Source organism: Fulvimonas soli (assembly GCF_003148905.1).
Taxonomy (GTDB): domain Bacteria; phylum Pseudomonadota; class Gammaproteobacteria; order Xanthomonadales; family Rhodanobacteraceae; genus Fulvimonas; species Fulvimonas soli.
Map to the genome: position 1 here is coordinate 1 of NZ_QGHC01000001.1, position 55,945 is coordinate 55,945.

Here is a 55,945-nt window from a genome sequence, read left to right on the forward strand (position 1 = left end):
CTGTTCTTCAGAAAAGCGCTTCTTCACGTCCAATCTCCTTCGGATGGGGGATTGGACTCCAAACCGCTGTGCTACTCAAAGGCGGGGGGACGTCGGGATCTCGGTATGGTATGCTTTGAATTCATGCGGTTTCCTCTCTAGAAAGTTACCAACCGCATCCGCCGCCAGCGTCGTAATATTCCCCCATGGGTTCTGCAATATCCCAGTCGGCACTGCCGTATCCACTGGCCCAGGACGATGCTTGCCGAATGCCTCATAAGAAACTCCCTGTTTCGCTGTTGATCCCCCTGCAAATGGGCAAATCTAATATTTGCACGCTTCCCTGCAAGCATAATTTCTTGCGGAAGCGCAACTAATTGAGCCGAAATATAGGCGGTGTCCTTTTCTTGCAGGGTTTTATCGTGATGGTGTGCGAAAAAACCTACAAGATTAGTCTGTAATGTCAGACATTGTTTTCCAGCTATCGGTAGTACGGATTTGCAACGGCCGGAAGCGCCGCTTGTAGTCCATCTTCGGGTGCCCCTCGATCCAGAAGCCGAGGTACAGCCAGGGAATCGCGCGGCGGCGCGCCAGCGCCACCTGCTGCAGGATGGCGAAGGTGCCCAGGCTGCGCGCCGTCTCGTCCGGGTCGTAGAAGGTGTAGACGGCCGAGAGGCCGGTGAGGCAGACGTCGGTGACCGCCACGCCGAGCAGGCGCGCGCCGCGGCGGAACTCCAGGAAGATCGTGGGGCTCCACGGCGCGGTGAGGAAGCGGCGGAAGTCGCTGGCGTCGGCCTCGTCCATGCCGCCGCCGGGGTGGCGGGTGCGCAGGTAGCGCTCGTACAGCGCGTGGCGCTCGGCGTTGTAGCCGGCGATGCACTCGCGCACCTCCAGGTCCGCGTTGCGGCGCAGGCAGCGGCGCTGGCTGCGGTCGGGCGCGAAATGCTCGACGTCGATGCGGCAGGGCGTGCAGGCGCGGCACTGCGGGCAGTGCGGCAGGTACAGGTGCCCGCCGGCGCGGCGGAAGCCGCGCTCCAGCGCCGGGCCGTACAGGCGGTCCAGCTGCGGCGCGGCCGGGTCGATCACCAGGTTCTGCGCCGTGCGCTCGGCGTAGTAGCCGCAGGCGTGCGGCAGGGTCTGGAACAGGCGGACACGTTCGGAGCGCATGGCCCGATTCTATGCCGGCGCCGGACCGCTTCAAGCGCCGCCGGTGCTATGGTCGCGGGCGGGAAAGGGGAGGCGGCGCATGGAGCTGTTCGGACACATCCGGGTGGTGATGGGGATCATCCTCAGCCTGTCGATCGCGCGGCTGCTGGCCGGGCTGGCGCGGATCGTCCAGCACCCGGGCCGCAAGCCGGTGTACTGGGTGCACCTGGGCTGGGCGCTGTCGCTGTTCCTCTCGCTGGTGCACCTGTGGTGGTGGGAGTTCCGGCTGGCGCAGCTGGCCGACTGGTCGTTCCTGCGCTACCTGTTCGTGGTCGGCTACATCACGCTGTACTACTTCCTGTGCGCGCTGCTGTTCCCCGAGCAGATGGACGAGTACGCCGGCTACCGCGACTACTTCTACTCGCGGCGGGCCTGGTTCTTCGGCGGGCTGGCGCTGGCCTATGCGCTGGACGTGGTGGATACCCTGCTCAAGGGGCGCGGCTACCTGCTCGGCTTCGGCGGCGAGTACCTGCTGCGCAACGGCGTCTACGTGGCGCTGTGCCTGCTGGCGATGCGCACGCGCAACGCGGCGTTCCACGCGGTGTTCGTGGCGGCCAACCTGGTCTACCAGGTGTCGTGGATCCTGCGGGTGTACGAGGTGATCGGCTAGCGCGGCGGCGTCAGACCACGCCCATGTAGCGCAGCATCAGCAGCAGGAACGCGGCCGCCACGGCCAGCATCACGATCCGCCGCACCCGCGTGGCCACCGCCTGGCGGCGCAGCTCCGGCGGGGCGTTGCGCGCCAGCGCCAGCTCCTCGCCGTGGCGCACCACCGGCTCGATGCCCAGGCCGCGCAGCAGCTCGCGGGCGCGGGTGTAGTCGTCGGCGCGGTTGATCCACACCTGCGGCCACGCCTCGCGGTTCTCGTTGCGCCGCGCGTAGCTGAAGCGCTGGTAGCTGGGCCGGTTCCAGTTGGAGCGGTTGGTCACCGTGGTCTCGATGCCGTGCTCGGCCATCAGCGCGATCACGCGGTCGATGTTTTCCTGGCGGGGCGAGGTGTAGAGCTGGCGCATGGGGCGATTGTAGCCCTCACTCGCCGCGCAGGCGGATCAGCCCTTCCTGCGCGGTGGAGGCCACCAGGCGGCCGCCGCGGTCGAAGATCTGCCCGCGCGCCAGGCCGCGGCCGCCCTGCGCGGTGGGGCTGTCGAAGGAGTACAGCAGCCACTCGTCCACGCGGAACGGGCGGTGGAACCACAGCGCGTGGTCCAGGCTCGCCATCTGCACGTTGTGCGTGTAGTAGGAGATGCCGTGCGGCAGCGTGGCGGTGCCGATCAGGTTGAAGTCCGAGGCGTAGGCGAGCAGCGCCCGGTGCAGCGCGGGGGAATCCTCCACCGGCGCGGCCAGGCGGAACCAGATGTGCTGGTAGGGCGGGCGCTTGACCGGGTTGAGCTTGTCCTGCGGCCACACGTCGCGGAACTCGATCGGCGAGTCCATGCCGAGCCAGCGCTGCAGCTTCACCGGCAGCCGGGCCAGCCGCTCGGGCGGCACCGGCGGCAGCGGCTCGATGTCCTCCGGCGCGGGCACGTCCGGCATCGAGGCCTGGTGCTCGAAGCCCTTCTCCGGCACCTGGAAGGAGACCGCGCCGTTGAGGATCGGCTGGCCGTGCTGGATCGCCACCACCCGCCGCGAGGAGAAGCTGCCGCCGTCGCGGGCGCGCTCCACGCTGTAGACGATCGGCGCGTCGATGTCGCCGGCGCGCAGGAAGTAGGCGTGCAACGAGTGCGCCTCGCGGGCCGGGTCCACCGTCTGCTGCGCGGCGGACAGCGCCTGCCCGAGCACCTGGCCGCCGAACACGAAGCGCGTGCCGATGTCGCGGCTCTGGCCGCGGAACAGGTTGTCTTCCAGCCGCTCCAGCTGCAGCAGGTCGACCAGCTCGCTGACGTGGGCTTCGCGCATGGCGTGATCCGGGACCGAAAAGGCCGCCGATTATAGCGGCAGCGGCCCCGCGCCGATCCGCCGCAGCCCGCTGCCGGCCAGCGCGTCCTCCCACGGGAACAGCGGGCCGGGGTCGAGCTTGCGCGGCACTTCCAGCGAGGGATCGTCGCTGGCCGGCACCCGCGCGGTGTCCAGGTCCTCGTGGCCGGCGACCATCGCCAGGTTGGGGAACTCCGCGCGCAGCCGCGCCAGCAGCCCGCGCAGCGCGGCGATCTGTCCGGCGGGATAGGGCTCGCTCATGGTCTGGCGGCGCGAATCGAACCAGTCCGGGTAGCGCCCGCGGTTGACCAGCTCGATGCCGATGGAGCGCTCGTTGTGCCCGCGCACGTGGTGGGCGACGCGGGTGCCGGGCACGTAGCGCCAGACCGTGCCGTCGCGGTCGATGTAGTAGTGCCCGCTGTTGCCGGCGCCGCCGTCGTACAGCACCCGCTCGCCGTACTCGCGCGCCGTGGCCAGGTCCGGCAGCTCGGTGCAGTGGATCACCACGAGCTCCACCGCGGCGGCCGGGCGCTCCGGCAGGCGGTCGGCGTAGGGCAGGAGGTGGTCGTGGACGAGGGGCTGCATGCGGGCTCCGGCCGGATGTTCGCGCCAGTCTCGCACGGTGGCCGGTTATCATGCGCGTCCTGCAGCACGCCCGGAGTGCCCATGCGCGGCCAGATCATCCTTTCCCACGGCTCCGACTCGGGGCCGGACGCGACCAAGGTCGGCGTGCTGGCCGAGCACGCCGAGGCACTGGGCTGGCGCGCGATCCGCCCCGACTACCGCCGCGAGGACCAGCTCGGCCACGCCGGCAGCGTGGGGCCGCGGCTGGAGAAGCTGGTCGCGGCGATCGACGCCTGCGTGGAGCCGCCGGTGCTGGTGGGCTCCAGCATGGGCGCCTTCGTCTCCGCGCTGGCCGCGCTGGAGCGCAAGGTGGCCGGGCTGTTCCTGCTCGCCACGCCGCCGGCGATTCCAGGCTGCGGGCGCGCGCTCGACCTGCCCGCCGGCGTGCCGACCCTGCTGCTGCACGGCTGGCGCGACGAGGTGTGCCCGCTCCCCGCGCTGTACGCCTTCGCCGGCGCGCGCCGGCTGCCGCTGCTGCTGCTGGACGACGACCACCGCCTGGGCGCCAGCGTGGAGGCCATCGCCGCGCAGTTCCGCCAGTTCCTCGACCCCATCGCATGAGGGCCTTCTTCGCCACCTGTCCGAAGGGGCTGGAATACCTGCTCAAGGACGAGCTGGCCGCGCTCGGCGCCGCCGGCGTGCGCGAGGCTCTGGCCGGCGTGCATTTCGAGGGCACGCTGGAGACCGCCTACCGCGCCTGCCTGTGGTCGCGCCTGGCCAGCCGCGTGCTGCTGCCGCTGGCCGAGTTCGACGCGCCCGACGACGAGGCGCTCTACGCCGGCGTGCAGGCGGTCGACTGGGGCGCGCACCTGGCGCCGCACGGTACCCTGGCGGTGGACGCGCACGTCGCGCAGAGCCGGCTCACGCACAGCCAGTTCGTCGCCCAGCGCGCGAAGGACGCGGTGGTGGACCAGTTCCGCCAGCGCGAGGGCGCGCGCCCCGGCGTGGACACCGGGGAGCCGGACCTGCGCCTCAACCTGCGCCTGAAGCGCGACCGCGCCACGCTGTCGATCGACCTGGCCGGCGCGCCGCTGCACCGCCGCGGCTGGCGCGAGAGGCAGGGCGAGGCGCCGCTGAAGGAGAACCTGGCCGCCGCGATGCTGCTGCGCGCGCGCTGGCCGGAGCTCTACGCGGGCGGCGGCGCGCTGCTCGACCCGATGTGCGGCTCCGGCACGATCCTGATCGAGGCGGCGCTGATGGCCGCCGACGTCGCGCCCGGCCTGCGCCGCGAATACTTCGGCTTGCTCGGCTGGAAAGGGCACGACATCGCGCTGTGGCGCGGCCTGCTCGACGAGGCGAACCGGCGCGCCGAGCAGGGCCTGCGCGGGCTGCGCGCCTGCTTCTTCGGCAGCGACGCCGACCCGCGCATGGTGCAGACCGCCAAGCGCAACGCGCAGGAGGCCGGCGTGGCCGGCTTCCTCACGCTGGAGCGGCACGACGCCGCGCACGCCGCGCCGCCGGCCGGCTACGCGCACGGGCTGGTGATCACCAACCCGCCCTACGGCGAGCGGCTGGGCGAGCGCGCCGAGCTGCCCGCGCTGTACCGCGCGCTCGGCGCCGCGCTGCGCGAACGCTTCGCCGGCTGGCGCGCCGCGGTGCTGGCCGGCGACGCCGAGCTGGGCCGCGCCATCGGCCTGCACGCGGACAGGCGCTACGCGCTCTACAACGGCGCGCTGGAAACCGTGCTGCTGCTGTTCGAGATCCGCCCGCAGGACGCGGCGCCGCGCGAGCGCAAGCCGCTCTCGCCCGGCGCGCAGATGCTGAAGAACCGGCTGGAAAAGACCGTGCGGCACCTGCGCAGGCGCCTGCAGCGCGAGGGCATCCACTGCTGGCGCGCCTACGACCAGGACCTGCCCGAGTACGCCGCGGCGATCGACGTCTATGCGGCCGCCAGCGGCGATGCGTGGCTGCACGTGCAGGAGTACCGCGCCCCGGCCGAGATCCCGGCGGAGCTGGCGCGCACGCGCCTGCGCGAGATCGTGCGCGTGGCCGGCGAGGTGTTCGCGGTGCCGCGCGGGCGCATCGCGCTGAAGACCCGCGAGCGCGGCAAGGGCGGCGCCAAGTACGGCCAGCTCGACCAGCGCGGCGAGTTCGTCGAGGTGGAGGAGGGCGGCCTGAAGTTCCTGGTCAACCTCACCGACTATCTCGACACCGGCCTGTTCCTCGACCACCGCCTGGTGCGCGCCCGGCTGCGCGAGCTGGCGAAGGGGCGGCGCTTCCTCAACCTGTTCGCCTACACCGCCACTGCCAGCGTGTACGCGGCGGCCGGCGGCGCGCGCGACACCACCAGCGTGGACCTGTCGGCCACCTACCTGGACTGGGCCTCGCGCAACCTCGCGCTGAACGGCTTCAGCGGCGAGCGGCACCGGCTGGCGCAGGCGGACGCGCTCGATTTCCTGCGCCGGGACCGCGGCCGCTACGGGCTGGTCTACGTCGACCCGCCGACCTTCTCCAACTCCAAGCGCGCCGAGGACTTCGACGTGCAGCGCGACCACGCGGCCCTGCTGCTGGCCTGCGGCGAGCGCCTGGCCGACGACGGCGTGATCGTGTTCTCCAACAACTTCCGCCGCTTCAGGCTGGACCGCGCGGCGCTGGAGGCGCGCTTCGCCATCGAGGACTGGAGCGCGGCCAGCATCCCGTTCGACTTCGCCCGCCGCGCCGACATCCACGGCTGCTGGCTGCTGCGTCCGCACGGCGCCGCGGCGCAGGTGAATCCGTGGGATACGGCGCGGCCGAAGGCCTGAAATCCTTCAGTCCGGATTAAGTGCGCCGGGCCGAGGATTCACCCCATCTCGACGGAGGTGCCTGTCATGAGCAAGCGTTTGAACGGCAAATCGCGGCTGGCGGCGGTGGGCCTGGTGACGGCGGCGGTGCTGGCCGCGCCGCTGGGCGCCTCGGCGCACGGCTGGGGCCACGGCGGCTACTACCGTCCGGCCTACCACGGCTACTACCACCATGGCGGCTACTGGAGCGGCGGCCGCTGGATCGCCGGCGCGATCGTCACCGGCGCGGTGGCCGGCCTGGTGGCCGACGCGGTGCGCCCGGCGCCGGTCTACTACGCGCCGCCGCCCGCCACGGTGATCTACGAGCGGCCGGTGGTCACCCGCCGGGTGGTCGAGACCCGCACCGTGGTCTACGACGACCCGTACCAGACGCGCTACATCCGCGACGACGGCTATTGATCGCCGGTTGCGGCGTCAAGAAAGAGCCCGGCTCCAGGCCGGGCTCTTTTTTTGGCAGGGAGGAAGGCGTCACGGCCTGGTCGGCTGGTCGGCGCCGCTGCCGTGGCGCATCGCCTTCCTGCTCAGGCGGACGAACTCGTCCTTGTCGATCGCCCGCACCGACTGCAGGGCGCAGGGCGGCTGGTTCCGCGAGCGGACGGTCTCGCCCGGCTCGCCGCAGATGCGGTTCTCGCCCACCGCGAGATTGGAGTTGCTGGCGCGGAACAGCAGCCCGCTGGGGCCGAGGCCCAGGCGCGGGCAGGCGCCCTGCATGGTCACCAGGAAGTGCTTGGGGCCGGTGCGCACCACCGCGTGGCGCCCGTCGACGATGTACCACTCGTTGATCTCGTTGATGCGCGGGCAGTCGGCCACCGGGCGCAGCGGCTCGTGGGCGGCGATCTTTTGCGGCGCGGCGTGCAGGCCGCCGCCGGCCAGGGCCAGCGCGAGCAGGGGAAGCAGCTTCTTCATGGCGTAACCTCACGACTTGCCGGAACGTGGATGGGAGACCGCGGTGCGGCGATGATACGCCGGCGGCCGCCGCCGTCCGTATCACGGGATGTGAACGCGCGATGCGGCATGGTGGACGACGCCCCCGGCCACCGAAGCGCCCATCGATGCGACGCGACAGCGAACGCTCCGCCCCCGGACAACAGGAAACCCGCGCGGCGGCCGCGCCGTCCGCCGCGGCGGAGCCGCTGGCCGGCCGCTACCGGCGCGTGCGCCAGGCCACGCTGGCGCTGGCCGCGCCGCTCGGCGCCGAGGACCTGATGGTGCAGTCGATGCCGGACGCCAGCCCCGGCAAGTGGCACCTGGCGCACACCACCTGGTTCTTCGAGCAGTTCGTGCTGATGCGCGACGCGGCGTACCGGCCGCGCGATCCGGCCTGGCTGGTGCTGTTCAACTCCTACTACCAGACGGTGGGGCCGATGCACGCGCGGCCGCGTCGCGGCCTGCTGTCGCGGCCCTCGCTGGAGGAGGTGCTCGACTACCGCCGTCGCGTCGACGACGCGATGGACGCCCTGCTCGCGCACGCCGGCGACCCGGCGCTGGCCGGCCTGGTCGAGCTCGGCCTGCAGCACGAGCAGCAGCACCAGGAGCTGCTGCTCACCGACATCAAGCACGCGCTGTGGTGCAACCCGCTGCAGCCGGCCTACGCCGCGCGCGCGGCCGCGGCGGGGGCGCCGCCTGCGGCCACGCCGATGCGCTTCGTGGCCGGGCGGGAGGGCGTGGCGGAGATCGGCCACGCCGGCGCGGGCTTCGCCTTCGACAACGAGACGCCGCGGCACCGGCAGCTGCTGCGGCCGCACGCGATCGCCAGCCGGCCGGTCACCAACGCCGAGTACCGCGCCTTCGTCGACGACGGCGGCTACCGCGATCCCGCGCTGTGGCTGTCCGACGGCTGGGCCGTGGTGCAGGCGGAGCAATGGCGGCACCCGCTGTACTGGCAGGACGACCTGGCCGGCGAATTCACCCTGGCCGGCGTGCGCGAGCTGGACCCGCAGGCGCCGGTCTGCCACCTGAGCTACTTCGAGGCGGACGCCTTCGCGCGCTGGGCCGGCGCGCGCCTGCCCACCGAGGCCGAGTGGGAGGCCAGCGCCGCGGCGCTGCCGGTGCAAGGCAACCTGCTCGAAAGCGGCGTCCTGCACCCGCGCGCCGCCGCCGGCGCCACCGGCCTGCAACAGTTCTATGGCGACATATGGGAATGGACCGCCTCGCCCTACGTGAGCTACCCGGGCTTCCGGCCGCTGCCGGGCGCGCTCGGCGAGTACAACGGCAAGTTCATGAACGGGCAATGGGTACTGCGCGGCGGCTCGTGCGCCACGCCGCGCACGCACATCCGCGCCAGCTACCGCAACTTCTTCCCGCCGCAGGCGCGCTGGCAGTTCGCCGGGCTGCGCCTGGCGCAGGACCGATGAATACACAGGAGCCGCGATGAACACCCAGGCCTGGGACCTGCGCGAGGACGACCGCCGTCCCCCGAACGAACTGCTGGAGATCGTGCAGCGGGGCCTGCGCGCGCGGCCGAAGCGGTTGCCGTCCTGGCTGTTCTACGACGAGCGCGGCTCGCGGCTGTTCGAGGCGATCTGCGAGCAGCCGGAGTACTACCTCACCCGCTGCGAGATCGCGCTGCTGGAGGCGCACGCCGGCGGGATCGCCGACGCGCTCGGGCCGGAGGTGCGGCTGGTCGAGTACGGCAGCGGCAGCGCGGCGAAGACGCGCCTCCTGCTGGAGCACCTGCGCGAGCCGGTCGCCTACGTGCCGGTGGAGCTGGCCGCCGAGGCCCTGCGGCAGAGCGTGCAGCGGCTCGCCGGGAGCTTCCCGCGGCTGCGCATGCAGCCGCTGTGCGCCGACTTCACGCGGCCGCTGCGGCTGCCGATCCCGCCGCGCGCGCCGCGCCGCACGGTGCTGTACTTCCCCGGCTCCACCATCGGCAACTTCGAGGCGCGCGAGGCGGTGGCGCTGCTGCGCAAGATGCGCGGCGAGATGGGCGACAACGGCGGCATCCTGCTCGGCGTCGACCTGAAGAAGGACCCCGCCGCGATCGAGGCCGCCTACAACGACGCCGCCGGCGTCACTGCCGAGTTCACCCTCAACATGCTGGCACGGCTCAACCGCGAGCTGGGCTGCGACTTCGACCTGGCCGCGTTCCGCCACCGCGCGCGCTACAACCGCATGGCCGGGCGCATCGAGACCTTCCTGGTCAGCCGGTGCGAGCAGCAGGTGCGGGTGGGGCGCATGACGGCGCGATTCGCCGCCGACGAGGCCATGCTGGTGGAGTACAGCTGCAAGTACTCGCCGGAGGACTTCGCCGCGCTGGCCGGACGCGCCGGGCTGGCGGTCCGGCATGCGTGGACCGACCCGCAGGGCATGTTCGGCGTGCAATACCTGGTGCGCGCCGGAACGTCGCCGGGCTGAGGCGGCGCGAAGCCGCGCCCGACCACCCGGCGCCGGGGCATGGCATCGGGGCCGCTGGCGGTCTCGCGTCGGGCCGATCGCGGTCTCCGGCCGCGATGTCCGAACCATCGCCCTCCTCGCGTCATGCCGCGCCGTCGCGGACCGGCGTCCATTCCCCGTTCCTCAAGGCCGGCGCCATCCATGGCGCCTCCCCGCGTGCCTTCGCGCCTCCCTGGCCCGCGCACGCGACTCCCGGCGCGCGGTGCTTGGAGACCATGAGCGGGCCCTTACAATGGCGGCCCGTGTTGCCATCGGCGAGTACCGTGACCGCTGCCGGTTTTTCCGCGGAGGCGCCCGAGGCGGCGCTGGACGCGCTGTTCCTTCCCTTCGAGAGCGGCGGGCTGCGCTGGCCCGCGGACGGCCGCGTGCTGTTCCTGCGCGCGCGCGACGGCCAGCGCCTGCGCGGCGTGGCCGGGCGCGGCTGGCTGTGCCAGCAGAGCTTCAGGCCGTTCGCCGGAGCGCTGGAGCGCGGCGGGCTGCGCGTGGGCGAGCCGGGCGCGGACGAGCGCTTCCCGCTGGTGCTGCTGCTGCCGCCGCGCCAGCGCGACGAGGCGCGCGCGCTGTATGCGCGCGCGCTGCGCCACGCCGAGGCCGACGGCGTGGTGCTGGCCTGCGTGCCCAACGCCGAAGGCGCGAAGTCGGCCGAGGCGGACCTCGCGCGGCTGGCGGGGCCGGTGCGCAGCCTGTCCAAGCACAAGTGCCGCGCGTTCTGGGTCGCACTGGCATCGGCGACGGTCGATCGCGGCCTGCTCGACGCATGGCGGGCGCTGGACGCGCCGCGCGAGAACGCGGCCGGCTATTTCAGCCGTCCGGGGCTGTTCGCCTGGGACCGCATCGATCCCGCCTCCGCGCTGCTGGCCGAGCACCTGCCGGATGACTTGCGCGGCCGCGTCGCCGATCCCGGTGCCGGCTACGGCTACCTCGCTGCGCAGGTCGTGGCGCGCTGTCCGCAGGTCGAGGCGGTCGACCTGTACGAGGCCGAGGCGCGCGCGCTGGAGCCGGCGCGGCTGAACCTGGCGCGCGCGGTGCACGCCGCAGGGCGCGCGGTGGAGGTCGACGTGCGCTGGCACGACGTCACCGCCGGCCTGCCGCGCCGCTACGACGCGATCGCGTGCAATCCGCCGTTCCACCAGGGCCGCGCCGACCTGCCCGAACTCGGCCGCGCCTTCATCGCCGCCATGGCCGCCGCGCTCGTGCCGCGCGGCCGGCTGTACCTGGTGGCGAACCGGCACCTGCCCTACGAGGCCACGCTGGCCGCGCGCTTCGGCGAGGTGCGCACGCTGGCGCTGCGCGACGGCTTCAAGCTGATCGCGGCGGGAAGCGTGCGCGCATGAAGCTGGTGAAGCTGATCGCCAACCTGGGCTACGGCAGCCGCAGGGAGGTGGCCTGGATGTTCCGCGAGGGACGCATCACCGACGCCGACGGCGAGGTGCTGTACGCCGACGACCAGGTGCCGCACGCGCGCATCCGCCTGGACGGCGAGCCGCTCGACCCGCCGCCGGGCCTGGTGCTGCTGATGCACAAGCCGCTCGGCGCGACCTGCTCGCGCAGGGACCCCGGCCGCGTGGTGTACGACCTGCTGCCGCCGCGCTACCGCCGCCGCGAGCCGGCGCTGTCCACGGTGGGGCGGCTCGACCGCGACACTTCCGGCCTGCTGCTCGTCACCGACGACGGTGCGCTGCTGCACCGGATCATCTCGCCGCGCGCCCGGGTGGAGAAGGTCTACGAGGCCACCCTGGCCGAGGATTTGCGCGGCCACGAAGGCGAGCTGTTCGCCAGCGGCACGCTGATGCTCGAATCGGAGACCACGCCGCTGCTGCCCGCGCGGCTGCGGGTGCTGGGCCCGCGCCATGCGCGGCTGGTGTTGACCGAGGGGCGCTACCACCAGGTGCGCCGCATGTTCGCCGCCGCCGGCAATCGCGTGGAAACGCTGCGGCGGGTGGCGATAGGGCGGCTCACGCTGGAGGGGTTGCAGCCCGGCGCCTGGCGCGTGCTGGCGCCGGGCGAAGTCGAGGCGGTGTTCCGGCCGGCGGACGCGGCGGCAGGCTGAGCGGCGTCTTTCGCGGTGCGCATCGTTCCGGCGCAGGCCGGATTTTTTCGCGGCCTCCGGCCGCGAAAGGTCTTTCGGCACGAAAGTGCCGACCCCAGTAGTTCATGCTCCGCGGGAAGATCCCGACAACCGCGCGCTCAGCCGCCGTGCGATTCGTGCCAGCGGGCCAGCTCGTCCTCGCGCCGCGTGCGCGCGCCGGCGCGCCAGGACACCAGCTGGAAGTTCGGGCAAGGCGGCGCGGCCGGCATGGCCGGTGCGGCGCTGCCGCGATGAAGGAAGGAGAGCATCCCTGCCACCAGCTGCATTCCGCGATCCAGCGCGGAGCGAGCAAGAAGCGCATGCATGTTGTCGACTCTCCGGGCTGCCCCTGCGCAGCCGCGGCGGCACTGTAGCAAGGATTCACGTCGCGTGCACAAGGCCTTCACATGCTGCAATGCGGCGTAAGCGGAGGCGCCGCGCGCTTGCGCCCGGCGCGTCAAGCCGCCGACCATCCCCGCATGCGCCTGGACTTCGACAACGCCTTCGTCCGCGACCTGCCTGGCGACCCGGTGCCAGGCGGCGGGCCGCGCGAGGTTGCGGGCGCGATGTATTCCCTCGTGGCGCCGACGCCGGTCACCGCGCCGCGATTGCTGGCGCACTCGGCGGAGCTGGCGCGCGCGCTGGGCTGGTCCGAGGCCGACCTGCGCGATCCGGCGTTCGCGCAGGTGTTCGGCGGCAACGCGCTGCTCGACGGCATGCGGCCGTGGGCGGCCAACTACGGCGGCCACCAGTTCGGCGTCTGGGCCGGCCAGCTCGGCGACGGCCGCGCGATCTCGCTGGGCGAGGCGGTCGCGGCGGACGGGGCGCGCTGGGAGCTGCAGTTGAAGGGGGCCGGCCCCACGCCGTACTCGCGCGGCGCGGACGGCCGCGCGGTGCTGCGCTCCTCGATCCGCGAATTCCTGTGCAGCGAGGCGATGCACCACCTCGGCGTCCCGACCACCCGCGCGCTCTGCCTGGTCGCCACCGGCGAGGCGGTGGTGCGCGACATGTTCTACGACGGCCATCCGCGCGAGGAGCCGGGCGCCATCGTCTGCCGCGCGTCGCCGTCGTTCGTCCGCTTCGGCAGCTTCGAGCTGCCCGCCTCGCGCGGCGAGACCGGCCTGCTGCGGCGGCTGGCGGACTTCACCATCCGGCGCGATTTCCCGCATCTCGCGGGCGCGGGCGAGTCGCTCTACGGCGACTGGTTCGCCGAGGTGTGCGAGCGCACCGCGCGGCTGATGGCCGAGTGGATGCGCGTGGGCTTCGTGCACGGCGTGATGAACACCGACAACATGTCCATCCTCGGCCTCACGCTCGACTACGGCCCCTACGGCTGGATCGACGACTACGACCCGGACTGGACGCCCAACACCACCGACGCGGTGCGCCGCCGCTACCGCTACGGCCAGCAGCCGAACGTGGCGTGGTGGAACCTGTCGCGGCTGGCCGGCGCGCTGGCGCCGCTGTTCGGCGGCACCGAGGTCCTGCAGGCCGGGCTGGACCGCTACGCCGTCGCCTACGCCGAGGCCGACCGTGCGGCGACCGCCGCCAAGCTGGGGCTGGCCGAGTGCCGCGACGACGACCTCGGGCTGATGCGGTCGCTGCAGGTGGCGATGCGCGACGGCGCGATGGACATGACGCTGACCTTCCGCGCGCTGTCCGACGCGGATGCCGGCGCGCTGTCGCCGGACCTCTTCGGCGAGGCGTTCTACGACGGGGCGCGGCGTCGCGCGGTGGAGCCGACGCTGCACGACTGGCTGCGGCGCTACGCCGCACGGTTGGCCGACGACCCGCTGCCGCCGGCGCAGCGGCGTGCGCGGATGCGCGCGGCCAATCCGCGCTACGTGCTGCGCAACTACCTCGCGCAGGAAGCCATCGACCGCGCCGAGCGGGGCGATGCGGGCGGCATCGCGGAACTGCTCGACGTGATGCGCCATCCCTGCGACGACCAGCCCGGCCGCGAGCGCTACGCGCGCCGGCGGCCCGGGTGGGCGCGCGATAGGCCGGGCTGCTCGATGCTCTCGTGCAGTTCGTGAGACGGACGCGGCGACCGCCGTTGATGGCCGGCGACCCGATCGCGGCCGAGGCTCGTGCCGGCGCACGGTGGCCGTAGTCGGGCGCGCTTGGCACAAGTACGCCGCCGGAAGGCGCGGCGGGCAAGGCGCGGTGGTGGTGCCCGGGCGAATTTCCCAGCCGCCATCACGGCAACGGCGGTCCCCAGGGACCCGTGCCGTCCACGGGAACCCGTGCCCGGCGAGGTGCTGCCCGCGCCGCCGCGCGCGGAGCGCTAACCGGCCAGCGCGTCCTGCACGAACTGCCGCAACTGCGCCGCGCTCGGCGCGCCGGCCTGGCGCGCGATCTCGCGCCCGCCGCGCAGCAGGACCAGCGTGGGGATGCTGCGGATGCCGAAGCGCTGCGCCAGCGACGGTTGCGCGTCGGTGTCCACCTTGGCCAGCCGCAGGCGCGGCTCGTGGTCGCGCGCGGCCTGCGCGAACACCGGCGCGAAGCCGCGGCAGGGGCCGCACCAGGGCGCCCAGAAGTCCACCAGCACCGGCAGGTCGCCGCGGCCGGCGATGGCGTCGAAGCTGGCCGCGGTCAGTTCCACCGGCTGGCCGGTGAACAGCGCCTGCTTGCAGCGCCCGCAGCTCGGCCGCTCGCCGGCGCGTTCGGGCGGCACGCGGTTGAGCGCGCCGCAATGCGGGCAGGGAAGGGTCAGCGGCGTGGGCATGGCGCGGTTCCGGCGGCGACTGGCCGGTAGATGGCGGCGCCGGCCGGCCGCACAAGGGAGCGCCCGTGGCGACGGAGCGTCCCGTCAGTGCCCCCTGTTGTCCTGGCCCGGCGGCGGCCGCTGATTGCCCTGGCCCGGCGCGGGCCGGCCGGGCGGGTTCGTGGCGGGCGGGCGCGGCCGGTGGTCGCCGGGCGACGGGCGCGACGGCGGCGGCGTGCCGTGCGAGGGCGGACGCCCGTTCCCGGCCGGCGGCCGCGACGGCTGCGGCGGCCGCTGCCCGTGCATCGGCGGCCGCGCGGGTCCTGGAGGCCGCTGCTGCGCCGGCGGCCGCGGCCGCACGGGCGGGGGACGGTGCGCCGGCGGCGGGGGTGGGCGGTGCGGCATCGGCCGGTGGTACCAGTAGTCGCGCTGGCGGTAGAACGGGCGGTCGCGGTAGTAGCTGCCCCAGTAGGCGCCGATCGCGAAGCTGACGATGGGGATGCCGATGCGCGCGCCGTAGTCGGGCAGCAGCACCGGCCGGTTGTCGTAGGTGTACTGGATGTAGTTGCCCGCCATCCAGCCGCGCACGCCGCCGTACAGCACGTCGCACCAGACCCAGCCGTCGATGCAGCCCTGGACGTTGATCGCGGCGCCGGCCGGGATCGTGTCCACGCGCGGGTAGCCGACGTCCGGCCCGGCGCGCAGGTTGACGTTGGCGGTGACGTAGCCGATGCCCTGCGCGCCCGCCGCGGCGGGCAGCGCGAGCAGCAGCGGCAGGGCGGCGAGCGCGGCGGAACGTTTCATCACGGCAGGTCTCCGTTGCGGTGCGGGCGGCGGCGGATGCGGGGCACCCGAGGCCAGGTTCGCCGGGCGGACGTCCGTGTCGGGCAGGGCGGCCGCGCAAGGCTCGGGCCGGTGCCGTGAACGGCGCGTGTGCGTCCGGCGCGCCGTTCAGGCCGGCTGCAACTGCGCCTGCACCTCGTTGATCGCGGTGCGGATGCGCCGGCTGAACACCGAGTCGTCGTGGTGGATCAGCAGCAGCCGCTCGGTGGCGCGGGTCATCGCCACGTAGAGCAGGCGCGCCTCCTCGGCCTCGTCCTTGCCCGGCTTGGGCAGCGAGCCCAGGCCGGGGATGATCACGAACGGGAACTCCAGCCCCTTGCTGGAGTGCATGGTGACCAGCTTCACCGCGTCCTCGACCACGAACAGCGTGCGCTTGCCGCCGCCCTCGGCGAGGCGGCTGGGGATGCCGGCGCGCTGCAGCGCCTCGTGCAGCTTCTCGCCCTCCCACTGGTTGCGGAAGATCACCGCCATGGCCGACCACGCGCGGCCGTGCGCGTGCTCGTCGCGCAGGCGCGCGATCAGCACGTCCAGCTGCGCGGCGGCGGTGTCGGTGCGCACCAGCTCGGGCAGCGGGCCGCGGCGGCCGGCGCTCTCGGGCGCGACCAGCGGCACGCCGTCGTCGTCCTCGCTGCGCTCGCTCAGCAGCTCGTCGGCGAAGCCGCGCGCCACCGCGAGGATCTCCAGCGTGTTGCGGTAGTTGAGCTTGAGGATGGTGGTGCGCCCCTGCGCCTGGATGCCCAGGCTCTTCCAGCTGATGCGCCGGCGGCCGGGCTTGCCGTAGATGTTCTGCGCGTCGTCGTAGAGCACCAGCAGCGAGTTGGTGGAGGGGTCGACCATCTGCACGATCAGCCGGTACCAGTCCGGCTCGAAGTCGTGGCCCTCGTCGACCAGCACGGCGCCGTACTGGAAGCGCGGGATCTGCCCGCGCTCGACCGCGGCCATGATCGCCGGCGGCAGCGCGTCGGTGAACTCGCGGCCCGCGCCGCCGGGCAGCGGCACGTGGTAGGACACCAGCATCTGCCGGCACCAGCGGTGGAAGTTGTAGACCTGCACCTTGTCGGCCAGGCCGCGCTCGCCGATCAGCTGCTCCAGCCGCGCGGCCAGCGTCTTGTTGTAGCAGAGCACCAGGATCGGCTTGGCCAGCGCGCGCGCCAGCCGCAGCGCGCGGAAGCCCAGGATCATGGTCTTCCCGGAGCCGGCCACGCCGTGGATGATGCGGTGCTCGTCGCCCAGCGAGCGGGCCAGCTGCTCCTGCTGCGCGTCCATCACCTTGACCAGCTCGGGGATCTCCAGCGGCTTCGCCGCGTCCCGCTCCCTGCCGAACAGGCCGAACTGGCCGTCGCCCGGCTCGACGCGGATCTCCGGGAACAGGTGCCAGCGCACGCGGTCCAGCTGCGGCAGGGTCAGCGCGGCGGGGAACACCTGCGGGAACATCGCCCACAGGCGCTCCTGGAAGGCCTCGGCGTCCACCGACTCGTACATCTCGTCCTGGCAGACCGCCAGGTGCGGCGCGATCACCTCGCCCAGCCCGCCGGCCTCGAACTGCTTGCGGCTGATGTTGGCCAGCACCACGCCGAAGCCCCACGGCATCACCAGCTCGCCGGCGTGGCGGTGGCCTTCCGGGTGGCGCAGCGCCGGGTCGCGCTCCAGCGCCATCTTGATCTCCACCGCGTAGGAGCGCGCCTGCAGCAGCGGGTTGTTCTCGGTGGCGAGGCCGCGCTCGGTGACCAGGGTGAACTGGGTCTTGTCGGCGCGGCGGATGGTGTCGGGCTTCCAGTCCTTCACCTCCAGCACCAGCAGGCCGCGGCGCGGGTGCAGCACGACGAAGTCCGGGTGGCGCTGGCGCGGGCCGACCGGCACGTCGTACCAGAGCAGGTAGTCGTCCTCGAGTTTCTGTTCGAGCCGCTCGGAAAGTCGCTTCTCGCCGCCGGTCATGCGCGGCAGGCAGCTGTTGCGGCTGGGAATGAGCTTGGCCATCCGGCGTCCGTGGAAGTTCCCCTCGCCGGAAAGTAGCCTAATGCCGGCCGGCGCTAAAGCCCCGTGGGGGCCGGTCGATAAGGGGGCGTGCCGGTCCGGGTTCGGGCGGCCGCCGCACGGGGAGCGACGCGGCGGGTCGATCCGCCTGCAACCGGACCAGGAGCCGTACATCATGCCCATCCAGGTCCAGACCTTGTCGCTGATCAGCGCGATGCAGGCGTTGACCTTGGCGCTGATGCTGTGGCTGGGCGTCCAGGGCGGCACGGGCAGGGCGGTGTCCAGCCTGCACCTGCGCGCCGTGGCGCTGGCGGTGGAGGGCATCGGCTACGGCGTGCTGGCGGCCGAGCAGTTCGTGCCGCCGGCGGTGCTGCTGCTCGGCGGCAACGCCCTGAACCTGCTGGCGCAGGCGATGAGCGTGGTGGCGCTGCGCATGCTGCTGGACCGGCCGCTGCGCCTGCGCGCGGCGACCGCGATCGCGGTGGTCGGCTGGCTCGGCGTGGCCTGGTTCGGCGTGGTCCAGCCGGACTACCGCGACCGCGTGCTGTGGGGCTCGCTCGCCATCACCTGCAACATGCTGCTGAACATCCAGGCGCTGCACGGCGGCTGCCGGCGCGGCGGCCCGCGCGCGCTGCGTGCTGCTGTGGATCTGCGTCATGGCGATCGCGCTGCTGGCCTGGCGCAACGGCATGCTCTGGCTCGGCAGCGACCCGCCCGACCGGATCGGCACGCCGAGCGCCACCAACGTGTTCTACGTGCTGCTCGCCGGCATGCAGCCCTTGTTCGCCAGCCTGGGCTTCCTGCTGCTCTACAACGAGACCCTGCAGCGCGAGCTGCACACGCTGGCGCGCGTCGATCCGCTCACCGGCGTGGCCAACCGCCTCGCGCTCGGCGAGGCGGCCGAGCGGCTGCTGGGCGCGGGCATGTGGCGCGGCTCGCTCGGCGTGCTGCTGCTGGACGCCGACCACTTCAAGAGCGTGAACGACCGCTACGGCCACGAGGGCGGCGACCGCGTGCTGCTGGAGCTGGTCACCTGCATCCGCCGCATCCTGCGCGCCGACGACGTGGTCGGGCGCATCGGCGGCGAGGAGTTCGTGGTGCTGTCGCCGGGCACCGGCCTGCGCGCCGCGTTCGCGCTGGGCGAGCGCATCCGCGCCGTGGTGGAGCGCACGCCGCTGCAGATCGACGGCGAGACGATGCGGCTGACCGTGTCGGTGGGGGTGGCGGTGGCGGCCCCCGGCGAGCGCGACGTGGCCGCCGTGCTCAAGCGCGCGGACGCCGCGCTGTACGCGGCCAAGCGGGCGGGGCGCAACCGCGTGATGTCGGCCGACGACGCGGACGTGGCCGAGGCGCCGGCGGTCTGAAGCTCCGGGACGGCGGTCAGGCCGCCGGCCAGCGCGCCAGCAGCTCCGGCGGCCGGCCCATGCGCCGGCAGGCGCGGCTGGCGACGCCGTCGGCCAGGGCCAGCCGGAACATCGGCGCCATCGCGCGCAGCGCGTGGGCGGCCCATGCCGCGCGCCGCCGCCGCGGCGCGCCGAGTTCCAGCCGCGCGACGGCCCAGTCCGGCAGCAGCGCGACGCCGGCATGCAGGAACAGCTCGCGCGACAGGCCGGCGGCGGGCACCGGCAGGCGGATGCCGGCGAGCACGCGCAGCACCTCGCGCGAGCGGTCGTCGTAGCGCAGCAGCGGCTGCACGCTCCGGAAATACGCCGCCACCTCGGCCGCCGAGCGCGGCACGTCGCGCGCGCCCAGCGCCTCGGCCACGCGGCGCGTCTCGTCGTAGTAGCGGTCGGCCAGCGCGTCCGGCACGGGCATCGGCCCGTAGCGGCGGAAGCCCTGCAGGAAGCTGTACGCCTCGGTGACGTGCACCCAGGTCAGCAGCGCCGGGTCGTCGGCGGCGTAGGGGCGGCCGTCCTCGGCGTGGCCGCGCACCTGCGCGTGGATGCGCCGCACGCGCTCGATCTGCGCCAGCGCCGCCGCGCGCGGCGCATAGGTGGTGGCGCCGACGAAGGTGGTGGTGCGGCGCAGGCGGCCGACCAGGTCCTCGCGGAAGTTGGAGTGGTCCCACACGCCGGCCAGCGCCAGCGGGTGCAGGGTCTGCAGCATCAGCGCGGCCAGGCCGCCGGCCAGCATGCCGGGGAAGTCCGCGTGCACGCGCCAGGTCACGCTGTCCGGGCCGAACAGGCCGGGGTCGCCCAGCGGCTGGTCGTAGTCCAGCGTGCCGCGGTCGGCGCGCGGGAAGGCGGCCAGCACCCAGCGGCGGATCGGTTCGACGGCGGGACGGCCGAGCAGGCGCAGTGGCGGCAGCATGCCGTCAGTGTAGCGATGGCGGCGGAACGCGCGGCGTTGCCGTGGTCAGTGGCCTCCGCGCCTGTCCAGGTCGCGCGCCGGGATGGCGATGCCGCACAGGTCGATCTTGCCCGCCGGGTTGCGGTAGAAGTCGTCGCGCCGGTTGCGCTTGGCCTCGACCAGCGCGGCGAAGGTGGCGCTGTCGGTGCGCAGCACCTCGACGCGGGCGCGCTGCGCCTCGGGCAGGTCGGCGGCCAGGCGCACCGACCCGATCGGCACGCGCTGCGCGGCGTCCTTGTAGAAGCCCATCGGCGCGGGGCCGCGCGGCAGGCCGGAGAGCAGCTCCATGCCCTCGATCACCCGGCCGGCGATGGCGAGGTTGCGGTCCAGCCCGCGCGGGGCCTGGCCGATCACCGCGTACAGCGAGCTGCCGTTGCCGGTCTCCGGGCCGACGTCGCGCGCCACGCCGACCATGCCGTAGCAGTGCGCGAGCCAGGTCTGCCCGCTGGCCGGGTCGCGCGCGGCGGGGAAGCCCTCGGAGAAGCCCACCTGCGGCGCGTACACGTCGCCGTCGGGCAGCGGCGTCCACGGCAGCTTCGGGTCGGTCGCGCGGGTGTATTCCGGCGGCAGCGTCTTCCTCGCGCTGCCCAGCGGCTTGAGCTTGCTGCGGTCGCCGCTGTCGTCGTCGTTGGGATCGCCCCACTGGGTGACGAAGTTGTCCTGCACGCGGATGATCGCCAGACCGTCGAAGTAGTGTTCGCGCACCAGCGTGCGGATGTTGGCCGCGTGCTGCGGCGCGTAGTCCGGCGCCAGCTCGATCAGCACGCGGCCGGACGGCAGCTGCATCTGCAGCAGGTTCTGCGGGTCGGGACGGCGCCACTCGGAAGGCTTGGACTTCGCCAGCAGCTCGCTCGGCGTGGGCGTGTGCGCGGGCTGGTCGGCGAGGGCGGGCAGGGCCAGGCACAGGGCGAGGGCGGCGACGAGCGGACGCAGCGGCATGGGCGGTTCTCCGGCGGGTGACGAACGCGCACGGTAGCAGCTTCCGTTTTTCCCTCGGTACTCCGCCGCCGCGACTTGCCCTACCATCGGGCGATGCAGACACCTCCCGCACCATCGAGCGGCACCCGCCGCGGCAGCCTGGCCTGCGTCGGCCTGGGCATGACCCTGGGCTCGCACCTCACGCCGCTGGCGCGCAGCCACATCGAGCAGGCGGACGTGGTGTTCGCGGCGCTTTCCGACGGCGTGGTGGAGATGTGGCTGGAGCGCATGCACCCGGACGTGCGCAGCCTGCAGCCCTACTACCGGGAGGGCAAGTCGCGGCTGAAGACCTACAGGCAGTGGGTCGAGCTGATGATGGCCGAGGTGCGCGCCGGCAAGCGCGTCTGCGGGGTGTTCTACGGCCATCCGGGCATCTTCGCCTGGTCGCCGCACAAGGCGATCGAGACGGCCCGCGCGGAAGGCTACGAGGCGCACATGGAGCCGGGCATCTCCGCCGAGGACTGCCTCTACGCCGACCTGGGGATCGACCCCGGCCGCTTCGGCTGCCAGCACTTCGAGGCCAGCCAGCTGCTGTTCTACGAGCGGCGCATCGATCCCGCCGGCTACCTGGTGCTGTGGCAGGTCGGGCTGGTCGGCGACCGCTCGCTCGCCCGCTTCCAGACCGGCTCGGCGTACCGCCAGCTGCTGGTGGAGCTGCTGGCGCGCGACTATCCGCTCGATCACGAGGTGATCGTCTACCGCGGGGCCACGCTGCCGATCGAGAAGCCGCGCGTCCGCCGCCTCCCCCTGCGCGAGCTGCCGCAGGCGCCGCTGACCGCGGAGGAGACGGTGGTGCTGCCGCCGGCGCAATCCCTGCGGCCGAACATCGCCATGCAGCAGCGGCTGGAGGCCCTGGACGAGCTGGAGAAGGCGGGCGACGTCGCGTAAAGTGGCAGGCTGCCGGGGGGCGGTGCTTTTTTGCGTGGTCGCAAGGGCCAGGGGACACAGAGCCGGCGGCGGGGGCGCCAGCGGCCCGCCAAGGAGTCGGAATCACTATTCACCAGGCGGGTGACCGCATGGCATCGGCAATCGGGTGCCATCAGGCGTCCGCATGGCCATCACAGGAACGGGGGAAAATCGCATGACGGACACGATCGATCTGCTGGAGGCCATCGGCCGGGACGCTTCCTTGCGCCACGCCTCGGCCGAGGAACTGGCCAAGGCGCTCGAACAGGCGCAGGCATCCGAGGCGCTTGCCGCCGCCGCGGCGTCCGGCGACCGTGCGCGGCTGTTCGAGGAGCTCGGGCACAGGGAATGCGAACCGCCGCAGTCCACCCAGATGCCCGGGCACGAGGAAGAAGAGGAAGAGCCGGACCAGCACGAGGAGCCGCGTCCTTCCCCGGTGCCTGGACAGGAAAAGCCCTCGCCCCGGCGATAGCCGCCGCCGGCATGTCTCGGCCATCACGCCGCGTCTGGCCATGGTCCGCATGGGCGGCCATGGCTTGCTGCGCGCTGATGCCGGCCGGCAGCGCCGCCAGGCCCGTGGAGGACCCGGCCCAATTTCTCGCCCGTGCGGAAAGCCTGCGCACGGAGGACCATTCGCGCTTCGTCCGGATGCTGGAGCAGATCCACCGCGACGCTCCCAAACTGTCACCGGGGGAGCAATGGCACCTGCGCTACCTCGATGCGTGGGAGACCATGTTCGAGGGCGACTATGCCAGGTCCGAGGCGGAGCTCCGCCAGGTCATCGGCCGCTCGGGCGACGAGACGCTGGCCGCCAAGGCGTCGGCGCTGCTCCTGAACAACCTGGCGACCAACCGGCGCTACGAGGAGGCCTTTGCGCTCGCCAACCGCCTGGTGGCCGACCTGTACCGCACCAGGGACCCGCTGATCCGCTTCACGCTGCTGACGAACCTGTCGCAGATGCTGGACTACGCCGGCCAGACCGACCTGGCCATTCAGTACGCGCGCATGGCGGAGGACGCCGTTCCGCCGGGCGAAACCTTGTGCCGTCCCTTCGCCATGCAGGCCGCGGCACTCTACAACGGCAAGCGGCTGACCTCGGACAGTCCGGAGCTGCAGCGGGCCATCGACGCCTGCGTGGCCGCCCGCGAGCCGGTCTTCGCCAACGCGATGCGGCTCACCCTCGGCAGCCTCTATGTGGACGAGAACCAGCCGGCCAAGGCCCTGGCGCTGTTCGACCGGATGGCTGCCGATATCCGCGCCAGCCACTACTACCCGCACATGCTTTCCGCCAAGGTGGAGCGGGCGCGGGCCTACGCCGAGCTGGGCAACGACGACGAGGCGAGGAAAGCCGCCCTCGCCGCGGTGGCCATGAGCCATCCGGACGACATCAGCGAGTGGCTGGTGGTGGCCTACGAACTGCTCTACCGGATCGAGAAGAAGCTGGGTCACAGCGCCGCCGCGCTGTCCTACTACGAGCACTACGTCGTCCAGGACAAGGGCTACCTCAACGACGTCGGCGCCAGGGCGCTCGCCTACCAGGTATCGCAGCAGCACATGCTCGCGCAGAAGCTCGAGACGGAGAAGTTGGGCCGGCAGAACAACGTCCTGCGGCTGCAGCAGGCGCTGGCCACCAAGGCGATCGAGACCGGCCGGCTCTACATCGCGCTGCTGCTGGTGGTGCTGGTCTCGATCGTGTTCTGGCTGTTCCGGCTCAAGCGCTCGCAGCTGCGCTTCAAGAAGCTGTCGTGCCACGACGGGCTCACCGGCATCTTCAACCACCAGCATTTCGTCGGCGAGGCCGAGCGCACCCTGCGCCTGCTGGAGCGCAAGCCCGGCAGCGCCTGCCTGGTCTTCATCGACCTGGACCACTTCAAGCGGATCAACGACACGCACGGCCATGCCGTGGGGGATGCGGTGCTCAAGCGCGTCGTGGCGATCTGCCGGCAGCAGCTGCGTCCCGTCGACCTGTTCGGCCGCCTCGGCGGCGAGGAGTTCGGCATCCTGCTGCCGGACTGCCCGCGCGACCAGGGCCTGGCCATCGCCGACCGCATCCGCCTGGCCATCGAGGCGTCGTCGGTCGACGGCGACGGCGTCGTCGTCTCGTTCTCCGCCAGCGTCGGCCTGGCCTCCACCGAAACGTCCGGCTACGGGCTGCAGCGCCTGTGCCGGGACGCGGACGCCGCGCTCTACCGCGCCAAGCGCACCGGCCGCAACCGCGTCATCGCGGATGCCGAGCGCGAGGAGGGCGGCGCGCCGCCTGTGCCAATCAGGTACGGGCAGGCGTAGCGCGGGGAGTGGTGGATTGCGGGCTTGCCGCCCCGCCAGCGCCGCGCATGCCATGCGGCGGCATGCGGCTCAAGAGCGTTCACGATCTTCCCGTGCCCTGCCGGGAGCCGGCTGCGCGCGGGCTGAGGAAGCGCGAAGGAGTGGGCCGGCCCGCGATGGCGCGGCATGGCGGGCGTGGGGCGAGGGGCCGGGCATCGCGGCCGGAGGCCGCTCCCACAGGGAGCCTCGCAAGCCTTGTGGGAGCGGCCTCCGGCCGCGATCGACCTGACGCAAGACCGCCGCGGCCGCGATGCCATGCCCGCCGAGGCCATGCCCACGGCCCGCCAGCCCGCTCCCCCCATGACTTCAAGCCCATGCACTATTGCTAACTTCACACTATCGTTCACTCCAGCCCAATCCGTCCGGGTGAGCCCGTGGACGACACCGCCAGCCTGCTGAAGAAATTCCAGAAGGAGCTGTCCGCCGGCACCGTCTCGCTGGTCCTGCTGGCGGTGCTGGGGCAGTCGCGCCAGCCGCTCTACGGCTACCAGATCGCCAAGCGGCTGGAGGAGCTGGGCGAGGGCGCGCTGGCCGGCAAGCAGAGCGCGCTGTACCCGGTGCTGCGCAACCTGGAGGCGGCCGGGCTGCTCGCCAGCGAGGTGGAGCCCTCGGTCAGCGGGCCGCCGCGCCGCTACTACCGCATCACCCGCCCCGGGCGCGAGGTGCTGCGCGAATGGATCGACGCCTGGAACGCCACCCGCGACTCGGTCGACAAGGTCCTACAGGGAGAGCTGCGATGAACACCCCACGCACCATCGCCGAATACCTCGAACAGCTGCGCGCCGCGCTGCGCGGCGCCGACCCGGCGCTGGTCCAGGACGCGCTGTACGACGCCGAGGAGCACCTGCGCGCCGAGCTGGCCGAGCAGCCAGGCCGCAGCGAGGCCGAGATGCTGCAGAAGGTGGTGGGCAGCTACGGTGCGCCGGAGGAGGTGGCGGAGATCTACCGCGACCAGGAGATCAAGATCCAGCGCGCGCTGCGCCCGCCGCCGCCGCCGCGGCGCCGCTCGCTGCCCGGCCGTTTCTTCGGCGTGGCCGCCGACCCGCGCACCTACGGCGCGCTGTTCTACATGCTGCTGGCGCTGGCCACCGGCATCTTCTACTTCGTGTGGGTGACCACGGGGCTGGCGCTGTCGGCCGGATTGTCGGTGCTGATCGTCGGCCTGCTGTTCGCGGTGCTGTTCTTCGCCACCGTGCGCGTGCTGTCGCTGGTGGAGGGGCGCATCGTGGAGGCGATGCTCGGCGTGCGCATGCCGCGCCGGCCGATCTACCCGGCGCAGGGGCTGACGCTGATGCGGCGGATCGGCCGCATGTTCACCGACGTGCACACCTGGACCACGCTCTGCTACATGTGGCTGATGCTGCCGCTGGGCATCACCTATTTCACGCTGGCCGTGACCCTGCTCGCCGTGTCGCTGGCGCTGATCGGCGCGCCGCTGGCCTGGGCCTTCGACCACGGCAGGTTCGACTCGTGGTTCGTGTTCCGCCACGCCACCATCGACTGGGGCTACGGTCCCCACGCCATGGGCTGGGGCGACGCGGCCGCGATGTGCGCGGTCGGCATCGTGCTGCTGTTCGCCACGCTGCACCTGGCGCGCGGCATCGGCCGGCTGCACGGGCAGATCGCCAAGCACATGCTGGTGCCGCGCGCCGCGGCTTGAACGGCCGCGGCGGGTCGGGCCATGCTTCCGCTCCCCCACGTCCGCGACGTTTCCATGAACGACATCCTGCAGAGGCTGGCCGGCGACTGGCTGGGCGAGGAAGCGATCGCCGCGACGCGCTGGGGACCCGGCGGCCGCGCCGTGGGGCGCATCGCGGCGCGGCTGGCGCTGGGCGGCCGGGCGCTGGTGCAGGACTACCGCGAGGAGCGCGACGGCAGGCCGGCGTTGCAGGCGCACGCGGTGTTCGTGGCCGGCGACGACGGCGGCTATGGCCTGTACTGGTTCGACAGCTACGGCTTCGTGCCGCACGAGCCGGCCGCGGGCCGCTGGGACGGGCGCAGCCTGGTGTTCGTGCGCCGCTCCCCGCGCGGCCAGACCCGCCACGTCTACACGCCGCTCGGCGAGGATCGCCTGGGCCTCACGCTGGAAAGCTCGTTCGACGGCGGCGCGTCATGGGAGCCGGTGTTGCAGGCCGAATACCGCCGCGTGCGGGATTGAGTCCCGTGCCCGGCAACTGACAGGCCGTCCGTCCGCACGTTTGGGATCTGCAACGCATCCGTGCGGCCAAACGCATCCGTTCGCGTTGCCCCGTCATCGTCATCCCGGCGCAAGCCGGAATCCAGTCGGGTACTTCGTGCGAAGCACTCCAGATCCGGCTTTGCGTGCTTCGCACAACGCGGTTTCACTGGATTCCGGCTTGCGCCGGAACGACGAGCGTGGGGGCGTTCCCGCACATGGCATCCAAGCCGCAGGAGGCTAGCGGTAGCCGAAGTCGGGCGAGGACAGCAGCAGGGCGTTCCACTCCTGCTGCGAGCGCGCCTGTGCCAGCCCCGCGCGGGTGGCGGCGGAGAGGTAGGGCTCGACCGCGTCGTAGTACAGCCGCGTGGTCAGCAGCGGGAAGCCCGGCGACGGCTGCGCGGCGCCTTCCGGCGTGAACAGCTGGGCGCTGCCGTAGCCGATCGCGCGGGCGACCTCGAAGCGCGTCTCCATCTGCCCCGAGCTGGACCAGCTCGCCCCGTCCAGCGGCCAGCCGTCCGGGGTGATCCGCCCGTATGGCGGCTCGCCCAGCAGGTTGAGCCAGTTGACCAGCGGCAGCGCGTTGGCGACCGGCCGGCCGTCGTAGGCCAGGCGCATCGCCGAGACCACGAACTGGGTCGGGTCCTTGAACTTGGGAGCGCCGGCGGCGAGCAGTTCCTTCGACGTGAACATCGTGCGCAGCACCTTGGCGATGTCGCCGTCGCTGCGCTGGAAAGTGCGCGCCATGCGCTCGACCAGCGCGGGCGGCGGCTGGTCGGCGACGAAGTACCCGGCCAGCTTGCGCGAGATGAACCGGGCGCAGGCCGGCTGGCGCACGATCAGGTCCACCGCCTGCCGCACCTCGTCGAAGCCGCTGCCCTTGATCGCCTGGCCGAGCAGCACCTTGTCGCCGAAGTCGTGGCGGTTGGGGTTGAACTCGAACAGCCCGTCGCGCACCACCAACGGCGCCATCTTCGGGTTGAAGCGCTCGACCCTGCCGTCGACCGGCGCGATGCCGGCGCCGGTGAGGATCAGCGCCAGCTGCTGCACGTCCTGCTGGGTGTAGCCGGCGTCCACGCCCAGCGTGTGCAGTTCCATCAGCTCGCGCGCGTAGTTCTCGTTGACGTGGCCCTTGGCGTTCTGCGCGTTGTCCAGGTACTCCAGCATCGCCGGGCTCTTCAGCGTGGCCATCACCAGGTCGCGGAACCTGCCCAGCGCGTGCGGGCGGATCGCGTGCTCCTCGTAGTCCGCCACCTCCCAGCGCAGGCGGCCCTTGGGCGCGTACACGCTGAAGTGGTTGAGCCAGAACCACACCATCTGTTCCTTGAGCTGGTTGGGGCCGTACACCGCCTGCAGCAGCTCGGCCTGCTGCGCCTGCTGGGCGAGCTGGTTGCCCTGCTTTTGCAGGTCGTTGCGCGCGGCCACCTTGGCGTCGCCCTCGGGCATCGCCTTGATGCGCTCCTGCGCCTGGTTCCATTGCGCGAGCAGCTGGTCCGGCGGCGTGCGCAGCGCGGGGTAGCCTGCGATCAGCGCGGCGACGGCGGGCGGCAGCCGGCCGGGCACGCGGTCGGTCAGCTGCGCGTCGAGCAGCCGGTTGCGGCCGAGCTGGCGGTAGCCGGCGACCAGGGCCGAGTCCAGGCCGAAGCCGTCGCGGCACAGCCAGGCGACGTCGTCGCGCTGCAGCGGCGCGTCCCCGTGCGCCGCGGCCAGCAGCGGCCACGGCAGCAGCAGGGCGACCAGGCGCCGGCGCATCGACGGGACGGAGCGCATGGCCATCCCGTCTCAGGCCAGTTGCAGGTCGCGCGGCCTGGCCTGCGGGAAGACGGTCTGCAGCTGGTCGCGGCCGAGACCCCACAGGCGGCCGAACAGCCCGGCGTAGACGTCGCGGTAGTTGTTGAGCACCGGGTAGTCGCGGTCCTGCAGCAGGCTGGGCTGCGCCACCGCCACCTGCTCGCCGGCGACGCGGCCGCCGTTGATCCGCCCGCCCAGCACCCAGTGCACGGTGCCGTGGCCGTGGTCGGTGCCCCTGTCGCCGTTCTCGCGGAAGGTGCGGCCGAACTCGGAGACCACCACCACCACGGTGTCGTTCCAGGCCTCGCCCAGCGCGTCGGCGTAGGCGGCCAGGCCGTCGCCCAGGTTGCGCAGGTTGCTGGAGAGCTGGCCGACCGCGCCGCCCTGGTTGACGTGGGTGTCCCAGCCGCCGACGTCGACGAAGCCCAGGCGGTAGCGGTCGCGCATCAGCGCGGCGATGCGGCGCGTCTCGGTGGCGAAGCTGCTGGCGCTGGGCGCGCCGCGGCTGGCGCGCACCATCTCCTCCTCCAGGTTCTGCAGGTCCATCGACACCGAGCGGCGCAGCGCCAGGCCGTCGCTGGCGGCGTCGGCCAGCGGCGTGCCGCGGTACATGCCGGCGAGGATCGCCGACTGCCGCTCGTCGAAGCGCGCCTTGGGATCGCCCTTCAGCGAGATGTTGGGCACGTCGCGCGGGCTGCCCTGGAAGCTCAGCGGCAGGTTGTTGGTGAAGGCGATGGCGGGCACGCCGGTGAGCACGGTGGAGAGCCGGGCCAGGAAGCCGGAGCGGTAGTCGCCGGCCTGGCCGGGCTGGCCGCGCTCGATGTTGTCCTGCGTCTCGAAGTGGCTGCGCGAGAGGTCGTCGGTGCCCGCGAACGGGACGAAGGCGACCTGCTTCTTCTGCCACAGCGGGTGGATCGAGTCGCGCAGCGCCGGGTTGAGCCCCCAGTGCGCGTCCAGCGCGATCGCGCTGTTGGCGTCGTTCGGGTCGGGCCGGGCGATGGCGAGGGTGGGCCGGGCCTCGTAGTAGAAGCCGCTGGCGTAGGGCACCAGCAGGTTGTTGCAGTCGTAGCCGCCGCGCAGGAACACGAACAGCAGGCGCGGCGAGCCGGCCGGCGCGGCGAACAGCCGCGAGGAGAACGACAGCGTCGGCAGGGCAGCCGCCGCGAGGGCGGCGTTGCGCAGGAACTGGCGACGGTTCATGGCGAGGCGCTCCTACAGGTAGTTGAAGTCGGGCGAGGCGAGCAGATAGGTGTTCCATTCCTGCGCCGTGCCGGCCTTGGCCAGTGCCGCGCGCGTGGCCGGCGAGAGCCAGGGCGCGAGGGTGCGGCGGAACAGCGGCGAGTCCAGCGCAGGCGGCGTGCGCGGCGCGCCGTCGGCGACGAACAGGCGGTTGCGGCCGCTGCCGATCGCGGCGGCGACGTCGAAGCGCCTGGCCATCTGGCCGGAGCCGGACCAGCTCGCGCCGTCCAGCGGCCAGCCGTCGGGGGTGATGCGGCCGAACGGCGGCTCGCCCAGCTGCGCCATCCAGTTCGCCAGCGGCGCGGCGTCGGCGACCGGGCGGCCGTCCAGCGACAGGCGCATGGCGGCGGCGAGGAAGCGCATCGGGTCGGCGAACTTGCGCGTGCCGGTGGCGGCGAACTCGGGCGAGGCCAGCAGCGTGCGCAGCACCCGGGCAATGTCGCCGTCGCTTTGCTGGAAGGTGCGCGCCATCGCGTCGACCAGCGCGGGCGGCGGCCGGTCGGCGAGGAAGTACTCGGCCAGCTGGCGCGAGACGAAGCGTGCGCAGGCGGGCTGCCGCGTCAGCAGGTCCACCGCCTGCTCGATCTCGGCATGGCCGCTGCCGCGGATGCGCCGGCCGAGCAGGGTCTTGTCGCTGAAGTCGTGGCGGCGCGGGTTGAACAGGAACAGGCCCTCGCGCACCGCGCCGGCCGGCCGGCGGCGCGCGTCCGGCCGCCCGTCCGGCGCGGGCGGCGCGATGCCGGCGCCGGTGAGGATCAGCGCCAGCTGCTGCACGTCCTGCTGGGTGTAGCCGGCGTCCACGCCCAGCGTGTGCAGCTCCATCAGCTCGCGCGCGTAGTTCTCGTTGACCTTGCCGGCGGCGTTCTTGTCGTTGTCCAGGTACTCCAGCATCGCCGGGCTCTTCAGCGTGGCCATCACCAGGTCGCGGAACCTGCCCAGCGCGTGCGGGCGGATCACCCGCTCCTCGTAGTCGGCGGCGAGCAGCCGCACGCGGCCCTTGGCGCCGTAGACGCTGAAGTGGTTCAGCCAGAACCACACCATCTGCTCCTTCAGCGGATTGCCGCCGTACACCGCGCGCAGCAGCTCGGCCTGCTGCGCCTGCTTGACCAGCTCGCGGCCGTCCCGCTGCAGGGCCTTCTTCGCGGCCAGCTTGGCGTCGCCGTCGGGCATCGCCTTGAGCTGCCGCTGGCGCCCGCGGTACTGCGCGAGCAGCTCCGCGGGCGGCGTGCTCACCGCGGGGTAGCTGTCGATCGTCGCCTGGATCGCGGGAGGCAGCGTGTCGTCGCCGCCGGCGAGCAGCTCGTCCAGGTAGCGCGCGCGGCCCAGCGCCTGGTAGCGCGCCAGCACGGCGCTGTCGATGCCGAAGCCGGCGCGGCGCAGCCAGGTCACGTCCTTGCGCGTGAGCGTGGCCCCGGGTGTGGCCTGGACGAGGCCGGCGGCGAGGACGAGAGCGGCCGCGAACAGGACGGCGCGGCCACGGCGGACGGAGGAGGGCGAGGGACGCATGCGGCCGTTTTTCCGACGGGAACCCGTCCTGACAACGCCGCCGCGCGGCGGCGGTGCACATCCGGCGCGGGACGGGCCGGGAACGGTTCAGCAAAGTGTGCGCGCCGGCACGTCTTCAGAATTCGTCGACGAACTCCAGCGCGTAGCCGCGCTGCCCGGCCTGGATCTCCGCCACCGCCTCCACGGCCTCCGCGTGCAGGCGGTCGGGGGCCAGCACCTCGATGCGGTAGAGGTGGCCCTCGCTGTCGTCGACCAGCGCGTTGGAGCTGGAGTCGTCCCGCACGGCGTCCATCGGCTCGTCCACTTCCTCGACGTGCTCGATGCCGTCGATGCCGTGCAGGGCGGTGATCAGCGCGTCGGCGTCGTCGCGGCTGCCGACCAGGCGGATGCGGATCATGGGCATGGCGGGTTTCCTGTGCAGCGCTTTCGCGGCGCCATGCTGGCGCGCGCGGCGTCGCCGGGAAGTGATGCCGCGCCGCGGTTACCATGCGCGACGGAGCGGAGCCCAGCAGACATGCCCAAGACCTACGACCAGGCCTATTTCGACAAGTGGTACCGCGACCCGGCGCACGCGGTCGGCGCGCCGGCCGCGCTGCGGCGCAAGGTGGCGCTGGCGGTGGCGCAGGCCGAGTACTACCTCGGCCGGCCGCTGCGCAACGTGCTCGACGTGGGCTGCGGCGAGGCGCCGTGGCGCGCGCCGCTGCGCGCGCTGCGGCCGGGCGTGGACTACCGCGGCCTGGACGCCAGCCAGTACGTGGTGGCGCGCTACGGCCGCAGCCGCAACATCGGCCTGGCGCGCTTCGGCCAGCTCGAGCACCTGCGCTTCGACACGCGCTTCGACCTGATCGTGTGCAGCGACGTGCTGCACTACCTCAAGCCGGCCGAGATCCGCGCCGGGCTGGCCGGCATCGCCGGGATGGCCGAGGGCGTAGCCTTCCTGGAAGTGTTCACCAGCCGCGACGGCGTGGACGGCGACCTGGAGGGCTTCCACGCGCGCGCGCCGGAGTGGTACCTGCGCGCGTTCGCCGATGCGGGGCTGCTGCCCTGCGGCTCGCACTGCTACCTCGCGCCGCGGCTGGGACGGCGCATCGCCGCGCTGGAGCTGGCGCGGCTGCCGGCGGGGACGGCGCGGTGAGCACGGTCTTCCTCACCGGGGCGAGCGGCTTCCTCGGCGGGCACCTGCTGCGCGAGCTGCGCGCAGCCGGGCACGCGGTGCGGGCGCTGTCGCGCCGGGACGGGACGGACGCCGCGATCGCCGCCGCCGGCGGCGAGCCGGTGCGCGCCGCGCTGTCGGACCCGGCCTCGCTGCGGCGGGCGCTGGCCGGCTGCGAGGCGGTGTTCCACGCCGCCGCCGACACCAGCCTGTGGCGCGGCGGGGCGGCGGCGCAGTTCGCCACCAACGTCGAGGGCACCCGGCACCTGCTGCAGGCGGCGGAGGCGGCCGGCGTGCGCGCCTTCATGCACACCTCGTCGGTGACGGCCTACTCGCACCTGGTGCACGGCGTGCTGCGCGAGGACACGCCGCAGCGCGGCGGCGAGAGCTGGATCGGCTACGAGCGCAGCAAGTTCCTCGGCGAGCAGGCGGTGCGCGGCAGCGCCCTGCCGTGGATCGTGTTCAACCCGGCGCACATCCTGGGGCCGGGCGACCGCCGCAACTGGGCGCGCCTGATCGTGCTGGTGGACCGCGGCCGGCTGCCCGGCATCCCGCCCGGCACCGGGACCTTCGCCGACGTGCGCGAGATCGCCCGCGCGCAGGTGCGCGCCTGGGAGCTGCGGCGCTTCGGCCGCGCCTACCTGCTCGGCGGCGAGCAGGCCAGCTTCGTGGATTTCGTGCACCGCGTGGGCGCGGCGCTGGGCCGCCGCACGCCGCGCGGCGCCACGCCGGCGTGGGCGCTGATGGCCTGCGCGCGGGCGCTCGGCGCCTGGTCGCGCCTCGGCGGGCGCGAGCCGGAAGTGACGCCGGAGGGCGCGGCGCTGACCTCGCACGTGCTGCAGGTGGATTCCAGCCGCGCGCGGCAGGAGCTGGGCTACGTGGAAACGCCGCTCGACGCGCTGCTGGCCGACACGCTGGAGTGGATGCGGCGGGAAGGCATGATCGGCGGCGCGGCGCGCTGAGCGGGCGGCTTCCGGCCTTGCGCGCCGGGTCGATGTCGGCGCAATGGAAAAAAGCCGCCATTTGGTGGCAAGTGGCCGAACTACGAAGCCAACCCCAATCCATCCCTTCCATGCGCCGTTGGCCACGGTGCGGTCACGATCCGCCCGCGAGCAACTCATCCAGCTGCGCGAATTGCTCGGGCAGGGCTTCCGCCGAACCGGCGAGGGCTTCGTCGAGGGCCGCTTTCGTGGGGTAGAGTTCGTGCAGGGTGACCAGCGTCTTGCCGGCATTTTCCTCGAACGTCACCGTGGTCACGGCGCCCTCGTCGCTCTCTTCGTTCGTCCACACGATGCGCTCGTTCGGCGTCACTTCCCGGTAAGTGCCGAAGAACGCCATCGGCTGATCGGACATCGGGTGGCGGAACACGAGGCGATACGTGCCCCCGGTGCGCACATCCATGTCGCACGAAAGCAGCGCCAGGCCCGCCGACTCCGGAACCCACCAACGCTGGAACAGTTCGGCTTTGCTCCACGCCTCGAAGACGAGGTGCGCCGGGGCATCGAACGTTCGCGTCACGACGAGTTCGCGGTCGGACCTGCGCTCCACAGCGGTGCGGTTCACGGCGGCGGAACTACCTTCTTTTGCTTCTGGCATTGGCCTTCTCCTTGCGCTTCAGGTCCTCGACAATCTCGTCCAGCGCGTCGAAACGCGCGCTCCAGAGCTGGCGGTGCCGCTCGATCCAGGCGGCCTCTTCTTCCAGCCGGCGCGGTCCGAGCTTGCAGGTTCGCACGCGCCCGACCTTCTCCGTGGTCACCAGCCCCGCCCGCTCCAGGACGCCGACGTGCTTCTTCATGCCCGTGAGGGTCATGCGAAACCTCTGGGCAAGGTCGGTGATCGAGGCGTCCGAACCCGCGAGCTGCTCCAGCACGCCGCGCCGGGTGACGTCGGAGAGCGCGGCGAACGTCGTGTCGAGGCGGGCTTGATAGTGAACCATATGGTTCACTGTAAGGCGCGCATGGGCGATTTGCAAGCGGATGACCCCGCGGGCGCAGATCGCACGTGGCTCCTCCGCCGCGCCGAACCCAAACCGCGCATGCCGGGTGTGGGCAGCCCTTTGTGGGCGCCGGACGGCTGCTCAGGGGCGACAAGCGACCTGCGGCCGGATGGTCGGCTGGCTGGAGATCAATGCCCGGTCTCCAGCTGCATGATCCGGCGGAAGATCCCCGCAAGGCCACCCACGGCCTGCCTTGGGCACTTGCTGCCCGATGGCGTGATGGACCGGAGATGCGTTTTCCAACCCATGGCACCGGGCACCCTTGCCGCCATTCCGGCACAGGCCGGAATCCAGCCGGGTGAGCGCCGCGGCCGGAAAGGCTTTGCGTGCTGCGCACGACGTATCCGGACTGGATTCCGGCCTGCGCCGGAATGACGGGGCGGGACCGGCGCACGCCGGGACCGCCGGGCCGGGCGGCCGGGCGTGCCGCGGCCCCGCGGCGCGCTCAGCCCGCGCGCGAGGCGCGCTTGCGGTCGTTCTCGGTGAGGTGCTTCTTGCGCAGGCGGATCGCCTTGGGCGTCACCTCGACCAGCTCGTCGTCCTCGATGAACTCCAGCGCCTGCTCCAGCGACATCTTGATCGGCGGGGTGAGGATGATCGCGTCGTCCTTGCCGGCCGCGCGGATGTTGGTGAGCTGCTTCTCGCGCAGGGCGTTGACGGTGAGGTCGTTGTCCTTGGCGTGGATGCCGACCAGCTGGCCCTCGTAGATGTCCTCGCCGGCGTTGATCAGCAGGCGCCCGCGCTCCTGCAGGCCGAACAGCGCGTAGCCCGGCGCCTTGCCGGTGCCGTTGGAGATCATCACGCCGTTGGGCCGCTTGGCGATCGCGCCCTCGCTCTTCGGGCCGTAGTGGTCGAACACGTGGAACAGCAGGCCCGAGCCCTGGGTCAGCGTCTTGAACTCGGTCTGGAAGCCGATCAGGCCGCGCGCCGGGATCAGGTATTCCAGGCGCACGCGGCCCTTGCCGTCCGGCTCCATGTTCTTGAGCTGGCCGCGGCGCATGCCCAGGCGCTCCATCACGCCGCCCTGGTGCTGCTCCTCCACGTCCACCACCAGCTGCTCGATCGGCTCGGACAGCACGCCGTCGATCTCCTTGATGATCACCTCGGGGCGCGACACCGCCAGCTCGTAGCCCTCGCGGCGCATGTTCTCGATCAGCACCGACAGGTGCAGCTCGCCGCGGCCGGAGACCTTGAGCTTGTCCGGGTCCTCGGTGTCCTCCACGCGCAGCGCCACGTTGTGCAGCGTCTCGCGCATCAGGCGGTCGCGCAGCTGGCGGCTGGTGATGAACTTGCCGCCGGAGAAGTCCTTGTGGCCGGCGAACGGCGAGTTGTTGACCTGGAAGGTCATCGAGATGGTCGGCTCGTCCACGGTCAGCGCGGGCAGCGCCTCGGGCGCGGCCGGGTCGGTGAGGGTGTCGGAGATGCTCAGCGCCTCGATGCCGGAGATCGCCACGATGTCGCCGGCCTGCGCCTCGGGCACCTCCAGCCGCTCCAGGCCGAGGAAGCCGAGCACCTGCAGCACCTTGCCGCTGCGCTTCCTGCCCTCGCGGTCGACGATCGCCACCGGCATGTTGGTGCGCACCCGGCCGCGCTGGATGCGGCCGATGCCGATCAGGCCCACGTAGCTGTTGTAGTCGAGCTGGCTGATGCGCATCTGGAACGGGCCGTCCAGGTCCACCTGCGGCGGCGGCACGTGCCGCATGATCGCCTCGTACAGCGGCGTCATGTCGCCCGAGCGGGCCTCCGGGTCGAGGCTGGCGTAGCCGTTCAGCGCCGAGGCGTACACCACCGGGAACTCCATCTGCTCGGCGGTGGCGCCGAGGCGGTCGAACAGGTCCCACACCTGCTCCACCACCCAGTCCGGGCGCGCGCCGGGGCGGTCGATCTTGTTCACCACCACGATCGGCTTGAAGCCCATCGCGAAGGCCTTCTGGGTGACGAAGCGGGTCTGCGGCATCGGGCCGTCCATCGCGTCGACCAGCAGCAGCACCGAGTCCACCATCGACAGCACGCGCTCCACCTCGCCGCCGAAGTCGGCGTGGCCGGGGGTGTCGACGATGTTGATGCGGTTGCCCTGCCAGGTGATCGCGGTGTTCTTGGCCAGGATGGTGATGCCGCGCTCCTTCTCCTGGTCGTTGCTGTCCATCACCCGCTCGGCCAGCACGGTGCGCTCGCTGAGCGTGCCGGACTGCTTCAGCAGCTGGTCGACGAGGGTGGTCTTGCCGTGGTCGACGTGGGCGACGATGGCGATGTTGCGCAGTTTTTCGATGGACATGACGAAAGGCCCGGGCGGCGCGGAAGCTGCCGCCACGCGAATGTTCGAGGGGATAAACCGGGCGATTATACGGGGTCGCGCGGCAACTTGCCCGCGCCGGGCGGCGGCCGTTCCGCGGGAAGACGGGCCCGGCGGGCGCCCGGGCGCGGGAGCCTGTCCAGAATCTTCCGGGGAAGCGTGCCGGGAAGGCTCGCCGGATGAACCGCAGGCGTGGGGCTCCGGCCGGGCGAGGCCACGCTCGCTTTCCCGGCGCCGGGACATGACCGTGACGGGCATGGCATCGAGGCCGTGGGCGGCCTCGCGTCGGGTTGATCGCGGCCGGAGGCCGCTCCCACAGGGACCTCGCCAGCCTTGCGGGAGCGGCCTCCGGCCGCGATGCCCAGGCCCACGCCCGCGATGCCGCGCCGTTGCGGACCGGCGCCCATTACCCGCTCCCCGAAGCCGGCGCGATCCATGGTGTCTCCCCGCGTACCTGCGCCCTCCCTTGGCCCGTGCGCAAACGGCTCCCGGCGCGGGGCACGGGAAGGGACCGTGAACAGGCGCTCAAGGGGTGCGGCAAGCGCGGCTGGCCGCGTCGAAGTGCAGCGGCAGGCCGTTGGCGAGCCGGCCGTCGCCGTGCGCGTCCAGCGGCGCGGCCAGCCGCGACATCGTGTCGCCGCCGCCGAAGCGGGCGTTGAAGGCGGCAAGGCCGTCCTGCTTCAGGCGCAGCGTGAGCAGCGCCTGGCTGCCGGGCGAGGGCGTGCCGAGCGGGTCGACCAGCGCCAGCTCCACCGGCGAGCGCAGGTCGTCCAGCAGCGGCAGCAGCCAGGACGCGACGCCGGCGTCGGCCAGCAGCTCGTCCTTGCCCAGCGCCTCGCGGATCTGCGCCACGGCCTTGAGGTGCTGCGCGCCGGCCAGCGCGGGATCGAGCGGGCGGCCGCCGGGCACGGCGCCCAGCACGCCCCACGGCGAAGGCAGGCGCAGGTAGGCCACGGTGGCGGCGGGCAGGTGCCCGCGCAGCCAGGCCGGCTGGGCGAGCTCGTCCTGCGCGCGCTGCCGCGCGGCGGCATCGACGGTGGGCGCGGATTCGCGGTGGCAGGCGGTGACGGCGAGGCCGGCCGCCAGCACGGCGGCCGCGAGGAGGCGGCGCGAAGTGTTCCTTCCCCGGGATTCCCCTGGTGGACGCGCGCGGGACGCCAGCTCCGTGGGCGCCGTCCCTGACGCTGCGCCGCGAAGCTTAGCAAGCGGCCGCGCGCGATGCCCGCCGCGGCGGGCACCGCGCGCACGGGTCTTCAGCCGTGCAGCAGGTCGTACTGCGCCTGCGCGGTGTACCAGAGCAGCTGGTAGTGGCCGTAGGGGTAGTCGTAGCTGGCGTCCTCGCCGGGAATGGTGGAGGTGTGCACGCCGTCCACCACGCACACGCCGCCGTAGCAGTTGATCTCGTCGATCCACGACTTGATCGAGTACATGTGCACGCCGAAGCGGTGCCCGGCGATGCCGCCGAGGAACGGGCTGTGCACCGACAGGCCGTAGTAGCCGCAGGTGGTGGTGGCGACGTTGAACGGATAGGTGCCGCACGACCACAGCCCGTGCACCGCGCCGGCGATGCCGATGAAGTGGTCCACCCGGTTCGCCACGCCGAGCTTGTCGATCTCGCGCATCGCCAGGGTCACGCCCATCGAGTGGCCGATCACGTCGATGTGGCCGCTGCACGAGCCGGCCAGCGCGTTGCTGATGGCGTTCTTCACCGGCGTCTCCTCGCTGCCGTTGTGGTCGTTGCAGGCGGCGCACAGCGGGTTGCCCCAGGACGGCGCGACGATCTGCGCGCTGGCGTAGCCGTGCTGGCGCAGGAGGTCGACGGTGTTCTGGAAATCGCTCGGGCTGCCGGTGTTGCCGTGGACCAGCACCACCGTGTTGACGCAGGCGGCGTGCAGGCCGAACACCGGCGCGAGCAGCAGCACGGCCAGCAGGCCGATGATGCGTTGCTTGACGGACATGGACGTTCCTCCTCGTTTCGCGTTGCCATGCCCCGGCGGACCGGGGCGGGAAGGCCGCGCCGCGCGGGCGGGCGGCCGGAACCTCGGGCGACGTCGCTGCCGCGCGCGGCGGCAGGGGGAGGGCGTCGCGGGGGGAACTACACCAGGCCGGTGAGCGCGTGGATGGCGATCGCCACGAACACCGCCAGCGTCTTGATCAGCGTCACCGCGAAGATGTCGCGGTAGGACTGCCGGTGGGTGAGCCCGGTCACCGCCAGCAGGGTGATCACCGCGCCGTTGTGCGGCAGCGTGTCCATGCCGCCGGAGGCCATCGCCGCCACGCGGTGCAGCACCTCCATCGGGATGCCGGCGGCGTGCGCGTTGGCGACGAAGGTATCGGCCATCGCCGCCAGCGCGATGCCCATGCCGCCGGAGGCCGAGCCGGTGATGCCGGCCAGCGCGGTCACCGTCACCGCCTCGTTGACCAGCGGGCTGGGGATCGCGTGCAGCGCGTCGGCCACCAGCTTGAAGCCGGGCAGGGCGGCGATCACCGCGCCGAAGCCGTATTCCGAGGCGGTGTTCATCGAGGCCAGCAGCGCGCCGGCCACCGCCGCCTTGCTGCCCTCGGCGAAGCGCCGCGCCACCGGCCGCCAGGCGAACGCGAGCACGCACAGGATGCCGGCCAGCAGCGCGCCTTCCACCGCCCAGATCGCGGCCAGCTTGGACACCTCCTGCACCACCGGCTCGGCCTTGCCCACCACGCTGGGCGAGAACGACTGCGTGGCGCCGTAGGCGCGCGGGATCAGGTCGGTGAACAGCTTGTTGCACACGCCCACCAGCAGCAGCGGCAGCAGCGCCACCAGCGGGTGCGCCAGCCGCTCGCCCTCGAACGGCGCCGGCTCGTTGGCCAGCTCGCCGCCGTAGCCCTCGCCCGCGGCGGCGGCCCTGCGCCGGCGCCATTCGAGGTAGGCCAGGCCGGCGGCGAGGATGAACGCCGAGCCCAGCGTGCCCAGCCACGGCGCCGCCCAGGCGTCGGTGCCGAAGTAGCCGGTGGGGATGATGTTCTGGATCTGCGGCGTGCCCGGCAGCGAGTCCATGGTGAAGGTGAACGCGCCCAGCGCGATGGTGCCGGGGATCAGTCGCTTGGGGATGCCGGACTGGCGGAACAGCTCGGCGGCGAACGGGTACACCGCGAACACCACCACGAACAGCGACACGCCGCCGTAGGTGAGCAGCGCGCACACCAGCACGATGGAGAGGATGGCGCGCCCGCGCCCGACCAGCCCGATGGTGCCGGCCACGATGGCCCTGGAGAAGCCGGACAGCTCGATCAGCTTGCCGAACACCGCGCCCAGCATGAACACCGGGAAGTACAGCTTGAGGAAGCCGACCATCTTGTCCATGAACAGGCCGGTGAACATCGGCGCCACCAGCGCGGGGTCGGTGAGCAGCACGGCGCCGAGCGCGGCGAGCGGCGCGAACAGGATCACGCTGTAGCCGCGGTAGGCCGCCAGCATCAGGAACGCCAGCGCGGCCAGCACGATCAGGAACGCCATCCGTGTCTCCCCTTCGGACGCTGCATCGGAATGCGGTGGGGGCGGAGTATCGGCGCGGCCCGCGGGGCGCGGCACTGTACGAAGGTACAAGTGCCCCTGCGCCGGCGGCTGCCTAAGCTCGTTCCATCACGTCAGGCGTCATTCCCGCGCAAGCGGGAATCCATGTGCTCCGGTCGGGCAAAGGCCAGATGGATTCCCGCTTGCGCGGGAATGACGTCGGGCAGGAACGGAATACGCGGGAACAGGAACCGCCGGGAGCGACCCGGCATCCGCAACAGCGTCACCGCCAACGCGACCGCGGCCGGCGGCCACGAAACGAAAGACGAGGGGGAGTCATGCAACGCACGCATCTGAGTCTGGCGATCGGCCTGGTGGTGGGCGCGCTGTGCGCCGCGCCCGCGCTGGCGCAGGACGCGCAGGACAGCGGGAGCGCCGGCAAGAGCGCGGCCAAACAGGCCGAGGCCAAGCAGCTGGAGGCGGTCACGGTCAGCGCGCGTCGCCGCGACGAGTCGATGGAGAAGGTGCCGGTGGCGGTCACCGCCTTCAGCGGCGAGGACATGCGCGACCTGCAGGCGATGAGCATCGACGGCCTGCAGGGCGCCGTGCCCAACCTCAACATCGTGCAGGGGCGTGGCTCCTCCTCCGCGGTCAACGTGTTCATCCGCGGCATCGGCCAGCCCGACGCGCTGCAGACCTTCGACCCCGGCGTGGGCATGTACGTGGACGACGTCTACTACTCGCGCATCCAGGGCGCGCTGATCGACCTGTTCGACGTGGAGCGGGTGGAGGTGCTGCGCGGCCCGCAGGGCACGCTGTACGGCAAGAACTCCACCGGCGGCGCGATCAAGGTGGTCACCCGCAATCCGGGCGACGCGCCGGAGGGCTCGGTGGAGGCCACCGTGGGCAACTACGGCCGGCGCGAGGGCAAGTTCTATTTCGGCGGCCCGCTGGGCGGCAACGGCTGGTCGGCCTCCATCGCCGGCTCCGACGCGCGCACCGACGGCTACGTCACCGACCCGTCCAACGGGCGCAGGTACAACGACGAGAACGGCAAGTCGGTGCGCGGCAAGCTGCGCTACCACCCGTCGGAGACCTTCGACGGCACGCTGACCCTGGACTACACCAGGCAGGACACCGGGCTCACCCTGGGCCAGCCGGTCTCGCCGCTGATCCAGACCGACCTGGTGCTCGGCCCGGTGGTGCTGTACCAGCCGGACCTCGACAGGAAGTACGACTTCCGCACGCGCACCTCCTTCGACCCCGGCCAGGGCCAGAAGCTGCGCCACGAGGGCGCGGCGCTGAACCTGAGCTGGAAGCTGGGCGAGCGCTGGACGCTCAAGAGCATCAGCGCGGTGCGCAAGCTCGACAGCGACTCCTACATCGACATCGATGCCTCGCAGTACCAGCTCGGCGACGTGCTGGTGGACTTCCACCAGAAGCAGACCAGCCAGGAGCTGCAGCTGCAGTACGACAACGGCAGCAACCTGCAGGCGGTGTACGGCCTGTACTACCTGCGCGAGACGGTGCCCTCGCACCAGGAGGCCTACGCCGACGACCTGTTCGCGCTGGCCGGCACGCCGATCACCTTCCTGCGCACCATCGACGACGACCTCACCACCACCAGCTACGCCGGCTTCGCCCACCTCAACTGGGAGTTCTCGCCGAGCTGGACGCTGGCCGCGGGCGTGCGCTACAGCAGCGACAAGAAGGACTACTACCGCACCACCAGCACCTTCTGGGGCGCGCCGTTCGCCTCGCTCGACCAGACCGTGGCCTTCGACAAGGGCAAGCGCTGGGACGCCTGGACGCCCACGGTCAGCCTGCAGAAGCAGCTCGACCCGCAGACCATGGTCTACGTCTCGGCCAGCCGCGGCTTCAAGTCCGGCGGCTTCAACGGCCGCGCCAACGACCCGAACGAGGCGAAGAACCCCGAGTTCGCGCCCGAGTACGTGTGGACCTACGAGCTGGGCCTGAAGTGGCGCTCGCAGGACAACCGCCTGCAGGCCAACCTGGCCGCCTTCCACAGCGACTACAAGGACTTCCAGGCGCGCGTCTCGGAGATCCAGAACCCCGGCTCGATCACCCCGACCTTCGCCTTCCCGGTGATCAACGCGGCCAAGCTGAAGATGGACGGCCTGGAGTTCGAGGGCGCGGCCGTGCTGGGCCAGGGCACGCGGCTGTCGGCGCAGGTGGGCTACCTCGACGCGCGCTACGACAAGTTCGACGACCACCGCCTCGACCCCAACGACCCGCAGTACAACCCGCACCTGCACGACCACGTGCCGTTCTCGCCGAAATGGACCGCGCGGCTGGCCGCCACGCAGACCTTCGCCCTGGGCGACGGCAGCGCGCTCACCTTCGGCGGCGACTGGTCCTACCGCACCGAGACCTGGCTCAGCGTGGACAACTACCCCGCGCTAAGCCAGAAGGCGTACAGCCTGGTCGGCCTGTTCGGCATCTACGACTCCGCCGACGGCCACTGGCAGCTGCGCGCGGGCGTGCGCAACCTCACCGACAAGGTGTACAAGACCGACGGCCAGGAGTTCTCCAGCGTGGGCAACATCCGCACGGCGTACTACGGCATGCCGCGCAACTGGTACGTCAGCGCGCGGTACAACTTCTGACCGGCAAGCGGGGCGTCGCGCGTCGCGGCGCCCCGACGGCTTCCACCACGGCGGCTTCGAACGGAGGACCCGCACATGCGCAGCATCCCTCTTCTCCGCGCGCTCGCCCTCGGCCTGGCCCTGTGCGCCGGCATGGCGGCGGCCGAGGACGCGCCGCCGCTGCCGAAGCTGCGCGTGGACCCGGCGCGGGTGGCGGTGGCCGGGCTGTCCTCCGGCGCGTACATGGCCACGCAGGCGCAGATCGCCTACCCGGACGTGTTCCACGGCGCGGCCATCGTCGCGGGCGGTCCGTATGGCTGCGCGGGCGGCAGCCTGCAGGCGGCGCTCGGCAGCTGCATGAAGGGCACGCCGGCGCCGGACGTCGACGCGCTGGTCGCCGCGGCGAGGCAGCGCGCGGCGGACGGGCGCAACGGCCCGCTGGCCGCGCTCGCCCGCGCGAAGGTCTACCTGCTGCACGGCAAGGACGACGCGCTGGTCGCGCCCGCGGTGGCGGAGGCCGGCGCGCGTTTCTACACGCAGTTGCGCGACACCGTGCCGGGGCTGACAGGACTGCAAGTGCACGACGATGGCGGCCGCGCCTTCGCGCACAACCTGCCGGTGGCGGGGCAGGGCGACGACTGCGACAAGTCGGTGTCGCCGTACCTCGGCCACTGCGGCTTCGACGCGGCCGGGGCGATCTTCGCCGAGCTGTACGGCCGGCCGCCGCACGCCGCCGGCGCCGCGCCGCGTGGCGAGCTGCGCAGGTTCGACCAGGACGCGCTGCGCCCGGACGGCAAGGATGCGTTCCTGGCGGCGGAAGGCTACGTCTACCTGCCGCCGGACTGCCTGGCCGGCAAGCGCTGCGGCGTGCTGGTGGCGCTGCACGGCTGCAAGCAGAACGCCGACGCGGTGGGCGAGGCGTTCGTGAAGGACGCCGGCTTCAACCGCTGGGCCGACGCCTACGGCGTGGCGGTAATCTACCCGCAGACGCGCGCCAGCCTGGCGCCCTTGAATCCGCAGGCATGCTGGGACTGGTGGGGCTATTCGGGAGCCGACTACGACACGCGCCAGGGCGTGCAGCTGCGCTGGCTGCTCGCGGCGCTGCACGCGCTCGGCCTGCCGGCGACCCGCTGAGCCCCCGCCCTTCTCCCTCTCCCCTGCGGGGAGAGGGCCGGGGTGAGGGGCCATGCTTGCGACACTCTCCCACTCCTGTCGCCCCGGCGCAGAGCCCGCCCCGGACTCGATCCGGGGCCGGGGCCCGGGGCGACGTGACTCGATTGTCGCCTTGCGCTCGGCGCATTCGCTTTTCCCGGCATTGCGATGGTCCAGCCCGCCTCCGGCGGGGTTCCGCCCTGCGGGCTGATCCGCCGCCCGCCCGCCGCGCCATAGGGGCCCCGAAGAGCGGCGCGCTTCCTGCGCGCACTTCTCACGCCCGCTGCGCGAGCGAAAAGCGGGAAGTGGAGCGTGGAGTTTCGGGAGTGCCGCGCCTTGCTCCCTCTCCCCTCCGGGGAGAGGGTCGGGGTGAGGGGCCGGGGCCCGCGAAAGCGTGGAAGGAGCTGCCGCTTCTCATGCGAAAGAATCCTTTCAGTCAGGGTGAACACCTCGATCGCGGCCGGAGGCCGCTCCCCCAGCCTCCTCCACACTTGCGTCCCCATCCCCGGCGCGAGGCAGCCCGATGCTGAGCACCGGCCTGATCGCCCTCGCCGCCGCCTGCTGGCTCGGCCTGCTGTTCGGCGTGGCGCTGTACGGCGAGCGCCGGCCGCACGTGCTGGAGCGGCGCTGGGCGATCGTCTACGCGCTTTCGCTGGCGATCCACTGCACCTCGTGGACCTTCTACGGCACGGTGACCCAGGCCAGCCGCTCGGGCTGGTGGCTGCCGCCCACCTTCGTCGGCGCGATCCTGATGTACCTGCTCGCGGTGGGCGTGCTGCGCCGGCTGGTGGAACTGGCGCGCGAGTACAACGCCGGTTCCCTGGCCGACCTGATCGCGGTACGGCTCGGCCGCCACGCGGGGCTCGCCGCGCTGGCCACCGCGGTGATGGTGATCGGCATGGTGCCGTACATCGCCCTGCAACTGAAGGCGGTGGCGATGAGCTACGCCATGCTGCGCCACGGCGAGCTGGCCGAGGCGGCGCCCTGGCAGGACAGCGCGCTCTACGTGGCGCTGCTGATGGCGCTGTTCGCGATGCTGTTCGGCACCCGCCGCGCCTCGGCGATGGCGCACAACCGCGGGCTGGTGCTGGCGATGGCGTTCGAGTCGCTGTTCAAGCTGGGCGCGATGCTGGCGCTGGGCACGCTGCCGTTCGCGCCGCCGCCGGCGGGCGCGGCGATCGGCGCGCCGCCGCCGCACGACGCCGGCGGCTTCCCCGCGCTGATCCTGCTCGGCGCGCTGGCGATGTTCGTGCTGCCGCACCAGTTCCACGCCGGCATGGTGGAGTGCCGCGACAGCAGGCACGTGCGCACCGCGCGCTGGCTGTTCCCGCTGTACATGCTGCTGATCTCGCTGCCGATCCTGCCGCTGGCGCGGCTGGGCGATGCCTGGCTGGCGCCGGTGGGCGTGCCCTCCGATCTCTACGTGCTGGCGCTGCCGCTGGCGCGCGAGCAGCACGGGCTGGCGCTGGTCGCCTTCCTCGGCGGCCTCAGCGCCGCCACCAGCATGGTGGTGGTGGCCACGCTGGCGCTCAGCCTGATGGTGGTCAACCACTTCATCTCGCCGCTGCGCGTGCGCGCCGGCTGGGGCCGCGGCGCGGAGGGCGACCTGCGCGGCGTGGTGCTCAACCAGCGCCGCGCGGCGATCCTCGCGGTGATCCTGCTGGCCTGGGCCTACAGCCGCGTGCTGGCGCGCAACGACGCGCTGGCCGACATCGGCGGCATCTCCTTCTCCGCGCTGGCCGGCCTGGCGCCCGCGCTGCTGGCGGCGGTGTACCGGCCGCAGCTGGGCCCGCGCGCGGTGGCCGCCGGCCTGGCGGCGGGCACGCTGGTGTGGCTGTACGTGCTGCTGCCCACGGTCTGGCCGCAGGCGCCGGCCTGGCTGCACGCCGGGCCGTGGGGCATCGGCTGGCTGGCGCCGGACGACCTGCTCGGCCTGGGCGACTGGAGCCAGCTCGGCCGCGCGGTGGCGCTGGGCCTGGCCGCCAACGTGGCGGCGATGCTGGCGGTGGCCGACTCGCGCTTCGGCCGCGGCGCGCGCGAGGCGGGCGTGGGCGACGTCGGCGTGGCCGAGCTGCGCGCGCTGGCCGCGCGCTTCCTGCCGCCCGAGCGGGTGGCGCACCTGTTCGCGGCCGCGCCGGCGCACGGCGTGGCCGCGCGCGAGCGCGTGGCCGAGGTGGAGCACGAGCTGGCCGCGGTGATCGGCGCCGCCTCCGCGCGGCTGCTGCTGGAGGTGGTGCAGCGGCAGGGCCGCGAGCAGCTCGACACGGTGGCGGCGATCGTCGGCGAGGCGGCGCAGGACCTGCGCTTCAACCAGCGCGTGCTGGAGGCGGCGCTGGAGAACATGAGCCAGGGCATCTGCGTGGTGGACGCCGAGCTGCGCCTGGTGGCGTGGAACCAGCGCTACGCCGACCTGTTCGCCTATCCGCCGCAACTGTTGCAGGTGGGCCGGCCGGTGGCCGATCTGACCCGCCACATCATCGCGCAGGGGCTGATCGGCCCGGGCGAGATCGAGCCGCGCGTGCAGCGCCGGCTGGCGCACATGCGCGCGGGCACGCGCCACCTGTCCGAGCGGCGCTTCCCCGACGGCACCATCGTGGAGATCCGCGGCAACCCGATGCCCGGCGGCGGCTTCGTCGCCACCTTCACCGACGTCACCGCGTTCCGCCAGGCCGAGCAGGCGCTCAAGGCGTCCAACGAGACGCTGGAGCAGCGCGTGGCCGAGCGCACCCGCGCGCTGGCCGAGGCTACCCTCGCGGCGCAGCGCGCCAACGAGGCCAAGAGCCGCTTCCTCGCCGCGGTCAGCCACGACCTGATGCAGCCGCTGCACGCGGCGCAGCTGTTCGCGCACACGCTGGCCGCGCACGGCGCCGACGCCGCCACCGCGCGCCACCTCAACGGCGCGCTGGCGGCCACCGAGGGTCTGCTCGCCGGCCTGCTCGACATGGCGCGGCTGGAAGGCGGCCGGCTGCACCCGCAGCCGCGCGACTTCCCGCTGGCCGAGGTGCTCGACCCGCTCGCCGCCGAGTTCCGCGCGCTGGCCGAGGACCGCGGCGTGCGCCTGCGCGTGGTCGGCAGCCGCGCGTGGGTGCGTTCCGATCCGCAGCTCTTGCGCCGCGTGCTGCAGAACTTCCTCTCCAACGCGCTGCGCTACGCCGAACGCGGCCGCGTGCTGCTCGGCGTGCGTCGCCGCGGCGGCGCGCTGCGCGTGGAGGTGTGGGACACCGGTCCCGGCATCGCGCCGGACGAGCAGCGGCTGGTGTTCGAGGAATTCCGCCGCGGCAGCGCGGCGGGCGGGCAGGGCCTGGGGCTGGGCCTGTCGATCGCGCAGCGCATGGCGCGCCTGCTCGGCCATCCGCTGGGGCTGCGTTCCTGGCCGGGGCGCGGCAGCGTGTTCCATCTCGACGTGCCGTCCGCGCGGCCGGCCGTGGCGCCCGCGCCGCCGGCGCACCCGGCGTCGCGGCTCCAGCCCCTGCCCGCGGGGCGCGCATTGGTGCTCGACAACGAGCCCGCCGCGCTCGCCGCGCTGGCCACGCTGCTGGCCGACTGGGGCTGGCAGGTACACGCGGCGCGCGACATGGCGCAGGCGCTGGCGGCGCCGTGGCGGCCGGACCTCAACATCCTCGACTACCACCTCGACGGCGGCCGCACCGGGCTGGACGCATGGGAGCAACTGCGCGCGCGCCATCCCGGCGTGCCCACGGTGGTGCTCACCGCCGACCGCGACGGCGAGCTGCGCCAGCGCCTGCTCGACGCCGGCGCGGTGGTGCTCTACAAGCCGCTCAAGCCGCTGGCGCTGCGGCAGGTGTTGCAGCGGGCGATGGCCGGCGCGGGCGAAACGCGGCCGGCCTGAAGCCGCGCCCGGCCCGGCGCGTTCAGGCCAGGTGCGCCGATGCGTCGAGGTCCAGCGACTTCAGCAGCACCCCCGCCTGGGTGCGGTTGCGCACGCCGAGCTTCTCGAAGATCACGGTGACGTGGGCCTTCACCGTGCGCTCCTGGATGCCCAGGCGGTCGGCGATCTGCTTGTTGAGCAGGCCCTCGCCGAGCAGGGCCAGCACGCGGTACTGCTGCTCGGTGAGGCGGGCCAGGCGCGCGGCGAGGTCGAGGTCGCCGGGATCGGCGGGCAAGGCCTCGACCTGCCGCGCCAGCGCGGGCGGCAGCCAGGTGCCGCAGTCCAGCACGGTACGGATCGCCGCGCCGATCTCGGCCGGGCTCGCGCTCTTGGGGATGAAGCCGGCGGCGCCGTGGTCGAGCACGCGGCGCACGGTGCGCGGCTCGTCGTGCGCGGACACCACCAGCACCGCCACCGCGGGGAACTGCCCGCGCAGCGCGGCCAGCCCGGACAGGCCATGGCTGCCGGGCATGCCGAGGTCGAGCAGGGCGAGGTCGGTGTCCGGCTCGGCCTGCAGCGCGGCCAGCGCCTCGGGCAGCGTGCCGGCCTCGGCGAGGCGGCTGCCCGGCACGGCCTCCGCCGCGGCCTGGCGCAGCGCGGCGCGGAACAGCGGGTGGTCGTCGGCGATCAGCAGCGAGGTCATCGAACGCACGTTAGCGTGGCCCCACGGGCGCGTCGAGACGGCCGACGGCATCCGTGCCTGGACTTTCGTACGATGGCGCGCGCGGGGCCGCCTGCTACGGTGGCGGGATGGGAGTCCCCGTCCATCGCATGATCCTGCCGGCCGCGGCGGCCCTGCTCGCCGCGTGCGCGGCGCAGCCGGCGGCCAGGGAGCGCAGCATGTCCACTCCGGAATTCATCCGCGGCGAGGTGAGGGTCACCGAGCATCGCCATGGCGACGACCTGCTCAGCGCCGGGCTCGGCCTGGCCGGGCTGGCGGGCCTGCCCGCGCCGTTCGCCGACCCGCTGCATCCCACCCCGGCGGAGCTGCGCCGCCGCGCGATCCAGGCCAGCTGGAAGGGCATCGCCGACCTGGGGCCGCTGGGCGGCTACGGCCGCGTCTACGGCGGCGCGCCCGACGTGCCGGGGCGCGAATACCAGGCCTTCGCCTGGATACCCGGCGCACACGCGCCGCACCGCGTGCTGCTGCAACTGCCCGACGGCTTCGACACCGCGAGGCGCTGCCTGGTGGTGGCCGCCTCGTCCGGTTCGCGCGGCATCTACGGTGCGATCGCGCTGGCCGGCGCCTGGGGCCTGCCGAAGGGCTGCGCGGTGGCCTACACCGACAAGGGCACCGGCGCGGGCTATTTCGACTATGCCGACGACAGCGGCGCGGCGCTGGACGGCGCGCGCGCGCGCCGCGGTGAGGCCGCGCTGGAATTCGAGCCGCCGCCCGCGTCGCGCGACGCCGGCATCGCGGTGAAGCACGCCCACTCGGGCGACAACCCGGAGGCCGACTGGGGCCGCCACGTGCTGCAGGCGGCGCGCTTCGGCCTGGCCATGCTCGATCGCGCCTACCCGCAGCTCGCGCCGTTCACGCCGCAGAACACGCGCATCCTCGCCACCGGCCTGTCCAACGGCGGCGGCGCGGTATTGCAGGCGGCCGGATGGGACGACGACAACCTGCTCGCCGGCGTGGTGGCGCTGGAGCCGAACGTGCGCGTGCCGGGGCAGGGCCGCGCGCTGTACGACTACGCCACCGAGGCCGCGCTGTTCCTGCCCTGCGCGCTGAGCGACGCGCGCTTCGACGCGACGCCGTTCGCGCGTGCGCCGGGCACGCAGTTCTGGCCGCTGCGCTGCGCCGGCCTGCACGCGCGCGGCCTGCTCGGCGGCGACACGCCGGCGCAGCAGGCCGCGCAGGCCTACGAGCGCCTGCGCGCCCACGGCTGGACCGACGCGGCGATGCAGGTGGCGGCCACTACCACCGCGTTCGACCTGTGGCGCGCGATCGCCGCCGGCTACGCCTCGGCCTACCTGCGCCGCGGCGCGGCGGACATGCCCTGCGGCTTCCGCTACGCGGCGATGGGGCCGGGCGGCGTGCCCGGCGTGGCCGATCCGCTGACGCGCGCGGCGTGGTGGGCGGACGGCTCGGGCATCCCGCCGGGCAACGGCATCGGCCTGTACGGCGGCACCGACCTCTCGCCCGATCCCACGCTGCCCGGCGCGCTGTGCCTGCGCGCGCTGTGGGAGGGCGATGGCGCCGAAGCGCGCGCGCTGCGCGCCGCGGTCGAGGCCACCGCGGCACGGCTGCCGCGCAAGGACCTGCCGCTGTGGGTGCTGCACGGCGCCGACGACGGCCTGCTGCCGACCGCGTTCACCTCCGAGCCCTACGTGGCCTGGCTGCGGCGGCAGGGGCGCGCGCCGCTGTACTGGAAGGTGCCGCACGCGCAGCACTTCGACGCCTTCCTGCCGCTGCCGGGCTTCGGCGAGCGGCACGTGCCGCTGCTGCCCTACGGTTACGCGGCGCTGGACCGGCTGTGGGCGCACCTGTACGAAGGCCGGCCCTGGCCGCGGGAGCTGCCGACGCCGGATGCGCGTCCGCGCGGGGCGGGGGCGCTGGAGCGGGCGGCGCTCGGTCTGCCCTGAGGGCGCGCGGGGTGGCTGCGGCTGGTGCGGGCATCGCGGCCGGGGGCCGCTCCCACAGGGGTTGCGGCAAGCCGTGCGGGAGCGGCCTCCGGCCGCGATGATCCTGCCCCAGGGGCCGGCAAAGGCCGCCTCCCCGCAGCCCATCGGCTATCCTTCCCGCTTTTCGTGCCACCGCACGCCCCACTGCGAGGAATCCCCATGGCCATCACCGCCACCATCACCACCAACCGCGGCCCGATCCGCCTGCGCCTGCACGACGACAAGACCCCGGTGACGGTGGCCAGCTTCGTCAACCTGGCGCGCCGCGGCTACTACGACGGCCTGTCGTTCCACCGCGTGATCGGCGACTTCATGATCCAGGGCGGCTGCCCGCTGGGCACCGGCACCGGCGGCCCGGGCTACAAGTTCGAGGACGAGTTCCATCCCTCGCTGCGCCACGACAAGCCGGGCGTGCTGTCGATGGCCAACGCCGGCCCGCGCACCAACGGCAGCCAGTTCTTCATCACCCACGGCGCCACGCCGTGGCTGGACGGCAAGCACAGCGTGTTCGGCGAGGTGGTGGGCGCGGAGGACCAGCAGGTGGTCGACGCGATCCGCCAGGGCGACACCATCGAGAAGGTCACCGTCGAGGGCGACGTCGACGCGCTGCTGGCCGCGCAGGGCGAGCGCGTGAAGGCGTGGAACGAGGCGCTGGACGCCCGCGGCTGAGCTTCGCGCCGCCGCGCGTGGCGGCGCGGCTTGGCTTGTAAGGCCCCGCCGCGGCCGGCATAGTCGGCCGGCAGCGGCGGAGGCGCCGGGAGAATCCATGCGGGTACGGCTCGAAGACGTGGCACGCGCGGCGGGCGTTTCGCCCAAGACCGCCTCGCGCGTGCTCAACGACGAGGCGAACGTCAGCGAGGCCACGCGCGAGCGCGTGCGCGCCGCGATGGAGGCGCTGGACTACCGGCCGCTGCCCTCGGCGCGCAGCCTGGCCGGCAGCCGCTCCTTCCTGGTGGCGATGCTGTACGACAACAACGAAAACCCGGCCTCCACCTACCTGGCCGAGATCCAGGACGGCGTGCTGGAGGCCTGCGACGCGCAGCGCTACAGCATGATGGTGCGCCCGCTGCGCGCGCGCGGCAGCGACTTCCTGCGCCGCGTCGACGCGCTGATCTCCGACCACCACCCCGACGGCGTGGTGCTGACCCCGCCGATCACCGACTACGCGCCGCTGCTCAAGCGCCTGCGCGAGCGCAAGGTGCCCTACGCCAGCGTCTCGCCGGTGCGGCAGGAAGGCGCCATCGGCGTGACGATGGACGAGCGCGCCGCCGCGCGCGCACTGGTGGAGCACCTGCTAGGGCTCGGTCACCGGCGCATCGCGCACGTGGTGGGCATCCCCGAGCACGGCGCCAGCCAGTGGCGCCTGGCCGGCTACCGCGACGCGCTGGCGGCGGCGGGCCTGCGCGAGGACCCGGCGCTGGTGGTGCAGGGCGCCTTCACCTTCGGCTCCGGCGTGGCCGCCGCGCGCCAGCTGCTGGCGCTGCCCGAGCGGCCCACCGCGGTGTTCGCCGCCAACGACGACATGGCCGCCGGGGTGATCTGGGTGGCCGGCGGCGAGTACGGACTGAAGGTGCCGGCCGAGCTGTCCGTGTGCGGCTTCGACGACATTCCGCTGGCCAGCCAGCTGTGGCCGGCGCTCACCACCGTGCGCCAGCCCAGCCGCGAGATGGGCAAGCTGGCGGCGGCGCAGCTGCTGGAGGTGCTGCGCGGGCGCGGCCCCGGCCGGCTGGTGCAGGTGCCGTTCGCCCTGCAGCTGCGCGACTCGACCGGGCCGGCGCCCTGACGCCAGCTTCGGCGGTGCCGGGCGCCTGTGTCCGCCGTGCGCAACGCGCGAGCGGGCGGCGGCGGGGTTGGCGATACGCATTGGCGGACCGGGCTGTCCAAGGCGGCCGTGGCGGTTCTGCTTCCCGATGAGGATGGCCTGGGGTTGCGGAAGCGCCGCGACGGGCCTGGATAGCGGACTTCTTGGTCCTGCGCGTGGCGTCGCCATCGGCCATTGACGTCGACGGGCAGATCAATAAGTGGCCAGTCATTGGCCTGGAACGACGGCACGCAGGCAGGCCGTTGCCCGTGTGAGCGAATCCCTCTCCCGCCGGGAGAGGGTGCCGGCAGGCGGGTGAGGGTTCGGGCGGAGCGCAACGTCACGCCCTGGCCGTGCCGGCACCGGATTCCGGCCTGCGCCGGAATGACGGATGAGGGGCGCGCGGTGGGGAGGAAAAGGCCCATCGGCCGGCCATGCTGCTCAGCAAATTGACAGCGCTGTCATTCCTGTCACTATGCGGCTTGCCGCGTGCCGAGCGCACATCCGACCGGAGCCACCCGTGCCGCTGTCCACCCGTCCATCCTCCCGCCGCCCCGTTCCGGCACTGCTTTCCGTCCTCGCGCTGTCGCTCGTCGCCGCCGTCGCGCCCGCCGCCGATCCGCCGGCGTCGGTGCACCCGTCGCTGTGGCCGCGGGCGCACTGGCCGTTCCCGCCCGATCCCGCGCTGGAGGCGCGCGTGCAGGCGCTGCTGAAGCGGATGACGGTGGAGGAGAAGGTCGGCCAGGTGATCCAGGCCGACATCGGCAGCGTCACCCCGGAGGACGTGCGCAAGTACCGCCTCGGCGCGGTGCTCGCCGGCGGCAACTCCAAGCCCGGCGGCGCGCGCACCGCCACCGCGGCGCAGTGGCAGGCGCTGGCCGATGCGTTCTACCACGCCTCGATGGATGCCTCCGGCGGGCACGTCGCCATCCCGGTGCTGTTCGGCATCGACGCGGTGCACGGCAACAACGGCACGGTCGGCGCCACGCTGTTCCCGCAGAACTCCGCGCTGGGCAACGCGCGCGACCCGGAGCTGCTGCGCGAGATCGGCGCCGCCACCGCGGCGGAGGTGCGCGCCAGCGGCCTCAACTGGACCTTCGCGCCCACGCTGGCGGTGCCGCAGGACGACCGCTGGGGCCGCAGCTACGAGGGCTATTCGGAAGACCCGAAGGTCGTGGCCTCCTATGCCGCGGCCATGGTGGAGGGTTTGCAGGGGCGCGCGGGCACGCCGCAGTTCCTCGACGGGTCGCACGCGATCGCCTCGGCCAAGCACTACCTCGGCGACGGCGGCACCCGCGACGGCGTGGACCAGGGCGACAACCCGGACGACGAGGCCACGCTGGCGCGCATCCACGCGGCCGGCTATCCGCCGGCGGTCGACGCCGGCGTGCAGACGGTGATGGCCAGCTTCTCCAGCTGGCGGGGCGCGAAGATGAGCGGCAACAAGGGGCTGCTCACCGACGTGCTGAAGCGGCGCATGGACTTCGGCGGCTTCGTGGTCGGCGACTGGAACTCGCACGGCCAGGTGGCCGGCTGCCGCAACGAGGACTGCCCGCAGGCGATCAACGCGGGCCTGGACATGTTCATGGCGCCGGACAGCTGGAAGGGGCTGTACGAGCACACCCTGGCCGAGGTGAAGGCCGGCGCGATCCCGATGGCGCGGCTGGACGACGCGGTGGGCCGCATCCTGCGCGTGAAGCTGCGCCTGCACCTGTTCGAGCAGGGCGCGCCCTCGTCGCTGCCGCTGGCGCGGCGGGCGGCGCAGGTGCTGGGCAGCCCCGCGCACCGGGAGCTGGCGCGCCGCGCGGTGCGCGAGTCGCTGGTGCTCCTGAAGAACAACGGCGGCGTGCTGCCGCTGGACCCGCGCAAGCGCATCCTGGTGGCGGGCGAGGGCGCCGACAGCATCTCGATGCAGAGCGGCGGCTGGACGCTGAACTGGCAGGGCACCGGCTTCACCAACGCCGACTTTCCCGGCGCGCGCTCGATCTGGGATGGCATCCGCGCGCAGGTGCAGGCGGCCGGCGGCACGGCCGAGCTGTCCGTCGACGGCCGCTACGCGCGCAAGCCGGACGCGGCGGTGGTGGTGTTCGGCGAGGACCCCTATGCGGAGTTCCAGGGCGACATCCCCAACGTCGGCTACCGGCCCGGCGACACGCGCGACCTCGACCTGCTCAGGCGCCTGCGCGCGCAGGGCATCCCGGTGGTGGCGGTGTTCCTGTCCGGGCGGCCGCTGTGGGTGAACCCGGAGATCAACGCGGCCGACGCCTTCGTGGCGGCCTGGCTGCCGGGCAGCGAGGGCGAGGGCGTGGCCGACGTGCTGCTGCGCACGCGCGAGGGCCGCGTCGCGCACGACTTCCGCGGCCGGCTCGCCTGGTCGTGGCCGAAGAGCGCGGTGCAGACCCCGCTCGATCCCGGCCAGCCCGGCTACGACCCGCAGTTTCCCTTCGGCTACGGCCTCACCTACGCCGACCGCCACGAGCTGCCGCCGTTGCCCGAGGTTTCCGGGCTGAGCGGCGCGCAGGTGCCCGCCGGGGTCTATTTCGAGCGCGGCAGGGCGGTGCGCGGCTACGCGCTCGGCCTGTACGGCGCCGACGGCGCCAGGGCCGGCGGCGACGTGTCGCCCGCCGCGACGGCCGACGGCGCGCTGCGCGAGAGCGCGCTGGACTACCGCGCGCAGGAGGATGCCCGCCGCTTCGCCTGGAGCAAGGACCGCGCGCGCCTGGCGCTGGCCGCGCGCAGGCCGCTGGACCTGGACCGCGAGACCAACGGCGACGTGCTGCTGGTGAGCACGCTGCGCGTCGATGCGGTGTCGCCGCAGGGCGCGTGGCTGGGGATGGGCTGCGGCGCCGGCTGCGGCGGGCGGGTGGCGCTGGGCGGCCAGCTGGCCGCGCTGCCGAAGGGGCAGTGGCTGCGCGTGGGCGTGCCGCTCAAGTGCTTCCGCGCGGCCGGCGTCGACATGCGCCGCGTCGACGTGCCGTTCGAGTGGGTGGCCGGGCCGGGAACCGCGATCGCGCTGTCGCGCGTGGCGCTGGGCACCAACGTGGACCGCACGCTGGACTGCGCGGCGCCGTGACCGCGGCGCGGCCCCGCGCGCGGATGCGCCGCCGCCGCCGCATCGGCCTATGATGGCCCGGTTCGACGCATCCATCACGGCAAGGAGGGTACGGGCATGTCACTACTGGACGGTTTGCTTGGCGGACAGGGATCGCAGGGTGGCTCGCTGATCGCGGTCGCGGGACAGTTGATCGAGCGCGCCGGCGGCCTGCAGGGGCTGCTCGGCATGCTGCAGCAGCACGGGCTGGGCGACGCGGTGCAGAGCTGGGTCGGCACCGGCGCCAACCAGCAGGTATCGGCCGGCCAGCTCGGCCAGGCGCTGCAGAACGGCGGCCTGGGCTCGGTGCTGGAGGAGATGGCCGGCAAGCTGGGCGTCGACCAGGGCCAGCTGCTCGGCCAGCTCTCGCAGGTGCTGCCGCACGCGGTGGACCACCTGACGCCCGACGGCCAGGTGCCGGCGCAGGCGCCGGCCGGCGGCTTCGACCTGAGCATGCTGGAAGGCCTGGCCGGCAAGCTGTTCGCCTGACGGCGCGCCGGCCCGCGCGCGATCCGGCGGAGCCTTGCGGCTCCGCCGGCGGGATGGGTGCGCTCAGGACGCCTTGTTCTTGAACACCCAGTGGTAGATCAGCAGCAGCACCACCGCGCCCACCACCGAGGCGATGAAGCCGGCCGACTCGCCGGGCGCGTACATGTGGAACACGTTCTGCCCCGCCCAGGTGGCCAGCAGCGAGCCGGCGATGCCGATCAGGCCGGTGATGATGAAGCCGCCCGGATCCCTGCCCGGGGTGAGGAACTTGGCGACGATGCCCACGATCAGGCCGACGATGAATACCCAGAGCCAATGCATGTCAGTGTGTCCTTCTGCGGAGTGGAAGACGATCCCCCTGAAGCATTGCCTGCGGCCGCGTTCCATGCGGGCCGCCGCCGTCGGCCGGCGGTGTTCCGGGCGGGCCGGCGAGCGGTCCCTATCATGCAATGGGGCGGGCGCCGCGGGCAGTCCCCGGCGCGCCGGCGGCGGATGGCGCACCGCCGCATGCTAAAATCGTCCGGTTAGCTGCCTTCTCCCCACCCCCGAGGAAGCCATGCCCCAGCTCGCCCAGCGTGTCGGCCGCGCCAAGCCCAGCG

Annotated in this window: 50 protein-coding genes and 1 pseudogene (1 of these 51 cut by a window edge); 27 read left to right on the forward strand and 24 right to left on the reverse strand. The window is 72.9% G+C overall.

The features are described 5' to 3' along the window. Positions 1–429: 429 nt before the first annotated feature. Complete coding sequence (locus C7456_RS00010; protein ID WP_109721730.1) at positions 430–1,146, reverse strand: arginyltransferase; 717 nt, start codon at positions 1,144–1,146, stop codon at positions 430–432. Between the two features lie 79 nt (positions 1,147–1,225). On the opposite strand from C7456_RS00010, the gene C7456_RS00015 reads away from it, so the two are divergent. Beyond that, positions 1,226–1,795, forward strand: a complete 570-nt coding sequence (locus C7456_RS00015) for a hypothetical protein (RefSeq protein WP_109721731.1) — start codon at positions 1,226–1,228, stop codon at positions 1,793–1,795. A gap of 10 nt (positions 1,796–1,805) precedes the next feature. Here the strand turns inward: C7456_RS00015 and C7456_RS00020 are convergent, their stop codons facing one another. Genes C7456_RS00020 through C7456_RS00030 form a run of 3 tightly spaced genes read right to left on the reverse strand, consistent with a single transcriptional unit; the run spans position 1,806 to position 3,684 of the window. Continuing rightward, positions 1,806–2,198 (reverse strand): hypothetical protein, encoded by a 393-nt coding sequence (locus C7456_RS00020; RefSeq protein WP_109721732.1) that lies wholly within the window; start codon positions 2,196–2,198, stop codon positions 1,806–1,808. A 16-nt stretch (positions 2,199–2,214) separates the two neighbouring features. After that, positions 2,215–3,081 (reverse strand): acyl-CoA thioesterase, encoded by an 867-nt coding sequence (locus tag C7456_RS00025; protein WP_109721733.1) that lies wholly within the window; start codon positions 3,079–3,081, stop codon positions 2,215–2,217. A 30-nt stretch (positions 3,082–3,111) separates the two neighbouring features. Further along, entirely contained in the window at positions 3,112–3,684 is a 573-nt protein-coding gene (locus C7456_RS00030; protein WP_109721734.1) for an N-acetylmuramoyl-L-alanine amidase, read from the reverse strand. A gap of 81 nt (positions 3,685–3,765) precedes the next feature. Here C7456_RS00030 and C7456_RS00035 point away from each other — a divergent pair, with 81 nt between their 5' ends. From C7456_RS00035 to C7456_RS00045, 3 genes are all read left to right on the forward strand, one after another. Then, complete coding sequence (locus C7456_RS00035) at positions 3,766–4,284, forward strand: alpha/beta hydrolase (protein ID WP_109721735.1); 519 nt, start codon at positions 3,766–3,768, stop codon at positions 4,282–4,284. Next, positions 4,281–6,467: a bifunctional 23S rRNA (guanine(2069)-N(7))-methyltransferase RlmK/23S rRNA (guanine(2445)-N(2))-methyltransferase RlmL gene (gene rlmKL, locus C7456_RS00040; protein WP_109721736.1), complete on the forward strand. Its 2,187-nt coding sequence runs from the start codon at positions 4,281–4,283 to the stop codon at positions 6,465–6,467. The genes C7456_RS00035 and rlmKL overlap by 4 nt, the downstream gene beginning before the upstream one ends. 66 nt (positions 6,468–6,533) lie before the next feature. Further along, on the forward strand, positions 6,534–6,905 hold the full coding sequence (locus C7456_RS00045; protein ID WP_109721737.1) for a hypothetical protein: 372 nt from the start codon (positions 6,534–6,536) through the stop codon (positions 6,903–6,905). Between the two features lie 69 nt (positions 6,906–6,974). Here the strand turns inward: C7456_RS00045 and C7456_RS00050 are convergent, their stop codons facing one another. After that, the gene (locus C7456_RS00050; RefSeq protein WP_109721738.1) at positions 6,975–7,412 is read right to left on the reverse strand and encodes a DUF6491 family protein; all 438 of its coding nucleotides are present in this window, start codon (positions 7,410–7,412) and stop codon (positions 6,975–6,977) included. Between the two features lie 146 nt (positions 7,413–7,558). Between C7456_RS00050 and egtB the strand changes: the two genes are divergently transcribed. The 4 genes from egtB to C7456_RS00070 all read left to right on the forward strand — a co-directional run bounded on the left by egtB (position 7,559) and on the right by C7456_RS00070 (position 11,949). Next, the gene (egtB, locus tag C7456_RS00055; protein ID WP_109721739.1) at positions 7,559–8,860 is read left to right on the forward strand and encodes an ergothioneine biosynthesis protein EgtB; all 1,302 of its coding nucleotides are present in this window, start codon (positions 7,559–7,561) and stop codon (positions 8,858–8,860) included. A gap of 16 nt (positions 8,861–8,876) precedes the next feature. Then, positions 8,877–9,860 carry an L-histidine N(alpha)-methyltransferase gene (gene egtD, locus C7456_RS00060; protein ID WP_109721740.1) on the forward strand — a complete coding sequence of 328 codons (984 nt, stop codon included), beginning with the start codon at positions 8,877–8,879 and terminating at the stop codon, positions 9,858–9,860. Between the two features lie 302 nt (positions 9,861–10,162). After that, positions 10,163–11,233, forward strand: coding sequence for a class I SAM-dependent methyltransferase (locus tag C7456_RS00065; protein ID WP_109721741.1), 1,071 nt, complete (start codon positions 10,163–10,165; stop codon positions 11,231–11,233). Further along, positions 11,230–11,949, forward strand: coding sequence for a pseudouridine synthase (locus tag C7456_RS00070; protein ID WP_109721742.1), 720 nt, complete (start codon positions 11,230–11,232; stop codon positions 11,947–11,949). Before C7456_RS00065 ends, C7456_RS00070 begins: the two co-directional genes overlap by 4 nt. Before the next feature lie 137 nt (positions 11,950–12,086). Here C7456_RS00070 and C7456_RS16750 read toward each other — a convergent pair whose 3' ends face one another. Continuing rightward, entirely contained in the window at positions 12,087–12,293 is a 207-nt protein-coding gene (locus C7456_RS16750) for a hypothetical protein (RefSeq protein ID WP_146203575.1), read from the reverse strand. A 153-nt stretch (positions 12,294–12,446) separates the two neighbouring features. Between C7456_RS16750 and C7456_RS00075 the strand changes: the two genes are divergently transcribed. After that, a complete protein-coding gene (locus C7456_RS00075; RefSeq protein ID WP_109721743.1) occupies positions 12,447–14,003 on the forward strand; it encodes a protein adenylyltransferase SelO in 1,557 nt (518 codons plus the stop codon). Between the two features lie 251 nt (positions 14,004–14,254). Here C7456_RS00075 and trxC read toward each other — a convergent pair whose 3' ends face one another. From trxC to C7456_RS16755, 4 genes are all read right to left on the reverse strand, one after another. Next, positions 14,255–14,695 (reverse strand): thioredoxin TrxC, encoded by a 441-nt coding sequence (trxC, locus tag C7456_RS00080; protein WP_109721744.1) that lies wholly within the window; start codon positions 14,693–14,695, stop codon positions 14,255–14,257. A gap of 84 nt (positions 14,696–14,779) precedes the next feature. After that, the gene (locus C7456_RS17630) at positions 14,780–15,478 is read right to left on the reverse strand and encodes an SH3 domain-containing protein (RefSeq protein ID WP_109721745.1); all 699 of its coding nucleotides are present in this window, start codon (positions 15,476–15,478) and stop codon (positions 14,780–14,782) included. Between the two features lie 147 nt (positions 15,479–15,625). Further along, positions 15,626–17,494, reverse strand: a complete 1,869-nt coding sequence (locus tag C7456_RS00090; protein ID WP_109721746.1) for a DEAD/DEAH box helicase — start codon at positions 17,492–17,494, stop codon at positions 15,626–15,628. Positions 17,495–17,531: 37 nt separating this feature from the next. Continuing rightward, positions 17,532–18,149 carry a hypothetical protein gene (locus C7456_RS16755; protein WP_139942940.1) on the reverse strand — a complete coding sequence of 206 codons (618 nt, stop codon included), beginning with the start codon at positions 18,147–18,149 and terminating at the stop codon, positions 17,532–17,534. Between C7456_RS16755 and C7456_RS00095 the strand changes: the two genes are divergently transcribed. Continuing rightward, positions 18,148–18,855: a GGDEF domain-containing protein gene (locus C7456_RS00095; RefSeq protein WP_109721747.1), complete on the forward strand. Its 708-nt coding sequence runs from the start codon at positions 18,148–18,150 to the stop codon at positions 18,853–18,855. The two genes, C7456_RS16755 and C7456_RS00095, sit on opposite strands and share 2 nt — an antisense overlap. A 16-nt stretch (positions 18,856–18,871) precedes the next feature. On the opposite strand, the gene C7456_RS00100 is transcribed toward C7456_RS00095, so the two are convergent. Beyond that, on the reverse strand, positions 18,872–19,801 hold the full coding sequence (locus tag C7456_RS00100) for an oxygenase MpaB family protein (RefSeq protein ID WP_109721748.1): 930 nt from the start codon (positions 19,799–19,801) through the stop codon (positions 18,872–18,874). A gap of 45 nt (positions 19,802–19,846) precedes the next feature. Then, on the reverse strand, positions 19,847–20,779 hold the full coding sequence (locus C7456_RS00105) for a peptidylprolyl isomerase (protein WP_109721749.1): 933 nt from the start codon (positions 20,777–20,779) through the stop codon (positions 19,847–19,849). 93 nt (positions 20,780–20,872) lie between these two features. On the opposite strand from C7456_RS00105, the gene C7456_RS00110 reads away from it, so the two are divergent. The 6 genes from C7456_RS00110 to C7456_RS00135 all read left to right on the forward strand — a co-directional run bounded on the left by C7456_RS00110 (position 20,873) and on the right by C7456_RS00135 (position 26,207). Then, positions 20,873–21,706 carry an SAM-dependent methyltransferase gene (locus C7456_RS00110; protein ID WP_109721750.1) on the forward strand — a complete coding sequence of 278 codons (834 nt, stop codon included), beginning with the start codon at positions 20,873–20,875 and terminating at the stop codon, positions 21,704–21,706. Positions 21,707–21,899: 193 nt separating this feature from the next. Beyond that, a complete protein-coding gene (locus C7456_RS00115; RefSeq protein WP_109721751.1) occupies positions 21,900–22,196 on the forward strand; it encodes a hypothetical protein in 297 nt (98 codons plus the stop codon). Between the two features lie 59 nt (positions 22,197–22,255). After that, positions 22,256–24,010 carry a sensor domain-containing diguanylate cyclase gene (locus tag C7456_RS00120; RefSeq protein WP_245889723.1) on the forward strand — a complete coding sequence of 585 codons (1,755 nt, stop codon included), beginning with the start codon at positions 22,256–22,258 and terminating at the stop codon, positions 24,008–24,010. A 413-nt stretch (positions 24,011–24,423) separates the two neighbouring features. After that, positions 24,424–24,789 (forward strand): PadR family transcriptional regulator, encoded by a 366-nt coding sequence (locus C7456_RS00125; RefSeq protein WP_109721753.1) that lies wholly within the window; start codon positions 24,424–24,426, stop codon positions 24,787–24,789. Further along, on the forward strand, positions 24,786–25,709 hold the full coding sequence (locus tag C7456_RS00130; protein WP_109721754.1) for a sensor domain-containing protein: 924 nt from the start codon (positions 24,786–24,788) through the stop codon (positions 25,707–25,709). Before C7456_RS00125 ends, C7456_RS00130 begins: the two co-directional genes overlap by 4 nt. 54 nt (positions 25,710–25,763) lie before the next feature. Continuing rightward, positions 25,764–26,207 carry a DUF1579 family protein gene (locus tag C7456_RS00135; RefSeq protein ID WP_109721755.1) on the forward strand — a complete coding sequence of 148 codons (444 nt, stop codon included), beginning with the start codon at positions 25,764–25,766 and terminating at the stop codon, positions 26,205–26,207. Between the two features lie 258 nt (positions 26,208–26,465). Here the strand turns inward: C7456_RS00135 and C7456_RS00140 are convergent, their stop codons facing one another. From C7456_RS00140 to C7456_RS00155, 4 genes are all read right to left on the reverse strand, one after another. After that, complete coding sequence (locus C7456_RS00140) at positions 26,466–27,995, reverse strand: DUF1800 domain-containing protein (RefSeq protein ID WP_211306179.1); 1,530 nt, start codon at positions 27,993–27,995, stop codon at positions 26,466–26,468. A gap of 12 nt (positions 27,996–28,007) precedes the next feature. Further along, entirely contained in the window at positions 28,008–29,216 is a 1,209-nt protein-coding gene (locus C7456_RS00145; RefSeq protein ID WP_109721757.1) for a DUF1501 domain-containing protein, read from the reverse strand. Positions 29,217–29,228: 12 nt separating this feature from the next. Continuing rightward, entirely contained in the window at positions 29,229–30,761 is a 1,533-nt protein-coding gene (locus C7456_RS00150; RefSeq protein WP_109721758.1) for a DUF1800 domain-containing protein, read from the reverse strand. Between the two features lie 115 nt (positions 30,762–30,876). Beyond that, positions 30,877–31,164, reverse strand: a complete 288-nt coding sequence (locus C7456_RS00155; RefSeq protein ID WP_109721759.1) for a hypothetical protein — start codon at positions 31,162–31,164, stop codon at positions 30,877–30,879. 111 nt (positions 31,165–31,275) lie between these two features. Between C7456_RS00155 and C7456_RS00160 the strand changes: the two genes are divergently transcribed. Both C7456_RS00160 and C7456_RS00165 read left to right on the forward strand, forming a co-directional pair. After that, positions 31,276–31,896: a class I SAM-dependent DNA methyltransferase gene (locus C7456_RS00160; RefSeq protein WP_109721760.1), complete on the forward strand. Its 621-nt coding sequence runs from the start codon at positions 31,276–31,278 to the stop codon at positions 31,894–31,896. After that, positions 31,893–32,876 (forward strand): NAD-dependent epimerase/dehydratase family protein, encoded by a 984-nt coding sequence (locus C7456_RS00165; protein ID WP_170120134.1) that lies wholly within the window; start codon positions 31,893–31,895, stop codon positions 32,874–32,876. Before C7456_RS00160 ends, C7456_RS00165 begins: the two co-directional genes overlap by 4 nt. 133 nt (positions 32,877–33,009) lie before the next feature. Here C7456_RS00165 and C7456_RS00170 read toward each other — a convergent pair whose 3' ends face one another. The 6 genes from C7456_RS00170 to C7456_RS00195 form a co-directional block, all read right to left on the reverse strand. Further along, positions 33,010–33,477, reverse strand: coding sequence for an SRPBCC family protein (locus C7456_RS00170; protein WP_211306181.1), 468 nt, complete (start codon positions 33,475–33,477; stop codon positions 33,010–33,012). 10 nt (positions 33,478–33,487) lie between these two features. Further along, positions 33,488–33,886 (reverse strand): ArsR/SmtB family transcription factor, encoded by a 399-nt coding sequence (locus tag C7456_RS00175; protein ID WP_211306183.1) that lies wholly within the window; start codon positions 33,884–33,886, stop codon positions 33,488–33,490. 469 nt (positions 33,887–34,355) lie between these two features. After that, positions 34,356–36,185, reverse strand: a complete 1,830-nt coding sequence (gene typA, locus C7456_RS00180) for a translational GTPase TypA (protein ID WP_109721764.1) — start codon at positions 36,183–36,185, stop codon at positions 34,356–34,358. A gap of 543 nt (positions 36,186–36,728) precedes the next feature. Beyond that, positions 36,729–37,292 carry a hypothetical protein gene (locus C7456_RS00185; protein ID WP_109721765.1) on the reverse strand — a complete coding sequence of 188 codons (564 nt, stop codon included), beginning with the start codon at positions 37,290–37,292 and terminating at the stop codon, positions 36,729–36,731. 164 nt (positions 37,293–37,456) lie between these two features. After that, positions 37,457–38,161: an alpha/beta hydrolase family protein gene (locus C7456_RS00190; protein ID WP_109721766.1), complete on the reverse strand. Its 705-nt coding sequence runs from the start codon at positions 38,159–38,161 to the stop codon at positions 37,457–37,459. A gap of 137 nt (positions 38,162–38,298) precedes the next feature. After that, the gene (locus tag C7456_RS00195) at positions 38,299–39,696 is read right to left on the reverse strand and encodes a GntP family permease (protein WP_109721767.1); all 1,398 of its coding nucleotides are present in this window, start codon (positions 39,694–39,696) and stop codon (positions 38,299–38,301) included. A gap of 335 nt (positions 39,697–40,031) precedes the next feature. Between C7456_RS00195 and C7456_RS00200 the strand changes: the two genes are divergently transcribed. The 3 genes from C7456_RS00200 to C7456_RS00210 all read left to right on the forward strand — a co-directional run bounded on the left by C7456_RS00200 (position 40,032) and on the right by C7456_RS00210 (position 47,301). Beyond that, the gene (locus tag C7456_RS00200) at positions 40,032–42,320 is read left to right on the forward strand and encodes a TonB-dependent receptor (protein ID WP_109721768.1); all 2,289 of its coding nucleotides are present in this window, start codon (positions 40,032–40,034) and stop codon (positions 42,318–42,320) included. Positions 42,321–42,395: 75 nt separating this feature from the next. Next, positions 42,396–43,433 (forward strand): extracellular catalytic domain type 2 short-chain-length polyhydroxyalkanoate depolymerase, encoded by a 1,038-nt coding sequence (locus tag C7456_RS00205; protein ID WP_109721769.1) that lies wholly within the window; start codon positions 42,396–42,398, stop codon positions 43,431–43,433. 541 nt (positions 43,434–43,974) lie between these two features. Continuing rightward, complete coding sequence (locus tag C7456_RS00210; RefSeq protein WP_109721770.1) at positions 43,975–47,301, forward strand: hybrid sensor histidine kinase/response regulator; 3,327 nt, start codon at positions 43,975–43,977, stop codon at positions 47,299–47,301. A gap of 22 nt (positions 47,302–47,323) precedes the next feature. On the opposite strand, the gene C7456_RS00215 is transcribed toward C7456_RS00210, so the two are convergent. Next, positions 47,324–47,983, reverse strand: coding sequence for a response regulator transcription factor (locus C7456_RS00215; protein ID WP_109721771.1), 660 nt, complete (start codon positions 47,981–47,983; stop codon positions 47,324–47,326). Between the two features lie 128 nt (positions 47,984–48,111). Between C7456_RS00215 and C7456_RS00220 the strand changes: the two genes are divergently transcribed. The 5 genes and pseudogenes from C7456_RS00220 to C7456_RS00240 all read left to right on the forward strand — a co-directional run. Further along, a complete protein-coding gene (locus C7456_RS00220) occupies positions 48,112–49,926 on the forward strand; it encodes a 3-hydroxybutyrate oligomer hydrolase family protein (protein ID WP_109721772.1) in 1,815 nt (604 codons plus the stop codon). A 198-nt stretch (positions 49,927–50,124) separates the two neighbouring features. Further along, positions 50,125–50,634, forward strand: a complete 510-nt coding sequence (locus tag C7456_RS00225; RefSeq protein ID WP_109721773.1) for a peptidylprolyl isomerase — start codon at positions 50,125–50,127, stop codon at positions 50,632–50,634. Positions 50,635–50,731: 97 nt separating this feature from the next. Further along, entirely contained in the window at positions 50,732–51,748 is a 1,017-nt protein-coding gene (locus tag C7456_RS00230; RefSeq protein WP_109721774.1) for a LacI family DNA-binding transcriptional regulator, read from the forward strand. Positions 51,749–52,241: 493 nt separating this feature from the next. Then, positions 52,242–54,839 carry a glycoside hydrolase family 3 protein gene (locus C7456_RS00235; protein ID WP_109721775.1) on the forward strand — a complete coding sequence of 866 codons (2,598 nt, stop codon included), beginning with the start codon at positions 52,242–52,244 and terminating at the stop codon, positions 54,837–54,839. A gap of 63 nt (positions 54,840–54,902) precedes the next feature. Beyond that, positions 54,903–55,346 (forward strand): annotated as a pseudogene (locus C7456_RS00240) (YidB family protein); the annotation flags it as partial. Positions 55,347–55,409: 63 nt separating this feature from the next. Here the strand turns inward: C7456_RS00240 and C7456_RS00245 are convergent. Then, on the reverse strand, positions 55,410–55,667 hold the full coding sequence (locus C7456_RS00245; RefSeq protein ID WP_109721777.1) for a GlsB/YeaQ/YmgE family stress response membrane protein: 258 nt from the start codon (positions 55,665–55,667) through the stop codon (positions 55,410–55,412). 235 nt (positions 55,668–55,902) lie between these two features. Between C7456_RS00245 and C7456_RS00250 the strand changes: the two genes are divergently transcribed. Further along, a protein-coding gene (locus C7456_RS00250) for an aminotransferase class I/II-fold pyridoxal phosphate-dependent enzyme (RefSeq protein WP_109721778.1) crosses the window boundary here: on the forward strand, positions 55,903–55,945 show its beginning. Its footprint extends 1,157 nt past the window's final position; only the first 43 of its 1,200 coding nucleotides appear in the window; its start codon is at positions 55,903–55,905; its stop codon lies beyond the right edge, outside the window.

Coding starts and splice junctions, on each gene's coding strand:
- C7456_RS17630 (WP_109721745.1), bottom strand. CDS start 15,478: ATGAAACGTTCCGCCGCGCTCGCCGCCCTGCCGCTGCTGCTCGCGCTG.
- C7456_RS00145 (WP_109721757.1), bottom strand. CDS start 29,216: ATGAACCGTCGCCAGTTCCTGCGCAACGCCGCCCTCGCGGCGGCTGCC.
- C7456_RS00245 (WP_109721777.1), bottom strand. CDS start 55,667: ATGCATTGGCTCTGGGTATTCATCGTCGGCCTGATCGTGGGCATCGTC.
- C7456_RS00095 (WP_109721747.1), top strand. CDS start 18,148: ATGGCGATCGCGCTGCTGGCCTGGCGCAACGGCATGCTCTGGCTCGGC.
- C7456_RS00120 (WP_245889723.1), top strand. CDS start 22,256: ATGGCTTGCTGCGCGCTGATGCCGGCCGGCAGCGCCGCCAGGCCCGTG.
- C7456_RS00195 (WP_109721767.1), bottom strand. CDS start 39,696: ATGGCGTTCCTGATCGTGCTGGCCGCGCTGGCGTTCCTGATGCTGGCG.
- C7456_RS00015 (WP_109721731.1), top strand. CDS start 1,226: ATGGAGCTGTTCGGACACATCCGGGTGGTGATGGGGATCATCCTCAGC.
- C7456_RS00150 (WP_109721758.1), bottom strand. CDS start 30,761: ATGCGTCCCTCGCCCTCCTCCGTCCGCCGTGGCCGCGCCGTCCTGTTC.
- egtB (WP_109721739.1), top strand. CDS start 7,559: ATGCGACGCGACAGCGAACGCTCCGCCCCCGGACAACAGGAAACCCGC.
- C7456_RS00105 (WP_109721749.1), bottom strand. CDS start 20,779: ATGCCGCTGCGTCCGCTCGTCGCCGCCCTCGCCCTGTGCCTGGCCCTG.
- C7456_RS00045 (WP_109721737.1), top strand. CDS start 6,534: ATGAGCAAGCGTTTGAACGGCAAATCGCGGCTGGCGGCGGTGGGCCTG.
- C7456_RS00110 (WP_109721750.1), top strand. CDS start 20,873: ATGCAGACACCTCCCGCACCATCGAGCGGCACCCGCCGCGGCAGCCTG.
- C7456_RS00155 (WP_109721759.1), bottom strand. CDS start 31,164: ATGCCCATGATCCGCATCCGCCTGGTCGGCAGCCGCGACGACGCCGAC.
- trxC (WP_109721744.1), bottom strand. CDS start 14,695: ATGCCCACGCCGCTGACCCTTCCCTGCCCGCATTGCGGCGCGCTCAAC.
- C7456_RS00140 (WP_211306179.1), bottom strand. CDS start 27,995: ATGCGCTCCGTCCCGTCGATGCGCCGGCGCCTGGTCGCCCTGCTGCTG.
- C7456_RS00135 (WP_109721755.1), top strand. CDS start 25,764: ATGAACGACATCCTGCAGAGGCTGGCCGGCGACTGGCTGGGCGAGGAA.
- C7456_RS00205 (WP_109721769.1), top strand. CDS start 42,396: ATGCGCAGCATCCCTCTTCTCCGCGCGCTCGCCCTCGGCCTGGCCCTG.
- C7456_RS00210 (WP_109721770.1), top strand. CDS start 43,975: ATGCTGAGCACCGGCCTGATCGCCCTCGCCGCCGCCTGCTGGCTCGGC.
- C7456_RS00090 (WP_109721746.1), bottom strand. CDS start 17,494: ATGGCCAAGCTCATTCCCAGCCGCAACAGCTGCCTGCCGCGCATGACC.
- C7456_RS16750 (WP_146203575.1), bottom strand. CDS start 12,293: ATGCATGCGCTTCTTGCTCGCTCCGCGCTGGATCGCGGAATGCAGCTG.
- egtD (WP_109721740.1), top strand. CDS start 8,877: ATGAACACCCAGGCCTGGGACCTGCGCGAGGACGACCGCCGTCCCCCG.
- C7456_RS00025 (WP_109721733.1), bottom strand. CDS start 3,081: ATGCGCGAAGCCCACGTCAGCGAGCTGGTCGACCTGCTGCAGCTGGAG.
- typA (WP_109721764.1), bottom strand. CDS start 36,185: ATGTCCATCGAAAAACTGCGCAACATCGCCATCGTCGCCCACGTCGAC.
- C7456_RS00100 (WP_109721748.1), bottom strand. CDS start 19,801: ATGCTGCCGCCACTGCGCCTGCTCGGCCGTCCCGCCGTCGAACCGATC.
- C7456_RS00190 (WP_109721766.1), bottom strand. CDS start 38,161: ATGTCCGTCAAGCAACGCATCATCGGCCTGCTGGCCGTGCTGCTGCTC.
- C7456_RS00010 (WP_109721730.1), bottom strand. CDS start 1,146: ATGCGCTCCGAACGTGTCCGCCTGTTCCAGACCCTGCCGCACGCCTGC.
- C7456_RS00130 (WP_109721754.1), top strand. CDS start 24,786: ATGAACACCCCACGCACCATCGCCGAATACCTCGAACAGCTGCGCGCC.
- C7456_RS00075 (WP_109721743.1), top strand. CDS start 12,447: ATGCGCCTGGACTTCGACAACGCCTTCGTCCGCGACCTGCCTGGCGAC.
- C7456_RS00215 (WP_109721771.1), bottom strand. CDS start 47,983: ATGACCTCGCTGCTGATCGCCGACGACCACCCGCTGTTCCGCGCCGCG.
- C7456_RS00235 (WP_109721775.1), top strand. CDS start 52,242: ATGCGGCTTGCCGCGTGCCGAGCGCACATCCGACCGGAGCCACCCGTG.
- C7456_RS00220 (WP_109721772.1), top strand. CDS start 48,112: ATGATCCTGCCGGCCGCGGCGGCCCTGCTCGCCGCGTGCGCGGCGCAG.
- C7456_RS00020 (WP_109721732.1), bottom strand. CDS start 2,198: ATGCGCCAGCTCTACACCTCGCCCCGCCAGGAAAACATCGACCGCGTG.
- C7456_RS00230 (WP_109721774.1), top strand. CDS start 50,732: ATGCGGGTACGGCTCGAAGACGTGGCACGCGCGGCGGGCGTTTCGCCC.
- C7456_RS00050 (WP_109721738.1), bottom strand. CDS start 7,412: ATGAAGAAGCTGCTTCCCCTGCTCGCGCTGGCCCTGGCCGGCGGCGGC.
- C7456_RS00070 (WP_109721742.1), top strand. CDS start 11,230: ATGAAGCTGGTGAAGCTGATCGCCAACCTGGGCTACGGCAGCCGCAGG.
- C7456_RS00225 (WP_109721773.1), top strand. CDS start 50,125: ATGGCCATCACCGCCACCATCACCACCAACCGCGGCCCGATCCGCCTG.
- C7456_RS00200 (WP_109721768.1), top strand. CDS start 40,032: ATGCAACGCACGCATCTGAGTCTGGCGATCGGCCTGGTGGTGGGCGCG.
- C7456_RS00160 (WP_109721760.1), top strand. CDS start 31,276: ATGCCCAAGACCTACGACCAGGCCTATTTCGACAAGTGGTACCGCGAC.
- C7456_RS00115 (WP_109721751.1), top strand. CDS start 21,900: ATGACGGACACGATCGATCTGCTGGAGGCCATCGGCCGGGACGCTTCC.
- C7456_RS00030 (WP_109721734.1), bottom strand. CDS start 3,684: ATGCAGCCCCTCGTCCACGACCACCTCCTGCCCTACGCCGACCGCCTG.
- rlmKL (WP_109721736.1), top strand. CDS start 4,281: ATGAGGGCCTTCTTCGCCACCTGTCCGAAGGGGCTGGAATACCTGCTC.
- C7456_RS16755 (WP_139942940.1), bottom strand. CDS start 18,149: ATGACGCAGATCCACAGCAGCACGCAGCGCGCGCGGGCCGCCGCGCCG.
- C7456_RS00035 (WP_109721735.1), top strand. CDS start 3,766: ATGCGCGGCCAGATCATCCTTTCCCACGGCTCCGACTCGGGGCCGGAC.